The sequence below is a fragment of the Sinorhizobium saheli genome (assembly GCF_001651875.1).
Lineage (GTDB): Bacteria > Pseudomonadota > Alphaproteobacteria > Rhizobiales > Rhizobiaceae > Sinorhizobium > Sinorhizobium saheli.
The window spans coordinates 1-50,359 of the sequence record NZ_LNQB01000074.1; the positions used below are offsets into that span (position 1 = coordinate 1).

62 protein-coding genes, 1 tRNA gene and 1 pseudogene are annotated in these 50,359 nt (G+C 62.7%); 22 read left to right on the top strand and 42 right to left on the bottom strand.

The features are described from left to right. The first annotated feature begins 857 nt into the window (after positions 1-857). The 4 genes from ATB98_RS16575 to ATB98_RS16590 all read left to right on the top strand — a co-directional run bounded on the left by ATB98_RS16575 (position 858) and on the right by ATB98_RS16590 (position 4,532). Positions 858-1,463 (top strand): transglutaminase-like cysteine peptidase, encoded by a 606-nt coding sequence (locus tag ATB98_RS16575; protein WP_066875607.1) that lies wholly within the window; start codon positions 858-860, stop codon positions 1,461-1,463. A 271-nt stretch (positions 1,464-1,734) separates the two neighbouring features. Next, positions 1,735-2,463, top strand: coding sequence for a hypothetical protein (locus ATB98_RS16580; protein WP_066875608.1), 729 nt, complete (start codon positions 1,735-1,737; stop codon positions 2,461-2,463). 188 nt (positions 2,464-2,651) lie between these two features. Further along, positions 2,652-4,184 (top strand): D-alanyl-D-alanine carboxypeptidase, encoded by a 1,533-nt coding sequence (locus ATB98_RS16585; RefSeq protein WP_066875609.1) that lies wholly within the window; start codon positions 2,652-2,654, stop codon positions 4,182-4,184. A gap of 81 nt (positions 4,185-4,265) precedes the next feature. Next, positions 4,266-4,532 carry a hypothetical protein gene (locus ATB98_RS16590; RefSeq protein WP_066875610.1) on the top strand — a complete coding sequence of 89 codons (267 nt, stop codon included), beginning with the start codon at positions 4,266-4,268 and terminating at the stop codon, positions 4,530-4,532. Between the two features lie 124 nt (positions 4,533-4,656). On the opposite strand, the gene ATB98_RS16595 is transcribed toward ATB98_RS16590, so the two are convergent. After that, complete coding sequence (locus ATB98_RS16595; protein WP_066875611.1) at positions 4,657-5,094, bottom strand: DUF1489 family protein; 438 nt, start codon at positions 5,092-5,094, stop codon at positions 4,657-4,659. 113 nt (positions 5,095-5,207) lie between these two features. Next, positions 5,208-6,608, bottom strand: coding sequence for an L-serine ammonia-lyase (locus tag ATB98_RS16600; protein ID WP_066875612.1), 1,401 nt, complete (start codon positions 6,606-6,608; stop codon positions 5,208-5,210). A gap of 633 nt (positions 6,609-7,241) precedes the next feature. Between ATB98_RS16600 and ATB98_RS16605 the strand changes: the two genes are divergently transcribed. The 3 genes from ATB98_RS16605 to ATB98_RS16615 all read left to right on the top strand — a co-directional run bounded on the left by ATB98_RS16605 (position 7,242) and on the right by ATB98_RS16615 (position 9,583). After that, the gene (locus ATB98_RS16605) at positions 7,242-7,931 is read left to right on the top strand and encodes a DUF599 domain-containing protein (RefSeq protein WP_066875613.1); all 690 of its coding nucleotides are present in this window, start codon (positions 7,242-7,244) and stop codon (positions 7,929-7,931) included. Between the two features lie 161 nt (positions 7,932-8,092). After that, positions 8,093-9,106: a DUF1624 domain-containing protein gene (locus ATB98_RS16610; RefSeq protein ID WP_066875614.1), complete on the top strand. Its 1,014-nt coding sequence runs from the start codon at positions 8,093-8,095 to the stop codon at positions 9,104-9,106. 3 nt (positions 9,107-9,109) lie between these two features. Then, a complete protein-coding gene (locus ATB98_RS16615) occupies positions 9,110-9,583 on the top strand; it encodes a methyltransferase family protein (RefSeq protein WP_066875615.1) in 474 nt (157 codons plus the stop codon). A gap of 60 nt (positions 9,584-9,643) precedes the next feature. Here ATB98_RS16615 and ATB98_RS16620 read toward each other — a convergent pair whose 3' ends face one another. Both ATB98_RS16620 and mgtE read right to left on the bottom strand, forming a co-directional pair. Continuing rightward, a complete protein-coding gene (locus ATB98_RS16620; protein WP_066875616.1) occupies positions 9,644-10,030 on the bottom strand; it encodes a MerR family transcriptional regulator in 387 nt (128 codons plus the stop codon). Between the two features lie 64 nt (positions 10,031-10,094). Further along, entirely contained in the window at positions 10,095-11,516 is a 1,422-nt protein-coding gene (gene mgtE / locus ATB98_RS16625) for a magnesium transporter (RefSeq protein WP_066875617.1), read from the bottom strand. Between the two features lie 272 nt (positions 11,517-11,788). Here mgtE and ATB98_RS16630 point away from each other — a divergent pair, with 272 nt between their 5' ends. The 3 genes from ATB98_RS16630 to ATB98_RS16640 all read left to right on the top strand — a co-directional run bounded on the left by ATB98_RS16630 (position 11,789) and on the right by ATB98_RS16640 (position 13,263). Next, positions 11,789-12,295 carry a peptide deformylase gene (locus ATB98_RS16630; RefSeq protein WP_066875660.1) on the top strand — a complete coding sequence of 169 codons (507 nt, stop codon included), beginning with the start codon at positions 11,789-11,791 and terminating at the stop codon, positions 12,293-12,295. Between the two features lie 164 nt (positions 12,296-12,459). Further along, positions 12,460-12,714, top strand: coding sequence for a hypothetical protein (locus tag ATB98_RS16635; protein ID WP_066875618.1), 255 nt, complete (start codon positions 12,460-12,462; stop codon positions 12,712-12,714). A gap of 192 nt (positions 12,715-12,906) precedes the next feature. Then, complete coding sequence (locus tag ATB98_RS16640) at positions 12,907-13,263, top strand: hypothetical protein (protein ID WP_066875619.1); 357 nt, start codon at positions 12,907-12,909, stop codon at positions 13,261-13,263. 100 nt (positions 13,264-13,363) lie between these two features. Here ATB98_RS16640 and ATB98_RS16645 read toward each other — a convergent pair whose 3' ends face one another. From ATB98_RS16645 to ATB98_RS16660, 4 genes are all read right to left on the bottom strand, one after another. Further along, a complete protein-coding gene (locus ATB98_RS16645) occupies positions 13,364-14,911 on the bottom strand; it encodes a SpoVR family protein (protein WP_066875620.1) in 1,548 nt (515 codons plus the stop codon). Positions 14,912-14,923: 12 nt separating this feature from the next. After that, positions 14,924-16,240 (bottom strand): YeaH/YhbH family protein, encoded by a 1,317-nt coding sequence (locus ATB98_RS16650; protein WP_066875621.1) that lies wholly within the window; start codon positions 16,238-16,240, stop codon positions 14,924-14,926. 25 nt (positions 16,241-16,265) lie between these two features. After that, a complete protein-coding gene (locus tag ATB98_RS16655) occupies positions 16,266-18,215 on the bottom strand; it encodes a PrkA family serine protein kinase (RefSeq protein WP_066875622.1) in 1,950 nt (649 codons plus the stop codon). A gap of 707 nt (positions 18,216-18,922) precedes the next feature. After that, positions 18,923-19,588 (bottom strand): DUF1326 domain-containing protein, encoded by a 666-nt coding sequence (locus ATB98_RS16660; protein ID WP_066875623.1) that lies wholly within the window; start codon positions 19,586-19,588, stop codon positions 18,923-18,925. Positions 19,589-19,758: 170 nt separating this feature from the next. Here ATB98_RS16660 and ATB98_RS16665 point away from each other — a divergent pair, with 170 nt between their 5' ends. Next, entirely contained in the window at positions 19,759-20,460 is a 702-nt protein-coding gene (locus ATB98_RS16665) for a winged helix-turn-helix transcriptional regulator (protein WP_066875624.1), read from the top strand. Positions 20,461-20,685: 225 nt separating this feature from the next. On the opposite strand, the gene ATB98_RS16670 is transcribed toward ATB98_RS16665, so the two are convergent. Beyond that, a tRNA-Leu gene (locus ATB98_RS16670) sits at positions 20,686-20,770 on the bottom strand. Between the two features lie 158 nt (positions 20,771-20,928). On the opposite strand from ATB98_RS16670, the gene lipB reads away from it, so the two are divergent. From lipB to fghA, 6 genes are all read left to right on the top strand, one after another. Continuing rightward, positions 20,929-21,684, top strand: coding sequence for a lipoyl(octanoyl) transferase LipB (gene lipB, locus ATB98_RS16675; protein WP_066875625.1), 756 nt, complete (start codon positions 20,929-20,931; stop codon positions 21,682-21,684). Between the two features lie 240 nt (positions 21,685-21,924). Next, entirely contained in the window at positions 21,925-22,329 is a 405-nt protein-coding gene (locus ATB98_RS16680; protein WP_066875626.1) for a helix-turn-helix domain-containing protein, read from the top strand. 126 nt (positions 22,330-22,455) lie between these two features. Beyond that, on the top strand, positions 22,456-24,201 hold the full coding sequence (locus ATB98_RS16685) for a copper resistance CopC/CopD family protein (RefSeq protein ID WP_234781924.1): 1,746 nt from the start codon (positions 22,456-22,458) through the stop codon (positions 24,199-24,201). 222 nt (positions 24,202-24,423) lie between these two features. Then, positions 24,424-24,864, top strand: coding sequence for a YaiI/YqxD family protein (locus ATB98_RS16690; RefSeq protein ID WP_066875627.1), 441 nt, complete (start codon positions 24,424-24,426; stop codon positions 24,862-24,864). Between the two features lie 28 nt (positions 24,865-24,892). After that, the gene (locus ATB98_RS16695) at positions 24,893-25,552 is read left to right on the top strand and encodes a DUF1345 domain-containing protein (protein WP_066875628.1); all 660 of its coding nucleotides are present in this window, start codon (positions 24,893-24,895) and stop codon (positions 25,550-25,552) included. Positions 25,553-25,567: 15 nt separating this feature from the next. After that, complete coding sequence (fghA, locus tag ATB98_RS16700) at positions 25,568-26,401, top strand: S-formylglutathione hydrolase (RefSeq protein ID WP_066875629.1); 834 nt, start codon at positions 25,568-25,570, stop codon at positions 26,399-26,401. A 28-nt stretch (positions 26,402-26,429) separates the two neighbouring features. Here the strand turns inward: fghA and ATB98_RS16705 are convergent, their stop codons facing one another. Next, on the bottom strand, positions 26,430-26,741 hold the full coding sequence (locus tag ATB98_RS16705; RefSeq protein ID WP_066875630.1) for a DUF1883 domain-containing protein: 312 nt from the start codon (positions 26,739-26,741) through the stop codon (positions 26,430-26,432). Positions 26,742-26,941: 200 nt separating this feature from the next. Here ATB98_RS16705 and ATB98_RS16710 point away from each other — a divergent pair, with 200 nt between their 5' ends. The 3 genes from ATB98_RS16710 to ATB98_RS16720 are packed head-to-tail and all read left to right on the top strand — an operon-like array spanning position 26,942 to position 29,377. Further along, complete coding sequence (locus ATB98_RS16710; RefSeq protein ID WP_066875631.1) at positions 26,942-27,934, top strand: RluA family pseudouridine synthase; 993 nt, start codon at positions 26,942-26,944, stop codon at positions 27,932-27,934. Beyond that, positions 27,934-28,599, top strand: a complete 666-nt coding sequence (locus ATB98_RS16715) for an HAD-IA family hydrolase (protein WP_066875632.1) — start codon at positions 27,934-27,936, stop codon at positions 28,597-28,599. Before ATB98_RS16710 ends, ATB98_RS16715 begins: the two co-directional genes overlap by 1 nt. Next, on the top strand, positions 28,592-29,377 hold the full coding sequence (locus tag ATB98_RS16720; protein WP_066875633.1) for an ATP12 family chaperone protein: 786 nt from the start codon (positions 28,592-28,594) through the stop codon (positions 29,375-29,377). The genes ATB98_RS16715 and ATB98_RS16720 overlap by 8 nt, the downstream gene beginning before the upstream one ends. 99 nt (positions 29,378-29,476) lie before the next feature. On the opposite strand, the gene sugE is transcribed toward ATB98_RS16720, so the two are convergent. The 3 genes from sugE to ATB98_RS16735 all read right to left on the bottom strand — a co-directional run bounded on the left by sugE (position 29,477) and on the right by ATB98_RS16735 (position 32,657). Continuing rightward, positions 29,477-29,791, bottom strand: coding sequence for a quaternary ammonium compound efflux SMR transporter SugE (gene sugE / locus ATB98_RS16725; RefSeq protein ID WP_066875634.1), 315 nt, complete (start codon positions 29,789-29,791; stop codon positions 29,477-29,479). A gap of 161 nt (positions 29,792-29,952) precedes the next feature. Beyond that, a complete protein-coding gene (locus ATB98_RS16730) occupies positions 29,953-31,263 on the bottom strand; it encodes a replication-associated recombination protein A (RefSeq protein ID WP_066875635.1) in 1,311 nt (436 codons plus the stop codon). Beyond that, the gene (locus ATB98_RS16735; RefSeq protein ID WP_066875636.1) at positions 31,260-32,657 is read right to left on the bottom strand and encodes a DegQ family serine endoprotease; all 1,398 of its coding nucleotides are present in this window, start codon (positions 32,655-32,657) and stop codon (positions 31,260-31,262) included. Before ATB98_RS16735 ends, ATB98_RS16730 begins: the two co-directional genes overlap by 4 nt. A 412-nt stretch (positions 32,658-33,069) precedes the next feature. Between ATB98_RS16735 and msrP the strand changes: the two genes are divergently transcribed. After that, positions 33,070-34,011 carry a protein-methionine-sulfoxide reductase catalytic subunit MsrP gene (gene msrP / locus ATB98_RS16740; protein ID WP_066875637.1) on the top strand — a complete coding sequence of 314 codons (942 nt, stop codon included), beginning with the start codon at positions 33,070-33,072 and terminating at the stop codon, positions 34,009-34,011. A gap of 2 nt (positions 34,012-34,013) precedes the next feature. Then, on the top strand, positions 34,014-34,676 hold the full coding sequence (gene msrQ / locus ATB98_RS16745) for a protein-methionine-sulfoxide reductase heme-binding subunit MsrQ (protein ID WP_066875638.1): 663 nt from the start codon (positions 34,014-34,016) through the stop codon (positions 34,674-34,676). A gap of 43 nt (positions 34,677-34,719) precedes the next feature. On the opposite strand, the gene rplQ is transcribed toward msrQ, so the two are convergent. From rplQ to ATB98_RS29780, 29 genes and pseudogenes are all read right to left on the bottom strand, one after another. Continuing rightward, the gene (gene rplQ, locus ATB98_RS16750) at positions 34,720-35,145 is read right to left on the bottom strand and encodes a 50S ribosomal protein L17 (RefSeq protein ID WP_066875639.1); all 426 of its coding nucleotides are present in this window, start codon (positions 35,143-35,145) and stop codon (positions 34,720-34,722) included. Between the two features lie 44 nt (positions 35,146-35,189). Beyond that, on the bottom strand, positions 35,190-36,200 hold the full coding sequence (locus ATB98_RS16755) for a DNA-directed RNA polymerase subunit alpha (protein ID WP_066875640.1): 1,011 nt from the start codon (positions 36,198-36,200) through the stop codon (positions 35,190-35,192). 102 nt (positions 36,201-36,302) lie between these two features. Continuing rightward, positions 36,303-36,692: a 30S ribosomal protein S11 gene (rpsK, locus tag ATB98_RS16760; RefSeq protein WP_026617374.1), complete on the bottom strand. Its 390-nt coding sequence runs from the start codon at positions 36,690-36,692 to the stop codon at positions 36,303-36,305. 233 nt (positions 36,693-36,925) lie between these two features. Beyond that, positions 36,926-37,294: a 30S ribosomal protein S13 gene (gene rpsM / locus ATB98_RS16765; RefSeq protein ID WP_066875641.1), complete on the bottom strand. Its 369-nt coding sequence runs from the start codon at positions 37,292-37,294 to the stop codon at positions 36,926-36,928. Positions 37,295-37,527: 233 nt separating this feature from the next. Next, a complete protein-coding gene (locus ATB98_RS16770) occupies positions 37,528-38,106 on the bottom strand; it encodes an adenylate kinase (protein ID WP_066875642.1) in 579 nt (192 codons plus the stop codon). Next, a complete protein-coding gene (gene secY / locus ATB98_RS16775; protein ID WP_066875643.1) occupies positions 38,103-39,443 on the bottom strand; it encodes a preprotein translocase subunit SecY in 1,341 nt (446 codons plus the stop codon). The genes ATB98_RS16770 and secY overlap by 4 nt, the downstream gene beginning before the upstream one ends. Before the next feature lie 237 nt (positions 39,444-39,680). After that, on the bottom strand, positions 39,681-40,157 hold the full coding sequence (gene rplO, locus ATB98_RS16780) for a 50S ribosomal protein L15 (protein WP_066875644.1): 477 nt from the start codon (positions 40,155-40,157) through the stop codon (positions 39,681-39,683). 13 nt (positions 40,158-40,170) lie between these two features. Further along, positions 40,171-40,374: a 50S ribosomal protein L30 gene (gene rpmD, locus ATB98_RS16785; RefSeq protein WP_026617379.1), complete on the bottom strand. Its 204-nt coding sequence runs from the start codon at positions 40,372-40,374 to the stop codon at positions 40,171-40,173. Between the two features lie 12 nt (positions 40,375-40,386). Beyond that, a complete protein-coding gene (gene rpsE, locus ATB98_RS16790) occupies positions 40,387-40,956 on the bottom strand; it encodes a 30S ribosomal protein S5 (protein ID WP_066875645.1) in 570 nt (189 codons plus the stop codon). A gap of 125 nt (positions 40,957-41,081) precedes the next feature. After that, entirely contained in the window at positions 41,082-41,444 is a 363-nt protein-coding gene (gene rplR / locus ATB98_RS16795) for a 50S ribosomal protein L18 (protein WP_066875646.1), read from the bottom strand. A 12-nt stretch (positions 41,445-41,456) separates the two neighbouring features. Next, positions 41,457-41,990: a 50S ribosomal protein L6 gene (gene rplF, locus ATB98_RS16800; protein WP_066875647.1), complete on the bottom strand. Its 534-nt coding sequence runs from the start codon at positions 41,988-41,990 to the stop codon at positions 41,457-41,459. Between the two features lie 40 nt (positions 41,991-42,030). Next, positions 42,031-42,429 (bottom strand): 30S ribosomal protein S8, encoded by a 399-nt coding sequence (rpsH, locus tag ATB98_RS16805; protein WP_066875648.1) that lies wholly within the window; start codon positions 42,427-42,429, stop codon positions 42,031-42,033. A gap of 12 nt (positions 42,430-42,441) precedes the next feature. After that, the gene (gene rpsN, locus ATB98_RS16810; protein ID WP_066875649.1) at positions 42,442-42,747 is read right to left on the bottom strand and encodes a 30S ribosomal protein S14; all 306 of its coding nucleotides are present in this window, start codon (positions 42,745-42,747) and stop codon (positions 42,442-42,444) included. 34 nt (positions 42,748-42,781) lie between these two features. Further along, positions 42,782-43,339 carry a 50S ribosomal protein L5 gene (gene rplE, locus ATB98_RS16815; protein ID WP_066875650.1) on the bottom strand — a complete coding sequence of 186 codons (558 nt, stop codon included), beginning with the start codon at positions 43,337-43,339 and terminating at the stop codon, positions 42,782-42,784. Further along, positions 43,332-43,643: a 50S ribosomal protein L24 gene (gene rplX / locus ATB98_RS16820; RefSeq protein ID WP_066875651.1), complete on the bottom strand. Its 312-nt coding sequence runs from the start codon at positions 43,641-43,643 to the stop codon at positions 43,332-43,334. The genes rplE and rplX overlap by 8 nt, the downstream gene beginning before the upstream one ends. A gap of 13 nt (positions 43,644-43,656) precedes the next feature. Further along, positions 43,657-44,025, bottom strand: a complete 369-nt coding sequence (gene rplN, locus ATB98_RS16825) for a 50S ribosomal protein L14 (RefSeq protein ID WP_012707761.1) — start codon at positions 44,023-44,025, stop codon at positions 43,657-43,659. A 178-nt stretch (positions 44,026-44,203) separates the two neighbouring features. Then, positions 44,204-44,440, bottom strand: a complete 237-nt coding sequence (gene rpsQ, locus ATB98_RS16830; protein ID WP_066875652.1) for a 30S ribosomal protein S17 — start codon at positions 44,438-44,440, stop codon at positions 44,204-44,206. Between the two features lie 13 nt (positions 44,441-44,453). After that, the gene (rpmC, locus tag ATB98_RS16835) at positions 44,454-44,654 is read right to left on the bottom strand and encodes a 50S ribosomal protein L29 (protein ID WP_003536529.1); all 201 of its coding nucleotides are present in this window, start codon (positions 44,652-44,654) and stop codon (positions 44,454-44,456) included. Between the two features lie 12 nt (positions 44,655-44,666). After that, positions 44,667-45,080, bottom strand: a complete 414-nt coding sequence (rplP, locus tag ATB98_RS16840; RefSeq protein WP_011975175.1) for a 50S ribosomal protein L16 — start codon at positions 45,078-45,080, stop codon at positions 44,667-44,669. A 38-nt stretch (positions 45,081-45,118) separates the two neighbouring features. After that, a complete protein-coding gene (gene rpsC / locus ATB98_RS16845) occupies positions 45,119-45,832 on the bottom strand; it encodes a 30S ribosomal protein S3 (protein ID WP_066875653.1) in 714 nt (237 codons plus the stop codon). After that, positions 45,832-46,221, bottom strand: a complete 390-nt coding sequence (gene rplV, locus ATB98_RS16850) for a 50S ribosomal protein L22 (protein WP_066875654.1) — start codon at positions 46,219-46,221, stop codon at positions 45,832-45,834. The genes rpsC and rplV overlap by 1 nt, the downstream gene beginning before the upstream one ends. Before the next feature lie 2 nt (positions 46,222-46,223). Next, positions 46,224-46,502 (bottom strand): 30S ribosomal protein S19, encoded by a 279-nt coding sequence (rpsS, locus tag ATB98_RS16855; protein WP_066875655.1) that lies wholly within the window; start codon positions 46,500-46,502, stop codon positions 46,224-46,226. 15 nt (positions 46,503-46,517) lie between these two features. Further along, positions 46,518-47,354 (bottom strand): 50S ribosomal protein L2, encoded by an 837-nt coding sequence (gene rplB / locus ATB98_RS16860; RefSeq protein WP_066875656.1) that lies wholly within the window; start codon positions 47,352-47,354, stop codon positions 46,518-46,520. Positions 47,355-47,397: 43 nt separating this feature from the next. Continuing rightward, entirely contained in the window at positions 47,398-47,691 is a 294-nt protein-coding gene (locus tag ATB98_RS16865; protein WP_066875657.1) for a 50S ribosomal protein L23, read from the bottom strand. Continuing rightward, a complete protein-coding gene (gene rplD, locus ATB98_RS16870; protein ID WP_066875658.1) occupies positions 47,688-48,308 on the bottom strand; it encodes a 50S ribosomal protein L4 in 621 nt (206 codons plus the stop codon). The genes ATB98_RS16865 and rplD overlap by 4 nt, the downstream gene beginning before the upstream one ends. Before the next feature lie 12 nt (positions 48,309-48,320). Then, entirely contained in the window at positions 48,321-49,007 is a 687-nt protein-coding gene (rplC, locus tag ATB98_RS16875; RefSeq protein WP_066875659.1) for a 50S ribosomal protein L3, read from the bottom strand. Positions 49,008-49,129: 122 nt separating this feature from the next. Then, positions 49,130-49,438, bottom strand: a complete 309-nt coding sequence (rpsJ, locus tag ATB98_RS16880) for a 30S ribosomal protein S10 (protein WP_003507767.1) — start codon at positions 49,436-49,438, stop codon at positions 49,130-49,132. Positions 49,439-49,584: 146 nt separating this feature from the next. After that, positions 49,585-50,087 (bottom strand): EF-Tu C-terminal domain-related protein (locus ATB98_RS29775; protein WP_210178134.1); only part of this gene is annotated, 503 nt, incomplete at its 5' end. A 1-nt stretch (position 50,088) separates the two neighbouring features. Continuing rightward, positions 50,089-50,359: pseudogene (locus tag ATB98_RS29780) on the bottom strand (EF-Tu/IF-2/RF-3 family GTPase); the annotation flags it as partial.

A 50,359-nucleotide genomic window follows, 5' to 3' on the forward strand; every position in this document is an offset into this window, starting at 1 on the left:
TAAACAGCGCCCCTGTCCGCTCATCCCCACCGCGCATGCAAATCAGTCCCTCTGTTGCAGCCGTAGGGAATCACGGCAAAACCCAAAAGCCAGAGGGCTTTTTCAGCAGCCTGCTAGAGCATTTTGCAGTCAGGTCGAATCACCTGACGTCGCACGAATGCGGCAAAACAATAAGATAGAGCGATGGCGCGAACGCATGTGAGCGCATCCCGCTCTAACGCGAGATTCGATCCGATTGATTGGATCACGTGGAGAAGCCTCCAATCCGCTAAAGCGCAAGGGGCTCCGCGAGTTCTCGATTTAAGAGCTACTGAGTCTGTCCGAGCACGAAGCGCGGCGCTGCAGGCGCCTTGCGGGTGGCCGAGGGCGCGCCATGCTGTCCCGTGAGGCGACACAGCCGCCCAGGGTCACTCGGGCTCCCTCCCCGACAACGCTTTCCCGTTACCCGTCGCCGAAGGACCTCGCCCTAGGCGACAGCAGTATCGGCTCAAGCAGAAATACTTTCTGGTAAACCGCGCGTTACACTACAGAACGCAGAACTTTAACTATACCTTCTCACTTCCGCGTGCCACGCGCGTCATCGCCGTCGCCAACCCGATAGGGCCGCGCACCGACACGCGCAGCACGATCCTGACAATTAGCGCGCGTATTCAATGACTTACAAGAAGTGAAGTCATCCATCCAATGCACTCGCCTGGCGACTGCCGCCAATTTCGCTAAAATTTGAATCAAATTCAAATCAAATACAAATCGAGTTTTATTATTATACTATCTGCATTTGTACTTGTTTTTACCTCGCGTCTTCGTCGCGGATAAAAGCCTCTGTGCCATTGTCGAACCATAACGGGGAGACAAACATGCGCGGAATTATCAGCAAGACGGTCGCCGTCGCGGCCCTCATCACCGGCTTTCTGACCGGGTCGGCATTCGCCCTGCCGGCGAACATGACGGTCGGCGGCGCGACCAATCCGCCAATCGGTCACTATGAGTTCTGCAAGGGACATGCATCCGAATGCCAGGCGAATGGCGCCGATCACGGCCCGGCCGTTCTGACCCGCGAAGGCTGGCAGGCGATTCTCGAGGTCAATTACGAAGTGAACCAGGCAATCACACCGATGACCGACGTGGAAATCAACGGCGTCGAAGAGAAGTGGTCCTATCCCGACGCGGTCGGCGACTGCGAGGACTACGTACTCCTGAAGCGCCGCAAGCTCATCGAGCGCGGCTTTTCGCCGTCCGATCTTCTGATCACCGTCGTCCTTCAACCGAACGGCGACGGGCATGCGGTGCTGACGGTCCGAACCGATCGCGGCGATTTCATCCTCGACAACATGCGCAGCAAGGTGCTGCTGTGGTCGGACACCGAATATACCTATCTGAAGCGGCAGTCTTCGGAGAATGCCGGACGCTGGGTAAAGCTGCAGGACGGCCGCGCCGTCGCTGTCGGCAGCGTCAGCCAGTAACGCCTCAGCGCTGCGACGGCGGCGCTCGCACCCCATCGGGCTTCGGTCGATCCCTTCCCCGTGTTCAGACCAAAGCCCCGGCCGGTTCCCCTTGTCCCAGGAACCGGCCTTCTTTTTTGAAGCACGCCTTATAGCGTCGCTTCATCGAACGTTAACCATCTTCAACGAGCATGGAAAGGAGCGATTGCCACCCGACCCGAGTGATCGAGCCGGACTTCGAAGCGAATAGCAGCGCCAATCTTGGACGAGCAGCGCAGCGGACGGCGCACGGATGATCACGCCCCCCACTCCCGAACCGGAACTCCTGCCGCTCCTTTCGCCTCGTTTCGTCTACAAGACAACGGCGATCGTGGTGCTGCTCGTTGCGCTGACGGTCACGCTCTCCCTTTGCGGGCGCCGGCTCGGCGAACATCTCGCCCGCGCCGGACATACGTCGAGCCGCGAAAGCTACGATATCTTCATCGGCCAGGACCACCTGCGCCTGCCCGCCAACGTCATCCGCTTCGAGAACCAGCGCGCCACAAGCGTCGCCGAGCGCGTGGATCTCTATCTCACCTGGCCCGGCCTCGAGGGCTACAGCGACGAGACGCGGTCTCTGTTCAACGACGTCAACCGACCGGAAAGCCTGATCTTCCTGCAGATCGCCCAGAGCACGATGTCACGCGACATGTCGGGGCGTTTCGCCCCCATCTACCGGCACCTGCTGCAGGAGCCGTCGCAAGGTGGCCCGGCGGGCCTGACGAGATACGACGCCAAGGCCGATTCCAGCTATGCCGGCGAGGTTTTCTTCACGGCCGAGCGGGAGGGGCGCCCGCCCTATGTGCTGCGCTGCCTGCTGCCGGAACACGCCGCGGCCTCGACCAGCGCCGACTGCCAGCGCGACTTTCACATCGGCAAGGACCTCAGCGTTCTCTACCGATTCTCCAGCAAGTTGCTGCCGCACTGGCGCGCGATCGACGATTTGATGGAATCATTCGTCCGCGACCGGCTGGTGCCGTGATTTTGACCAAGTGTCGTGATGCAGGCAGTACGCCGGCCGATGTGGCCTGCCGGTGCCGTTCCTGAACAAAACGCCCACCCCGGGGAAACCAATCATTCATCATAAACCGATTGGTAACGCTATGCCGGTAGTGTCTTCGGAACGGTCGTTCCCGGAGAAGGCGTCCGGACGACACCCCCGACATGTGAATGAAGAGCAGCGTAGTGTCTCAATCCGCTTTTTTTGATCTCGCGCAGCGCCCGCTTGGCGTCCTTTCAAGAGTTGTAGGACGGATTGTCCTTGCGAGCGCCGTCGTCGCGCTCGCCCTCTCGGCGCCCGCCTTTGCCAACCCGAAATATGCCGGCATCGTCGTCGACGCGAAGACCGGCAAGGTGCTCTACGGCGAGGACGCGGACGAGTTGCGCTATCCGGCGTCGCTGACCAAGATGATGACGCTTTACCTGACCTTCGAGGCGCTCGAGGCAGGACGGATCAGCAAAAACACGCCCGTCCCTTTCTCCAAAAACGCGTCGGCAGAGCCGCCGTCGAAACTCGGCGTGCGCGCCGGCCGGTCGATCACCGTCGAGCAGGCGATCCTCTCGTTGGTCACACGCTCCGCCAATGATGCTGCGACGGCGCTCGGCGAACTCCTCGGCGGTTCCGAACAGCGGTTCGCGCGAATGATGACGAACAAGGCCCGCGCGCTCGGCATGACGCGCACGACCTATCGCAACGCCAACGGCCTTCCCAACGCCGAACAGCGGACGACAGCCCGCGACCAGGCCCGTCTCGGCATCGCGCTGCGCCAGCATTTCCCGCAGTATTACGATTATTTCTCCACGCGCAGCTTCCGCTTCGGCAAGCAGACGATCGGCAACCACAACCGTCTGCTCGGCAATGTCCGCGGCGTCGACGGCATCAAGACCGGCTATACCCGCGCGTCCGGCTTCAATCTCGTCACGTCGGCGCAGCTCGACGGCCGCAGCATCGTCGCCGTCGTCATGGGCGGCACGTCGGGCGGCGCCCGCGACGCGCAGATGCGCAAGCTTGTCGCCAAATATATGCCGGCCGCATCGCGCCGCGGCGGCGGCAACCTGATCGCCGAGGCCCCTGCGGAGCCTGTAGCCCAAGTCGCCGAGGCCCCTGCGGAGCCTGTAGCCCAAGTCGCCGAGGCCACGCCGCAGCCGGCTGCGACGCCGGTCGCGGTCGCATCGGCGGCGATGGACCTGCCGAATACCGGCCCGGTTCCGGGCATGCGCTACGCCGACGAGGCCGCCGACAGCGTGGAAATGGCTTATGCCTCGACGAAGCGCGCCTCCGACAATCCGGTGCTTTCCGGCAAGCTCGCGCCGAACACGCTCGATGCGCAAAGCGCCGCGCTTGCCCGGCAGGAGCCGGCCTCCGCCGCCGTCGACACGCAGATCACGAATTCGGTCGCAAAGGCGGAAACCTCACCGGCCAAGGCCGAGGCCCGCTCCGAAGCGAAGGTCCAGCCGCAGGGGTGGGTCATCCAGATCGGCGCCACGCCCGACAAGGCGCAGGCCATGACCCTGCTCGGCAAGGCCAAGGAAAAAGGCGGCAAGGCGCTGCGCAATGCGACGCCGTTTACCGTCGCCTTCAGCAGCGGCGGGGCCCAGGTCTATCGCGCGCGCTTCGGCGGCTTCGACGATCAGGGCATGGCGGTCAACGCCTGCAAGGCTCTGAAGAAGAAGGGGTTCGCCTGCTGGGCGAGCCAGCAGTAAATCGGCACGACGTTTCGACGGCCGGGCAGGTTTTCCCGGCCGCCGTCCTCCTCGGGTTTGTATGGCGTAACGAGGTCAGTCATGGCAGTGAACGAGAACGTTCCCGACATCACCGCGGCGGCGGGAAAGAAAACGAAGCCGTCGCGCATCCGGCTGCATCCGCTGCACGAAGCGGCGATGCGCATTGCCGACATCGGCCTCAACCGGTCGAAGGCAAAGACGCGCGATCTCGTCGCGATGCTTCTCACGCACGGCGCCCGCGCCTGGCGCTCGACCCAGCCCCGGGTCGGGATCCACCTGCACGTCACCGCGCCCGGGCGTCGCCCGCTCAGGATGCGGCTGCCCTGAACGCAAAGAGCAGGATCTATCCGTTTGTTTCTGCCGCATTCGCGCGGCGCCAGGTGATTCCACCCGACTGCAGACATTTCTTGTGGAAGCCGCTTGCCGGCGGGAAAAATCTGCGCGCCGCAGTCTACAACAGGCCGAGCTCGGCGAGTTCGCGCCTGAGCTCGAGCGGCATCTCCTCGCCGCCGGAAGAAAGGGACGCGAGATCGCGCGGGGCCTCCTTCTCCTCCAGGTAACGCCAGCCCTGGAACGCCCGGCGTGGCTGCAGTTCCGTCTCCACCACCTCCGGGCCGAGGATGAGATTGCAGCGGCCGATGCCTTCCCCGTCTGTGAAGGTCTCGACGCCGATCAGCGGCTGGCGCGCCTGCACGTACCCCTTGATCACCCAATAAAGCGAGCCGTCCGCCAGCAGCTCTTCCGTGCGCTTCGGAACCATCCGTGTCGTATGGAACGAGTGCGGCTGCTGGCCTGCAGCGATCGCGGCCAGAGCCTTGCGCGAGACCCATTCGCGCAAGTCCTCGACGGATTCGGCGCCGACGCAGAGCTTAATGAGATGCAAAGCCATGGCGAACCTTGAACACCCGCCTGCGGGGTGCGGTCAAGTAAATTGCGCCGCTTCGTCCACAGGAGCCATGCCGGGCCTTTCGGCGTTGGAGCCGGATGCCGGCGGCAGATCGCTCAGCACTCGACGACGTTGACCGCGAGCCCGCCGGTGGATGTCTCCTTGTACTTCTCGCTCATGTCGACGCCCGTCTGCCGCATCGTCTCGATGCAGGCATCGAGCGGCACGAAATGCTTGCCGTCGCCCTTGAGCGCGAGCGACGCCGCCGTGACCGCCTTGACGGCGCCAAGCGCATTGCGCTCGATGCAAGGCACCTGCACGAGACCCGCGACCGGATCGCAGGTCATGCCGAGGTGATGCTCGAGGGCGATCTCGGCGGCATTCTCGATCTGCTCGGGCGTGCCGCCCATCACGGCGGCAAGGCCCGCCGCCGCCATAGCGGAAGCCGAACCGACCTCGCCCTGGCAGCCGACCTCCGCGCCGGAGATCGAGGCGTTGTGCTTGATGATGCCGCCGATCGCCGCAGCGGTCAGCAGGTAATCGCGGATACCCTCCTGGTCGGCATCGTCGTGGAAATGCAGATAATAGCGGATCGTGGCCGGCACGACGCCGGCGGCGCCGTTGGTCGGCGACGTCACCACCCGGCCGCCGGCGGCGTTTTCCTCGTTGACCGCCATGGCATAGACGCTCAACCAATCATTGGCGAGCAACGGGTTGGTCTTGTTGGAGCGCCATTCCTCCTGCAGCTTGTCATGGATCGCCCGGGCGCGCCGGCGCACCTTCAGTCCACCCGGCATGATTCCGTCCTGGCTGAGACCGCGATCGATGCAGCTCTTCATCGCCGCCCAAATCCGGTCGAGGCCGGCATCGAGCTCTTCCCTCGACCTCGTGCATTCCTCGTTCGCCCGTTTCATCTGGGCGATCGTCAATCCGGAACGCGCGGCCATGTCGAGCATCTGCCGTGCGGTTGCGAAGGGATAGGGCACCTTGACGCCGGCAGGCCTGTTCTTCTGGGCGCGCATGGCCTCGAGTTCCGTGTCGGTCACCACGAAACCGCCGCCGATCGAATAGTAGATCCGCTTCAGAAGCAGCCGGTCGTCGCGATCGAAAGCGGAAATGGTCATGCCGTTCGCATGGCCCGGCAGCGGCACCTTCTTGTCGAAAACCAGGTCGGTCTTCGGTTGGAACGCGTAAGCGGGATGGCCCGGGGGCGTGACGCGACCGGTGCGCTCCACCTCCTCGATGATCGCGTCCATCCGGTCCGGATCGACGAGGTCCGGGCGCTCGCCCATCAGCCCGAGGATCACCGCCCGGCCCGTACCGTGGCCGATGCCGGTGTGCGCCAGCGAGCCATGCAGGCTGACCTTGACGGCAGCGACCGTGGCATTGGACGGCCGCGGCCAGTCGTCCGAGAGGATGAGCTCGAGGAACCGGTTGGCGGCCGACATCGGTCCCATGGTGTGCGAACTCGAAGGACCGATACCGATCTTGAAAACGTCGAAGACGGAAAGAAACATGAACTGCCTGCCCAGACCCCTGACAAGACGCGCCGCCGCACGTGCGGCCGGAAACACGGGTGTCGTTGATGGGACCGAAGCCGCACCGGTTGCGCGCAAGAGCGGCGTCGATCATCCCCCTACATATAGGATGAAACCCTAAGCAATCCTATGGCGGTCGACCGACATTGGATTTCGTCCGCGCGACATCGGCAGGAAGCCGAACCGATCGGCGCTTATGCCGGCAGAAAAGCGACAGGGTCGGAAAAGCCATATCGCCCTGACCGGTCGTTCAATTTTCTCAGAAGCCGCCGAAGAGATAAGCGAGTGCAAGAATGCCGGCGAAACCCGCCACGGCGCGGACGGTCACGCCCCAGCACGACTTCTCTACTGTATTTTCCATGGTGTCTCCGAAAGGCCGAGGCCCGGCAAACAGGAAGGCGTGCTGCATAGCGAAGAAAAGATTAACGCGCAACGGCGAAATGTGGCGAAGCGGTGTCCTGCAGGGGCGCAGGTGGCGGATTCCGCCGTTGCGGAGCGTCGGTTGCCGCAATTTTGCTTTCTTCCTGAATGCGGCGCCTGAATGCGGCGAGTGCCTGCGCAACGCGCGCCGCGTGATCTTGCATTTTAAAGCAGCCGTGCCAAAACACCGCCATGACCTTCGAAGACTACCTTGCATTCGCCATCTTCATCCTTCTGTGGGCCGGCTTCAGCTGGGCGTCCGACGGCCGACGCGGCTTCAAACGCGTCAGCCTGACCCGGTTGATGAACGAGAACAGGGCGCGATGGATTCGCAACTCGCTCAATCGCGACCTGAAGATGATCGATACGCAGATCATCGCGGGGCTTCAGAACGGCACCGCGTTTTTCGCCTCGACGACGATCTTCGCGCTCGGCGGCTGTTTCGCGCTGCTCGGCGCGACCGACCAGGTGCAGATGATCTTCAACGATCTGCCGCAGATCTTCCGGAGCGGGCGGACGGGCTTCGAGTTGAAGGTCGGCGGGCTCACCTGCCTCTTCGGCTATTCCTTCTTCAAGTTCGGCTGGTCCTACCGGCTCTTCAATTACTGCTCCATCCTGATGGGCGGGATCCCGATGACGGCGGACATGACGCGCGACCCGCAGGCAGCCGAACGGGCTGCAGAACGGGCCATCCGCATGAATGTTCTGGCGGCCAAGCATTTCAATGCCGGTTTGCGGGCGATCTTCCTGTCGATCGGCTATCTCGGCTGGTTCATCAGCCCCTATGTCTTCATCGTTCTAACCGTCTTCGTCATATTCGTGCTGGTGCGGCGGCAGTTCTTCTCCGAAGCGCGAACGGCGCTGATCGAAGAGGTTCAATAAAGCCTGCGGCGCCCTCATTTCAGCATAATCTCGACGCAACTGGCCTGTGTTGCAGCACTTTGAATTGCTGCATGTCTTGGTCCTCAAATCGAGGTCGATCCAGGGAGACATGCAGTAGACCAGTCGAGTAGATTCGTCCCAACAGAAGAACGGCGATGCCCATGTCCGACCACAGCGCGACGACGATCCCTGAGACAGACCTCCAAGAGGCGGGCGTCGCCGCCCATCGCCGGATCGCGCTTCTGGATGCCTTGCGCGGCCTGGCGCTCGTCGCGATGGCAATCTATCACTTCACCTGGGACCTGGAATTCTTCGGCTATGTCGCGTCCGGTACCGCGGGAACGGGTGCCTGGCGGCTCTTTGCGCGGCTGATCGCGAGCAGCTTCCTTTTTCTCGCCGGCTACAGTCTCGTGCTCGGCCAGTTCCCGAAATTCCGGCCCCGCGCCTTCTCGCTTCGTTTCGTCAAGATCGCCGGCGCTGCAGCCCTGATCAGCATCGCGACCTGGTTCGTCTTCCCCGGCTCGTTCATCTTCTTCGGCATTCTCCACGCCATCGCGGCGGCAAGCCTGGTCGGTCTCCTGTTCCTTCGGCTGCCTGCGGTCGTCTCCTTCGTCGCCGCTGCGGCGGCCTTCGCCGCGCCGCTCTACCTGCGCTCGCCGATCTTCGACGTGCCGGCGCTCTGGTGGCTCGGGCTTTCCGAGACGGTCCCGCGCTCAAACGACTATGTGCCGCTGCTGCCGTGGCTGGCGCCGTTTCTTGCCGGCCTGGGCACGGCCAAGCTGATGCGCCCGCTGCTCGCCAGACGGCAGGCCTCGCCCCCGCCGCAGAGCGGGAGGATGCCGTGGATCGCGCCGCTCGCATTCGGGGGGCGCCACAGCCTCCTCATATACCTCGTGCACCAGCCGCTCCTCATCGGGCTCGTCTATCTCTTCTCGCTCGTCGTCCCCGCCCCCACACCGGATCCGGCCCTGGCCTACCGGATGAACTGCGAGCGAGCCTGCAGCAGCAGCAATCCCACCGTCGCCTGCGACCGGTTTTGCGGCTGTACGCTCGATCGGCTGAAAGAGCAGAACCTGTTCGACGATTTAAACCTGGGCAAGATCGATGCGAACGCCGATGAACGCATTGCGCGAATCGCCAGTCAGTGCACAATGGACGCACAATCAGGGGACTAGGACATGAATGCCTATCGTGCCAAGCCGCTGAGCTTTCCGTGGCCCGCCCTGCTCTATGGCGTGGCGGTGCTGATCGCGCTCGTTGCGAACTGCCTGTTTCCGCTCGCCGTCGCTCACGGCCATGGCTGGTTCCCGCTGCTGGTCGGGAGTGCGCTGATCCTTGTGGCAATCGTGCTCGAGCTTTGGGCCATCAAGACCCTCGTCGAACGGCATACCGCCGTCCTGCCGACACGCTGCGCCACCTGCCTTGTCACGTGCGGGCCATTCCGCTTCACCCGCAATCCGATTTATCTCGGCTATACGCTGATGATGGTCGGGTTCGGGCTGGTGATGCTCAATCCGTGGTTCTTCATCACGGCGATTGCGGCGGTCGTGCTCACCACCCTCTTTGCCATCCGCAAGGAGGAACTGCACCTCCTGTCGCGCTTCGGCTTCGAATTCGAACGCTATTGCCGTCACACGGCACGCTGGATTTGATGCGCCGATAGCAAAAAGGCGGCTCGCGGCCGCCATTCGGGAAGGCTTGGGAGGCTTGGCTCAAGTACCGACGCCGATCTCGGCAAGCCGGGTCAGGCACGCTTCCTCGACATTGTCGAGCTCGGCAAGCGTATCCTCGATGTCCTTGCGCTTCTGGCGCAGTTCCTCGCGCTTCTCCTCGACGCGCTTCATCAAGAGCTGCAACTGACCCATCTCGCCCGGCGGGTCCTTGTAGACCTGGATGATCTCGCGGATTTCGGCGATGGTGAACCCGATGCGCCGGCCACGCAGGATCTCCTTGATCAGGTGCCGGTCGGCCGGCCGAAACAGGCGCGTGCGGCCGCGCCGCTCCGGATGGATGAGCCCCTCATCCTCGTAGAAGCGCAATGTCCGGGTCGAGATGCCGAATTCCCGGGTCAGTTCGGTAATGCTATAGTACTTGTTCACACCGCCATTCCATCAACTCACGCGGCCCACTATTATTGACTTTGACGTAAAAGTCAAACACGTCTCACCCAACATGGAACCACCAGGTCGCAATGCCCAGGAAGCTGAAAAATCCGGTTACATCCGTCACGGCGGTAACGAAAACGGCTGAGGAGACGGCCGGATCGGCACCGGACTTTTCCAGAAGCAGCGGGATCAGGATCCCGGCAAGCGCCGCCGCCATCATGTTGATCAGCATGGCGGCGGCGATAATGCCGCCGATATTGGGATCCTGGAACCAAAGGCCGGCAACGAGGCCGATCAGGGTTCCGAAAATCATGCCGTTCAGGAGACCGACGCCGGCTTCGCGGCGGATAATCCGCGGCGCATTGTGAATATCGAGGCCGCGGGTCGCCAGCGCACGCACCGTCACGGTCATGGTCTGCGAGCCTGCATTGCCGCCCATGCCGGCAACGATCGGCATCAGGATGGCAAGCGCCACGATCTGCTGGATCGTTGCATCGAACAGGCCGATGACCGAGGCGGAGATGCAGGCAGTCATCGAGTTGACGAAAAGCCAGGGCACCCGCGAGCGCGAAGCCTCGGCGACGGAGTCCGACAATTCCTCGTCACCGACGCCGCTCAAACGCAAGAGGTCCTCCTCCGCCTCTTCCTGGATCACGTCGACGACATCGTCGATCGTCAGCACGCCGACCAGCCGGCCGTTCTCGTCGACGACGGCGGCCGAAAGCAGGTCGTATTGCTCGAAGAGCTGCGCCGCTTCCTCCTGGTCCATCTCGGCCGGAATGGCGTGGCTGGTGTCGCGCATGATCGCGTCGATCTTCACCGAGCGCTTGGTGCGCAGCACGCGATCGAGATCGACGGCGCCGAGCAGCTTGAAGGTCGGATCGATGACGAAAATCTGTGTGAAACTGTCGGGAAGATCCTCGTCCTCGCGCATGTAGTCGATCGTCTGGCCGACGGTCCAGAAGGGCGGCACGGCCACGAACTCGGTCTGCATGCGCCGGCCGGCGGTGCTCTCCGGATATTCGAGCGAACGGCGCAGGCGAACGCGCTCGGTAAAGGGGAGCTTGGCGAGGATCTCCTCCTGATCCTCCTGGTCGAGGTCCTCGAGAATGTAGACGGCGTCGTCGGAATCCATCTCGCCGATCGCCTCGGCGATCTGCTCGTTCGGCATATGCTCGACGATGTCGAGACGGATCGCCTCGTCGACCTCGGTCAGGGCTGAGAGATCGAATTCCTTGCCGAGAAGCGAAACGAGCGCCAGGCGCTGCTCCGGCTGAATCGCTTCCAGCAGGTCGCCGAGTTCGGAGGCGTGAAGATGGGCGACATGCTGGCGAAGATAGATGATATCGCGGTCGACGATCGCCGCGCCGACATGCATCAGGAAATCGGAACGGACCGACCCGTCCTCGGCATAGATGTCCGATCCGTCGTGGACGGCGATTTCATCGGAACCGCGGTCGTCGTCGCCGGTGTTGCTCATGGACCCGCCCTCGAAGGATACCGCCGCCCGAGCCCGCGTGAAGGGCGGAAGACGAGTTTAACCTGCCGTTCGACCGCTCGGGCCGGGGCCGGAAACGGTCTCCCGCCCTGCTAACGCAAAGCTCCGCCAAGGTCCACAGCCGAGGCGACGTCGACGAAGGACCGCGGAACGATTTATACAACCTGTTGCAAATGCATATGAAAAAAGTGAAACGAATAAGGCTCGCCGTCTGCCTGCCGCCCGGCGGACACCGGCGCAAGGAGGTTTTCGAAATGGCTGTCCGACCGATCGTCCGCTTTCCCAGTCCGCTGCTCGGCACGGCGGCCGCAACGGTTGATCGATTCGACGATGATCTGATCCGGCTGGTCGACGATCTCGTCGACACGATGCGGGCCGCCCCGGGGATCGGCATCACCGCGCCGCACATCGGCGTGCCGCAGCGGGTAACCGTGATCGAGCTCGATCCGCAGGCCGGACCGCACGCCTTCATAAATCCGGAAATCACGTGGCGATCGAGCGAGATCGCGCGCCACAGCGAAGGCAGCATATCGATGCCCGGCATTTCCGAAGAGGTGGAACGGCCGGCAACCGTGCGCGTGCTCTACCAAACGCTTTCGGGTGAGACGCGCGAGGAAGAGGCGGCCGGACTGATGGCCGTCTGCCTTCAGCACGAGATCGACCAGCTCGACGGCATTTTCTGGATCAGGCGGCTGTCGAGGCTGAAGCGCGAGCGCGTCCTGAAACGCTTCCAGAAATCGATGGCGCCGCAGGCCAACTGAGACGCGCCAAGGTTGCGCCGGCGCCCACTGTCGAATAGTTTCGCCGCGCCTGGAAGCCGCGGCGCACAAAATGCTCGGCGCCTTGCCAAACCACGCTGCATCCCTTAAGCGCCGCGCGTCTTACCACCGAGACAAGCAGCAGCCACTCGAACGAAGGTCCTGCGATGAAATATCTGCGCCTCACTCTTCTCTGTGCCGCTCTGGCGGGATGCACCTCCACGGCAGAACTCGAGCCGCTGCCCGGCAGCCTGACCTATGGCGAGACCGCCTCCACGCGCAAGACGCAGGCGGCACCGGGCACCAAGATACCAAACCGGTTCATCCACGAAGGCAGGATCGTCTACGAAACCTATGAGGTTCAGCCCGATCACACCTACAAGCTCATTCGGCGCACCTTCGTCGACAGCCTGGGCGACTGATCGCGGCGCATCGAGCGCTCGAACCCCGCCCCTCTCCTGCATGTCACCTGGATCGACCGCGATTAAGGGCAACAGGGAGCAATTCAAAATGCTGCAGCGACCTTTGCGCGCGCAAGAACGCGCGGCGCTACAGTTCCGGAACATTGCGACCCCCTTGCCGTTTTCAGGGAGACAACCACGGGAGACGACGCAATGGCAAAATACCTTGACGAACGTGGCGATCCGGCCTCGTCGACGCACGAGCCGGAACGGAAGACCTATTCGGCCGAAGAAGCGAAGCAAGGACGCTGGGGCATACCCATACTGGGTGTCCTCCTCGGAGGGCTGCTCCTCGCCTTCCTGGCTTGGGGGGCCGTGGAGATCTGGGGCGAAAGTACCGATACGGATCGCGTAACGGAGACGCAGCAGGGCGAGCCGGCGCCGGCGCAGGACCAGACCGGAAGCATCGGCACCTCCGGACAGCCCGCCCCCGTCGACCGGGACCCGACAGCCCAATCCGGGACGGGTGGCGAGACGCAGCAGGTTTCGCCTGACGGCACGGAGAAATGATCCCCAACGATCCGATCGGCGTGGTGCGGCATCTTCCGGCGCACCGCGCCGGTTGCGGACATGTGCAACGTCAGGTGATTCCACCTGACTGCAAAATGCTCTAGTCGGCAAGTTCTTCGGTCGAGCATTCGTAAAGCGTCTCGCCGGTCTCCGCCTCGATGCCGACGAGACTTACCTCGTAGCCCCAGAGATGACGGACGTGGCGGAGCGTGGCGTCGCGATTGCTTTCCTCAAGAAGCACGCCGTTCTTCACATTGTGCTGCAGCCGCAGGTGACGGTCTCCCAGGAGATCGACGTCCATGACCTGGATGTCAGGCTGGTTGGCGCCGATATCGTAGCTGCGGGCAAGGGCTGCGCGTATGGCCTCGTAGCCGCGTTCATTATGGATTGAGGCGACCTCGCAGAAGTTCTCGTCCGCCTCGTCGGTCAGCAGGAACAGCCTGAACTTGCGGATCAGCGACGGGCTCAGATATTGCAGGATGAAGGATTCGTCGCGATGGTTCGCCCAGGCGTCGAGCAGCGTCTCGCGCCAGTTGCCGCTGCCGGCGATGTCGGGAAACCAGTCGCGGTCTTCCGCCGTGGGGTCGACGCAGATGCGCTCGATGTCCTGCATCATCGCAAATCCCAGCGCATAGGGATTGATGCCCGGGTAACGCGGATCGTCGAAGGCCGGCTGAAAGACGACATTGGTATGGCTCTGGAGAACCTCCAGCATCGCCCCCTCGGTGATCCTGCCCTCGTCGAAAAGCCTGTTCATGATCGTGTAGTGGACGAAGGTGGCACATCCCTCGTTCATCACCTTCGTCTGGCGCTGCGGATAGAAATATTGCGCGATGACACGGACGATGCGGAGAATCTCCCGCTGCCAGGGCTCGAGGATCAGGCTGGTTTTCTCGAGGAAATAGAGCAGGTTCTCCTCAGGAAGGTTCAGCTGCTTCTTGCGTTCCAACGCATCGCGCTCGGCCGCGGTCGGATCGAGGCCCGCGCTCGTCGGCGGCAGCGTCCGCCACAGGTCGCTGTAGGTCTGCTCCTCGTATTCCAGCCTCTCGCGCATCCGCTCCCGCTCCTTTTCGGAGGACAGCCTCGGCGGTCGCCTGTAGCGGAAGACGCCCTGGTCCATGAGCGCGTGAGCGGAATCGAGGATCTCCTCGACGGCCGTGGTGCCGTAGCGCTCCTCGCATTTGCTGATGTATTTCTTCGCGAACTCCATGTAGCTGAGGATCGCGCTCGCGTCCGTCCACTGGCGGAAGAGGTAATTGTTCTTGAAGAAATGGTTATGGCCGAAGGCGGCATGCGCGGTCACCAGCGCCTGCATCGCCATGGTGTTTTCCTCCATCAGATAGGTGATGCAAGGGTTGGAGTTGATCACCAGCTCATAGGCGAGGCCGCGCCGGCCCCTGCGATAGAGGTGGTCCTCGAAGACGAAGCGCTTGCCGAAGGACCAGTGCTGGTACATCAGCGGCATGCCGACGGAGGAATAGGCGTCGAGCATCTGCTCGGAGGAGATGATCTCGAGCTGGTTCGGGTAGACATCGAGCCCGAGTTCATCGAGCGCGATCGCCTCGATGGCGTCGTAGGTCCGCGCCAGCGTCTCGAAGTTCCAGTCGGAACTTTGAAACAGGAGGTTTGCGCCCGCACCCTTTGACATGCCCGTCGCCTTTCACTTGCCCATCTGGATGCTTGGCTGCTTGCCGAAGAGTTTTCGAAAGACCGGATAGATATCCGCCGGCTTGGCGATCCGGGTCATCTGGAAATTCGGCCATTCGCCGTCGACGGTGCGATAGGCCCGCCAGAGCGACGTCCCGTTGTCGGTCGTGCCGAAGATCTCCGTTTCGCGCTCGTCGATGATCTCGACATAGGCGTAATACTGGCAGAGCCGCATCAGGTCGTCATTCAGCAGCGAGGCGCAGCGTTCGGAATCGCCGGAGATGTTCTCCCCGTCCGAGGCCTGCGCGGCGTAGATGTTCCATTCGTGGGCCGGGTAGCGCTCCTGGATGACGCGGAGCATCTCCTCGAGCGCGGTGGAGACGACCGTGCCGCCGCTCTGCTTGCTGTAGAAGAACGTATTCTCGTCGACCTCACCCGCCTCGTCCGTGTGCCGGATGAAGACGATGTCGATCCGCTCGTAACGCCGCTTGAGGAAGAGGTGCAGCAGTACGAAGAAGCGCTTGGCGAGATCCTTCTCCCGCTCGCCCATCGAGGCGGAGACGTCCATCAGGCAGAACATCACCGCGCTGGCATTGGGCAGCGGCTGCGGTTCGAAGCGGTTGAAGCGAATGTCGACCGGATCGACGTATGGGATACGTCGACGCCGGCGTTCGAGCTTCTCCAGTCTCTCGCGCAGTTCCGCGATTTGCTTCCGGTGCTTCGCCCCTGCTTCGGGCTGCGCTTCCAGCCTGGCGATCTCGTCGGCGAGCGCCTCGACTTCCCGGCGCGAGGGTCGATGCAGGGCGATGCGGCGACCGTAGCTGTTGCGCATGGTGCGCCCGACATTGATGTTCGTGGGAGAACCGCTCGCGGTGAAGCCGGCACGGCGGCGCTTGAAGGCGACGGATTCCTTGAGGTTGAGCTTCACCATGTCCGGCAGTTCGAGGTCCTCGAAGAAAAGGTCGAGCACCTCTTCGCGCGAAAGGACGAACTGGAAATCGTCCTCGCTCCGCCCGGTTCCGGCACTTGCACCCGAGGCGCCGCCGCCGGCGGCCTTTTTCGGAATTCGGTCTCCCTGCGCGAACTCCCGATTGCCGGGCAGGACGTGCCGCCTTTCGCCGGTGCCGCTGTCGGGCTGGAATGTCGGTTCGCTGACGCCGCGGGCGGGCATGGATACGTTCTGCTCGACATCAACGTCCGTGATCTTGCCTGTTTTGACCCGCTCCTTGATGACTCGTTTCAACTCCTCCCGCGCACGCTTCAGGAAGCGCTGCCTGTTGCCGAGACTCTTGTCCTTCGGGTTGAGGCGGCGGTCGATGAAATTCGGCATTGGCTGACCCCTGCATCCGGCATTCTTAACCTGCCTTGTTCACGCGCATGTACCAGTCGACCAGTCGCCGTACCTGCCGTTCCGTGTAGCCACGCTCCTTCATGCGTTGCACGAATTCGGCATGCTGCTTCTCGGTGGCGCTGTCCTTCTTGGAGCCGAAGCTGATGACAGGCAGAAGGTCCTCCACCTGGCCGAACATGCGTTTCTCGATCACTTCCCGAAGCTTTTCGTAGCTCGTCCAGGACGGATTGCGGCCGTGGTTCTTGGCGCGGGCGCGGAGCGTGAACTTGACGACCTCGTTGCGGAAGTCCTTCGGGTTGGCGATGCCGGCCGGCTTCTCGATCTGCGAGAGCTCGCTGTCGAGTATCTTCCGGTTGAGGATCTGCCCGGTATCCGGATCCTTGAAGTCCTGGTCCTCGAGCCAGGCATCGGCATAAGCGATGTAGCGATCGAACAGGTTCTGGCCGTATTCGCTGTAGGATTCCAGATAGGCCTTCTGGATCTCGTGGCCGATGAACTCCGCGTAACGGGTGGCGAGTTCCGACTTGATGAAGTCGAGATAGGCCGCCTCCGTCTCCTTCGGGAACTGCTCGCGCTTGATCGCCTGCTCGAGGATATACATGAGGTGCACCGGATCGGCCGCCACCTCCTTGGTGTCGTAGTTGAACGTCTCGGACAGGACCTTGAAGGCGAAGCGGGTGCTGACCCCGGTCATGCCCTCGTCGACGCCGGCGGCGTCACGATATTCCTGCACCGAGCGCGCCTTCGGATCGACGTCCTTGAGGTTCTCGCCGTCATAGACCCTCATCTTCGTGTAGAGCGACGAGTTCTCGTGCGGCACGAGCCGGGTCGAGACGGTGAAGCGGCTGAGGATCTCCAGCACCTCCGGCGCGCAGGGATTGTTGAGCAGCTCGCTTTCGTGCAGAAGCTTCTCGTAGATCTGCTTCTCCTCGGTGACCCGCAGGCAGTAGGGAACCTTGACCACCAGGATGCGGTCGAGGAACGCCTCGTTGTTGCGGTTGTTCTTGAACTGCAGCCATTCCGACTCGTTGGAGTGGGCAAGGATGGTGCCCTGATAGGGGAATGCGCCGAAGTTTTCCGTGCCGTTGTAGCTGCCTTCCTGGGTTGCGGTCAGCAGCGGATGCAGGACCTTGATCGGCGCCTTGAACATCTCGACGAATTCGAGCAGCCCCTGCGTGGTGCGGTTAAGCCCGCCGCTGTAGGAATAGGCGTCCGGATCGGCCTGGCTGTAATTCTCGAGCTGGCGGATGTCGACCTTGCCGACGAGCGAGGAAACGTCCTGGTTATTCTCGTCGCCGGGCTCCGTCTTGGCGATGCCGATCTGGCGCAGCCGCGACGGCACCAGCTTGACGACGCTGAATTTCGAAATGTCGCCGCCGACCTCGTCGAGCCGCTTGGCCGCCCAGGGCGAAATCAGGCCGGTGAGCCTGCGCCGGGCGATGCCGTATTTATCCTCGAGAAGATCGGCCATGCGCTCGGGATGAAACAGGCCGAGCGGAGACTCGAAGATCGGGCTGATCTTGCCGTCGACCATCAACGTGTAGATCGGCCTATGCTCCATCAGCCTCTTCAGTCGCTCGGCGAGCGACGACTTGCCGCCACCGACCGGGCCCAGCAGATAAAGGATCTGCTTGCGCTCCTCGAGACCCTGGGCAGCGTAGCGGAAGTAGCCGACGATCCGCTCGATCGTGTCTTCCATACCGAAGAAATCGGAGAAGGCCGGATAAATCTTGATGGTCCGGTTTGCGAAGATCCGGCCGAGACGCTCGTCAGCGCTGGTATCGACGAGAACCGGTTCTCCAATGGCGTCCACCATTCGTTCCTGAGCGGTGGCGTACATGCTTTTGTCATCGCGACATGCAAGGAGATATTCCTGTAGACTTATCTCTTCTTGCGCTGCACTCGTATAGATCTCCGAGAATAGGTCGAAGACGTCAGATTCACTCCTTTGCATCGTGCTCTCCCGCGGCAGGGCCGCTTGGTTGAAACGGGATCGCTGCCTAACGGCCTCTGCTTCAAGTGAACGGTTTTCGCGAGTTCAAAGTTCCTTCAATTATCACCGGCACAGGAAGCGGATGCCGAAGCAGCAGCCAACGACGAATTCCACGTATCAGTCCGGGACCGACCGATCGGCGCCTCAATAAAAATGCGAGGCGCGCTGCGCAGGACTCGTCGCTCTGTCACCCCATCATGCCGGTCGCTCTCGCGAATCCTTCATGACAAGGGAATCATAACTAATCCCCGGTCTTTCTCCGACTTCTTTTTTACGATTCCGCGAATTTAGCCATCAACAATATCGTGTAGGACGGCTCTTGCGTGAGTACAGCCCTCGCGCGCATCAGAAAGGAACGCCAAAGCAGGGCCATGCGGAAAGCGCGGCACCGCGGCCGCGAACCGGGCATCAGGTCGGTGCCCTTTCCTCGACAGGACAGGGCAACCCGTCCATTTCAGCCCAGACATGGCGCGATGGCAAGAAAAAAATGAAAAACTCCGTAGAACCATTCGGTTACGGGGGCTTTTTCATTCGGATGCGGTAGCCGCCATCGGGGCATCAAGTTCAGTGCCGTTTGACACGCACCGCCTGAAGCGGCTCGGCCGCGCTCTCGCGCTCCGGCAGCAGCGCCATCTCGTCCCGGAGCCTGAGGCTAAAGCTCTAACGATTTAGCCGAGCCATGCCGTGAGCCTCGATCTTTGTCTGACCAAGCCATCCTGATTGAAGTGGTGGACACAGAAATGCGCCCATGAGTCTTGGAACGCCATTTCCATGTCCCCGGTCACCGATGTCGTACCGAGCCCGAGTTCCGCGTAGGTAAACTCAAAGCTGCCGCTCGGTCGCGCGAGCGCGACGTGGAACGGCTCGCCCGTGAATTCGTTAACCTTCGGGCTCGCCCTGCTCGTCAAGACGCCGGGAATCGTAACCTTCGCGGTTCGCGCGTCCAGGTCCGCCCTGAGATCGATCGGCAGGAACAACGTCTCGCAGAATTCCGAACAGGTGGTCGCGAAGACCGCGAACAAATTGCTGAAAGGCTCGCACGCATCGCCTGAGATGATCGTCTCAAGTGCAATCCGTTGAGGCTCGTCCGCTCGCTCGTCGATGATGATCTGACGCCTGCCGTTTCCGTCCTTTATTTCTCCGGGCCACTTGTACAACGCCGCCCAGTTCAGGCCGACGAGCGGCGTGCCGTTGAAGTGGCCCTCGACGAGGTTGCCGATGAAGGCGGACTGGCAATATCCGTGCGTGCTCGGCAAATTGAATTGGCAGCCGCAATTCATGGCACAACTGCAGTTGTCGTAAGTTTCGCTCTTGAATACCCATTGGTCTCCCATACGCGTGATCCTCCCAGCTCTCACCCGATGTTCGGGCAATCATCAGGGAGAGTGCACCTCGCAGGGGGCCAGCACCAGTTCAGGAATTGAAGCGCCCCGCTTTAGAAACTGAACTAGCCAGGAAAAGCCATCTGCCGTAGCCTCTAGGGAGCCTCGGAGGAGGTTTCATCATGGCACAGGCAAGCTATGGACAGTTCTGTCCGGTGGCATTGGCGGCGGAGGTGCTGTGCACGCGCTGGACCGTCGTGCTCCTGCGCGAGTTGTTGGCCGGCTCGACGCGCTTCAACGATTTGCGGCGAGGCGTGCCGCGCATGTCGCCGGCGCTCCTGGTCAAGCGGCTGCGCGATCTCGAGCAGGCCGGCATCGTCCGTCGTGTTGCTTCGCGGACCGAGCCGGGAATTCTCGAGTATCAGCTGACGCCGGCCGGAAGGGGCTTGAAGCCGGTGATCGAGGCGATCGGCATATGGGGCCAGCGCTGGTTCGAGGCCGATGTCTCGTTGCAGCATCTCGATCCATCGCTCTTGATGTGGGACATACACCGCAATCTCGATGTCACGACGTTGCCGCCGCGGCGCCTCGTGGTTCATTTCCTGTACCCGGAGCTACCTGCCGCTCGACGGCAATGGTGGCTTCTCATCGAACCCGGTGCCGAGGTGGATCTCTGCCCGGTCGACCCCGGCTTCGATATCGACCTGTACGTCAGTACCGACCTGCGCACCATGACGGCGATCTGGATGGGACTGACAACTGTACGCCGGGCGATGAGCGATGGAAAACTCGTGCTCACCGGCGATCGTCAGCTCGCCAGCCAGATGCAGACCTGGCTTGGCCTGAGCCCCTTCGCGGCAGAAAAGAAGCTGGTTTCCGCCTAGAGCGGGGCGCGCTCACATGCGCTGGCGCCCCGCTCCATCTTGGCATCGCGATGCCGCCGCAGCCGCCTTCTTGTCGAGGCGAACATCCGACACGGCGGGCGGCGCTATTGAGAAGGCGCCGCCGAAGTTGGGTTCCGGCTACACCACGACATGGACCGAAACCGGGCCACGCTAAGTTGTCAACAACAGGAAAAAACAAAGAAGATCAATGCCGAGAGTTCGGCTTGGTGCGGTCGAGAAGACTCGAACTTCCACGGGTTGCCCCACAGCGACCTCAACGCTGCGCGTCTACCAATTCCGCCACGACCGCATCGTGGTAGGTGCCGATTGCGTCGGCGGGGGTGCATGTAGCAAAAGCATTTGGGGTGCACAAGGGTGTCACGACAGAAATTTGACGTGAAATGAAACTATTTCAACGCCCCCTTCGCGAAGCGCCTGAAACGCTGGACTCTTGCCGCGCGCGGCCCCATGTACAGGCTGGAAAAATCAGCAATGCAGGGCCCAATGCAGCGTGAAGATCTGAGCCAGACCATGTTCGCACCGCCGGATTCGCCGCCGGTGCGCTGGCGCATCGCCCCTTCCCTCATCGATTATCCACAAGCTGTCGAAACGATGGAACGGGAAGCCGCCGCCATCGGCGCGGGTTTGGCCGACGAACTGGTCTGGCTGGTCGAGCACCCGCCGCTCTACACCGCCGGCACCAGCGCCGACGCCGCCGACCTGGTCATGCCCGATCGATTCCCGGTCTTTTCGACTGGCCGCGGCGGCGAATACACCTACCACGGCCCGGGGCAGCGCGTCGTCTACGTGATGCTCGATCTCAGGCGCCGGCGTCAGGACGTTCGCGCCTTCGTTGCTGCGCTCGAAAACGTCATCATCACCACGCTCGATGCGATGAACGTCAAGGGCGAGCGCCGCGAGGACCGCGTCGGCGTCTGGGTGCGCCGTCCGGAAAAGCCGCCTCTCGCCGATGGCTCGACGGCCGAGGACAAGATCGCGGCGATCGGCATCCGCCTGCGCAAGTGGGTGAGCTTCCACGGCTTTGCCCTCAACGTCGACCCGGATCTCGATCATTTCGGCGGCATCGTGCCCTGCGGCATACGCGGCTACGGCGTGACGAGCCTCGTCGACCTCGGCTTGCCGGTCATGATGCCCGACGTCGATATCCGTCTGAGGCAGGCGTTCGAAACGGTCTTCGGCCCGACCCGACCGGACGAGGGATGAAGGCGCCCCCGCGGCCCTTGCGACGAGGCATGCCCCAAATACCGGACGCCGGCGCACATTTGCGAAGAACCGCGAGGGCCGCATTTGGTAGCGTTTTTGACGCTGCGGGATGGTCTTCGTAGCGGGAATACCCATAGGCTCGCCTAATCTTCGCCCCGCAGCGGGAAACCGAGGCGCCACCGGCCCGCTCGGAAACTTTGCCCGGGACCTTTGAACGTCGCCGTGCCAAAGGAGAAAGTCATGCGTTTGTCCACCGAAGCCATGCTCGGACGTCTGCGCGATACCGGGGACGGCGACACGTTGGGAGGCCGCCTCTCGAGGGCGCGCGACGCGGCGAGGCTTTCTGCCAAGGACCTGGCCGACCGGCTCGGCGTGCGCGTCGAGACCATATCCTCCTGGGAACGCGACAGGGCCGAGCCGCGGACGAATCGGCTTTTCGCGCTCGCCAGCGTCCTCGGCGTCACGCCGGCCTGGCTGATGACCGGCATCGGCCGCGGTCCCGACGACAACATCAGCGACGGGGCGAGGAACGCGCTTCGCGAACAGTTCGATCTCGTCAGAAAACTGCATGAGCAGACCGGCGAAGCCCTGGCAGCCCTCGAAGTCCAGATCGAGCGCGTCGAGCGCTCCGGATTCCGTCCCTGACATTTAGAGCGTAATGCGCTCATATGCGTTCGCGCCCCCTTCCGGCGCCGGCGATCAGGCTGCTTGAAATGACGGCCGGCCACTGATCATCTTCAAACGACGCTTCAACAGGCAGGGTAATCGCCAATGACCGAACGCTCGATGATCGACAGGTCTCCGAGGCTACATCGCCTCGCGAGGCTCGCAATGCTGGCGCTGTTCGGTCTTCTCGCACAGATCGCCGTCGCCTGCGCCCATGCGTCGTTCAGCTCGAGCGATCCCGAGGACGGGGCCGTCGTCGAGAGGGCGCCGTCGACCTACACCCTCAGCTTCAGCGAACCGGTGTCTCCCCTGACGCTGAAGCTGGTCACGCCGGACGGCGCCTCGATTCCGCTCGAGCGTTTCAAAGTCAAGGATCGAACGGTCGAGATCGTCGCGCCGGCCGACCTCGGCCGCGGAACGCACGTGCTGACCTGGCGCGTGACCTCGGCGGACGGCCACCCGATCGGCGGCTCGATCGTGTTCTCGATCGGCACGGCAACCGCCGAACCGCCGCCGATCGGGGACGAAGTCGACGCGGTGGTGCGTGCCGGCGTCCTTGGATCGAAGGTGGCGCTCTATATCGGCCTCTTCATCGGCGTCGGCGGCGCTTTTGCATCACGCTGGCTGATCGACGGCGCTCGCCGTGGCCGGAATGTCGTGATGGCCGCTCTCGGCATCGGCATCATCGGCACCCTCGCTTCCCTCGCCTTCCAGGGTCTCGATGCGCTCGGCGCACCGATAGCGCTGATCGCCGAACCCCGTGTCTGGTCCACCGCCATGGCGACCAGCGTCGGCGCCACGGTCTCCGTCGCGGCTGTCGCCATCGCCACGGCCGTCGCGGCCCTTCTGAGCCACGGGCATGTTTCGCGCCTGTTGTCGCTCGTCGCCGTGATCCTGACCGGCGCCGCCTTGTCGCTGAGCGGCCATGCGGCAGCGGCCGAGCCGCAATGGCTCATGCGGACAGCGGTCTTTCTGCATGCCGTCGCGATCACCTTCTGGGTGGGAGCGCTCGCTCCATTGGGCCTGGCGCTCAGAGCATCTTGCAGTCAGGTGGAATCACCTGACGTCGCACAAATGCAGCAAAAACAAACGGTGACGCGAACGCATGTGAGCGCATCCCGCTTGAGGCGAGGCGACCCGGCGGCGGCCGCGGCCCTGCGCCGTTTCTCGACGATCGTCCCCTATGCCGTCGCGGCGCTTGTCGCGGCCGGCCTCGTGCTGGCCGTCGTGCAGGTGCGGGAACCCCGCGCTCTCATCGACACGGCCTATGGGCAGTTGCTCCTCGCAAAGGCAGGGCTGCTCGTCGGACTATTCCTGCTCGCCGCCGTCAATCGCTGGCGCCTGACCGGCCCGGCCGTGGCCGGCAACGGTCCTGCCACATCGCGGCTGGTTCGCCTGGTCGCTGCCGAAACGGCAATCGTGCTGTTGATATTCGCCATCGCGGCCTCCTGGCGTTTCACGCCGCCGCCGAGGGCATTGGCGGCCGTAGCGGAGCAAGCCGCGACCGCCCACATTCACACCGACAAGGCGATCGCCTTCGTCAAGGCCATGCCGGGACGCGCCGGCCAGGTCGACCTTTCGGTCAGGCTGCTCGATGGCAAGTCGCAGGCGCTCGACGCCAAAAAGGTGACCTTCGTCCTGTCCAAACCGGATTCAGGCATAGAGCCCTTCAAGCGGCCGGCGGAGCAGGACGCAAAAGGGGACTGGCGTAACGAGCATATGACCATACCGCTCCCCGGCACCTGGCATATCCGCATCGACGTCCTGAGCGGCGATTTCGAGATGGTCCGGCTCGAAGGACAGATCAGCATCCGGCCCTCGGCATCCGCGACCATAACGGCCACTCCGTGACGATTTCGGGTTACGCGTGGCGCTCGGCGTTGTATCACCGCTGCATCGTCACCGCCTGCCGCGACGCTCGTGGTATGCTGAGTTCGCAACTTGAGTCAGAGAAGCGCCGGAGCGTTTTGAATTTTTGGCGCTTTCCGCCGCTCGAGCAGGTTTGAATTGCTGCATGTTTGCTTTAGTCGGAGCCGGTTCAAGGAAGCGTGCAGCAGGAAAGTTGATTGCGTCATGATCTATGTCGACGCCGACGCATGTCCGGTAAAGGCGGAAATTCTCAAGGTGGCTGAGCGCCACGGCCTCGAAGTGACCCTCGTCGCCAATTCAGGCCTGCGGCCTTCGCGTGACCCGATGGTTCGCCATGTCATCGTATCGGCGGGATTCGACGCGGCGGACGACTGGATCGCCGAGCGCGCCGGTGAAGGCGACATCGTCGTCACCGCCGACGTGCCGCTCGCCGGGCGCTGCGTTGCCGCGGGCGCGCTCGTCACCGGCCCCACCGGCCGCGTCTTCGACAGGAGCAATATCGGCATGGCATCCGCGATGCGCGACCTCGCAGCCCATCTGCGCGAAACCGGCGAGAGCAAGGGGTACAATGCCGCCCTCACCGCGAGAGATCGCTCCGCCTTTCTCGAGACGCTTGACCGGCTCTGCCGACGCGTCAAAAGGTGAAGGAAGAGCCGGCACACGGGAGGCGGCGATGACACCGAAGCAAGGGCTCAGGCATTGGCCGTTCTATCTCGCCCTCATGGGCTCGCTCATCAGTTTGCCGATCAGCATTCCGCTCTCCGCCAGCGAGGCGATCGAGGTCGCGGCGATCCTGTTCTTCTGCATCTATCTGTCGATCACGGCTTTCCGGGTTCCGAAGCTTACCGGAAGCTATCTCAAGGCCAATGCGCGTGACACGAGCGAGCCGGAGCCGGTCATCTTCCTGGTGACGCTCGCGGCGGCGGCCGTTTCCCTTGCGGCCCTCTTCCTGGCGTTGAACCGCGCCGGAGGCGGCCGCGCCACCGAGCTGATCCTCGCCTTTGCCTCGGTCGCCCTTGGCTGGGCAACGGTCCACACCATGGCGGCGTTCTACTACGCGCATGTCTATTGGCTCGCCGGCCGACGCGAGGGCGGCAACGATCCGGCGGCGCGGGGGCTCTCCTTTCCGGAAACGGACGATCCCGGTGGATACGATTTTCTCTATTTCGCCTTCGTCGTCGGCATGACCGCGCAGACCTCGGACGTCGCCATCACCACCACCGCGATGCGGCGCGTCAACCTGATGCACGCGATCGTCTCGTTCTTCTTCAACACGGTGCTTGTCGCCGCCGCTGTCAACGCCGCGGTGCAGCTCGCCGGCGGCACGCCATAAGTCCAGGAGGCTTTGATGAAAGTGATCTCGCAGAATACCGCGTTCGGCGGCATGCAGGGCGTCTTCGCCCATGATTCCGCCGCCTGCAAGGGCGAAATGACCTTTGCCGTTTATGTTCCGCCGCAGGCGACAACCGAGCCTCGCCCCGTCCTCTGGTATCTCTCAGGCCTCACCTGCACTCATGCGAACGTCATGGAGAAGGGCGAGTATCGCCGCATGGCCTCAGAGCTCGGCCTCATCATCGTCTGTCCCGACACGAGCCCGCGTGGCCCGGACGTGCCGGACGAGTTGACCAACTGGCAGATGGGCAAGGGTGCAGGCTTCTACCTCGATGCCACGGAGAAGCCCTGGGCCGAACACTATCAGATGTACACCTATATCACCGAGGAATTGCCGGCCCTCGTCAACCAGCATTTCCGCATCGACATGAGCCGCCAGGCGATCTTCGGTCATTCGATGGGAGGGCATGGCGCCATGACGATCGCGCTCAGGAACCCCGAGCGCTTCCGGAGCTGCTCCGCCTTCGCGCCGATCGTCGCCCCGTCGAGTGCCGACTGGTCCGTGGGCGCCTTCGAGAAATACCTCGGCGCCGACAGGGCCGCCTGGCGCAAATACGATGCCTGCGCCCTCGTCGAGGACGGCGCCCGCTTCCCGGAATTCCTGATCGATCAGGGCAAGGCGGACGGCTTCCTTGAAAACGGGCTTCGTCCATGGCTCTTCGAGGAAGCGGTCAAGGGGACGAGTATCGGGCTCACGCTGCGGATGCACGAGCGTTACGACCATTCCTATTATTTCATCTCGACCTTCATGGACGACCATCTGAAGTGGCACGCCGACAGGCTCGGCTGAGACGGGGCGCGCGTGGCGGGCGGCCTGCTCAGCAGACGGGTTGAATACGTGGCTGGCCGGCCGTCTCGACCACCCGCACGCTCGATTCGGCAAGGCCGTGATGGCCTTCCGCATCGATCACCAGATGCCAGTGCGCCGTTTCCGGAAGGGTCATGCGCAGCGGCGACTTGCGCGCGACGCCGCCGAAGAACTGGTGCTTCAGCGTTTCCTTGTAGCGCGTGAAGTTCGCATCCGTCATCAAGCGGACATTGGCGACCGCCGACAGCGTGATCTCGATCCGGGTACCCGCCTTCTGCGCCTTGAGGTCGTAATGCGTGTAGTTCAATGCTTGCTTTGCCATCGCCGTCGATCGGGACAATATGAGCTATCGCTAACGACAGTAGCGACGCCCTCTTAACGAATGGTTTTGTCGCCCGGAAACGGGAAACGGCTCCTTTCGAGGAGCGCCTTTCTTTTCGGCAGCTACGGTCGCCGGACTGGTCCTCATGCCCGCAATGGGCTAAAGCCAGCCCTTGAAGAACAGGAAGCGGATTTCTGCAGATGGCAGGCATAGAACACAGGCAGGTGGACAGCGACGAGGCGGGCATGCGGCTCGACCGCTGGTTCAAGGTGCATTTTCCCGGGCTGGGCTTCGGTCCGCTGCAGAAGCTGCTGCGCTCCGGCCAGATCCGCATCGACGGCGCACGCGCCAAATCCGACACGCGGGTGCAGCCCGGGCAGACGATCCGCATTCCTCCGCTCGGCATCGATGCCAAGGATACGAAATCCGGCCCGATCGGCGGGCGGGACCTCCGCCATTCGGCCGACGGCGAGCTCCTGTCGCGGATGGTCCTGCACGAGGACGCCAAGGTCATCGTGCTCAACAAGCCGGCCGGCCTCGCGGTCCAGGGCGGCTCGGGGGTCAGCCGGCATATCGACAAGATGCTCGAGGCCTGGGCCAACCAGAAAGGTGAAAAGCCGCGGCTGGTCCATCGGCTCGACCGGGACACTTCGGGCGTCCTCGTCGTCGCCCGCACACGCGGCGCGGCGCAGCAACTGACGGCGGCGTTTCGCGAACGCGACACCAAGAAGACCTATTGGGCGCTGGTCAAGGGCGTGCCGCGCAAGCGCGAGGACCGCATCTCCACCTGGCTGGTCAAGGAGCAGACGCCGGACGGCGACCGCATGCGGATCGCCAGGCACGGCGAGGACGGCGCCGACCATGCGATCTCCTATTACCGCATCGTCGAGCAGGCCGGCCAGAACCTCGCCTGGCTGGAGATGGAGCCCTATACCGGCCGCACGCACCAGCTTCGCGTGCATGCCGCCCATATCGGCCATCCGATCATCGGCGATCCGAAATATTTCGAAGCGGATATCAACTGGACCTTCCCGGGCGGCATCCAGAACCGCCTGCACCTGCATGCGCGCCATATCGACATTCCCCATCCGAACGGCGGACGGCTGAAGATCACGGCGCCCCTGCCCCCGCATATGGTGCAAAGCTGGAACCTGCTCGGCTTCGACGAAAATGCCGCCAGCGAGGACGATTGATGAAGCTCGTTCTTTTCGATTGCGACGGGACGCTGGTCGACAGCGCCGGGCTGATCCACGAGGTCATGGCGCGAACCTTCGAGGCGTTTGAACTGCAGCGACCGACGAGCGAGGCGACCAAGGCGATCATCGGGCTTACGCTCGACATCGCGATCGCGCGCCTTATGGGGCAACCCCATGTCGATGACCGCGCGACCGCAATGGCGGCACATTACAAGGCTATATTCAGAGCGGTGCGGGATGAGCGGGAATTCCAGGAGGCGCTGTTTCCGGGCATCGCTGCGATGATCGAGGAACTCGCCGCCCGCGACGAACTGCTGATCGGCGCCGTCACCGGCAAGTCGCGGCGGGGGCTGACGCACATCGCCGAGACCCACGGCCTCGACAAGATCTTCTTCGTCTCGCGCACCGCGGACGACTGCCCCTCCAAGCCGCACCCGGCCATGGTCATGGAGTGCTGCAGCGAAGCGGGCGTCGAGGCGCGGGACACGATCGTCATCGGCGACGCGATCTATGACATGCAGATGGCAAAGGCCGCGGGCGCCGGTGCCCTCGGCGTCGCCTGGGGCTACGCCAGCGTACCCGAGCTGGTCGAGGCCGGCGCCGACCATATCGCCCAGGTGCCAGCGGACATAATCGAATGGATGGAACGCAGCCATGCCTGATATTCGCGACGAACTGACGAGCGCGCTGAGCGACGAGGATCCCGTGCGCCGCGCCCAGATCCAGATGCAGAAGCCGCTGGCGAAGCGCTTCTACAAGGCCGTGAGCGTCGGCCCTGCGGAGGAGGGCGGCTATGCCGTGCTTCTCGATGGGCGCTCGGTGCGCACGCCCGCAAGACACCCGCTTGCGGTCCCGACGGAGAAGCTGGCCGAACTGCTGGCGGCCGAGTGGGACGCGCAGGCCGAGGTCATCGACCCGTCGGCGATGCCGCTCACGCGGATCGTCAACACGGCGATCGACGGTGTGGCTCCCGATCACCGCGCCGTCTTCGACGACATTGTGCGTTTCGCCGGCAGCGATCTCCTGTGCTACCGCGCCGACAGCCCCGCAGGGCTCGTCGCACGCCAGAACGACATGTGGAACCCGGTCCTCGACTGGGCCGCCCGGGCGCTCGGCGCGCGTTTCATTCTCGCCGAGGGGGTTATTCACCAGGAACAGCCGCGCGAGGCAATTTCAGCCTATGCGGAAGGACTGCGTGCCTTTGCGACGCCGCTTGGGCTGGCCTGCCTGCACACGGTCACGAGCCTGACGGGATCGGCGCTGCTGGCGCTCGCCGTCGCCATGCGCCGCTTGTCCGCCGAAGACGCATGGGCCGCCGCCCATGTCGACGAGGATTGGCAGATCGAGCATTGGGGGACCGACGAGGAAGCGTTTCGCCGTCGCGAGAACCGCTGGCGGGAGATGCAGGCGGCGGCAGCCGTTCTCGACGCGCTGAAGTAGCCGCCTGATAATAGTGGCCGACGGGCGCCACGAGTCCCTTCTCCCCGTCAAAACGGGGAGAAGCTGGCCGGCAGGCCGGATAGGGGGCAAATCTGCCCGTCAGGCGACGAGCTTCAGGCCGGCAATGCCTGCGACGATCAGGCCGATGCAGCCGAGGCGCATGGCCGTCGCGGGCTCTCCGAAAAGGACGATGCCGAGGATCACGGTGCCGATCGTGCCGATGCCGGTCCACACCGCATAGGCGGTGCCGAGCGGCAGCGAACGCACGGCGATGCCGAGCAGCACGACGCTCAGGATCATCGACCCGACCGTCAGCAGGCTCGGCAGCAGGCGCGTAAATCCATCCGTATATTTGAGGCCGATTGCCCAGCCGATTTCCAGAATTCCGGCGAGCAGCAGGGTGATCCAGGCCATTTCAAACTCCTTCGTGTGGAGCGAGGCCGTCCCCGCGGAAGTGCGAACCGGATGACCGATCCGTGCAGCCGTCTGCGATGTGGCGCCTGTATCGCACGAGGCCCCGTGGCGAGCAAGCCCCTCTCCGGCAAGGCTACCTTGCAGGCGCGACAGGTCTCACCTCAAGAATTCCGCTCGCGCCGGAGCTTTGCCCACCATTCGAGCCGCTTGCGAAGCTCACGTTCGAATCCACGCTCCGGCGGGTCGTAGAACGTCTTCCTGCCCATTTTCTCCGGGAAGTAATCCTGCCCGGAAAACGCATCCGGCTCGTCGTGATCGTAGCGATAGCCCTCGCCGTATCCCTCCCCCTTCATGAGCTTGGTCGGGGCGTTCAGGATATGTTTCGGCGGCAGCAACGAACCATTCTCCTTCGCCGCCCGCATCGCCGTCTTGTAGGCGGTGTAGACCGCGTTCGACTTCGGCGCGGTCGCGAGGTAGACGCAGGCCTCTGCGAGAGCGAGTTCGCCTTCGGGCGAGCCGAGATAGTCGTAGGCGTCCTTGGCGGCGTTGCAGATCACCAGGGCCTGCGGATCGGCAAGGCCGATATCCTCGACGGCCATGCGCACGAGACGCCTGCCGAGATAGAGCGGGTCCTCGCCGGCATCGAGCATGCGGCAAAGATAATAGAGCGCGGCATCCGGATCGGATCCCCGAACCGACTTGTGCAGCGCCGAGATCAGATTGTAGTGACCGTCCTGGCTCTTGTCGTAAACCGGCGCGCGGCGTTGGACGATATCCCTCAGCGCCGCGGCGTCGAAGATTTCGTCCCGGCGGGCGGCACGCCAGACCTCTTCGGCAAGCGTCAGGACGGCGCGGCCATCGCCGTCCGCCATGAGGATGAGGCTTGCACGCGCCTCCGCGTCGAGCGGCAGCGACTTGCCCTCGGTCTTCTCGGCGCGCTGCAGGAGTTCCTCGAGGCTCGCCTCGTCATGCGGCTTGAACGTCAGCACCCGCGCCCGCGACAGGAGCGCGGCATTGAGTTCGAAGGACGGGTTCTCGGTGGTCGCACCGACCAGAATGACGGTACCGTCCTCCATGACCGGAAGGAAGCTGTCCTGCTGGGCGCGATTGAAACGATGGATCTCATCGACGAACAGCAGCGTCTGGCGTGCCGACATGCGCCGGGCGCGGGCGGAATCGAACACCTTCTTCAAATCCGCCACACCGGAGAAGATTGCCGAGATCTGCTCGAAGGCGAGGCCTGCCTCGCCCGAAAGCAGCCGGGCAACCGTCGTCTTGCCGGTCCCCGGCGGACCCCAGAAGATCATCGATCCGAGCGAACCGGATGCGATCATGCGCGTCAATGCGCCGTCCGGACCGGTCAGATGCTCCTGCCCCGTTACCTCGGCGAGCGTGCGCGGCCGCAGCCGATCGGCAAGCGGTCTTGCCGAGGCCATCTCAGGCGGTTCGATGGGGGAAAAAAGATCGCTCATCGGAAGAACTGCCGAATGATCTGGCCGTTGCGCTCGATCTCCACGCGCCAGAACGAGGCATCTTCGGCCACGACGCTTTCGAGCGTCCTGGTGCTGTCGATCGACGCTCCGTTGACCGAGCGGACGATATCCTTCGGCTCGAGGCCGATGCGGGCGGCCGGCGAACCGCGATTGACCTCGGTGACGACGACACCCTGCAACGAGGTCGGCATGCGCAGTTCGTCGGCCAGACGGGGCGAAAGATTTGCCACGACGGCGCCGGCGAAGGGGTTGCGCCCCTCGATCAGTCGCTCGTCGCGCGGCGCGGTCTCCGGCGCCTGCTCGAGCTTCAAGGTGACCTCGTGCGGCCTGCCGTCTTCGAGGACCGTCACGCGTGCCTCATGGCCGATGCCGACCGTCGTCAGCCGGTAGCCGAGCGCATCGGGATGCTCGACCGGTATGCCGTTGACGGCTGTCACCACCTGCCCCGCCTTCATGCCGGCGCTTGCCGCCGGGCCGTCGGCCTGAACCGCCGTTATCAGCGCCCCGCGCGGCCGGTCGAGGCCGAGCGCGTCCGCCACGTCGGAGGTGACCGGCTCGAAGGTGGCGCCGATGAAGGGACGGATGAAGGAGCCGTTGCCCCCTTGAGCGGAGGCCACGAAGACCTTGACGAGATTGGCGGGGATCGCGAAGCCGACGCCGTTGGAGCCGCCGCCGCGCGAAAAGATCGCGGTGTTGATGCCGATCAGTTCGCCTTTCATGTTGATCAGGCCGCCGCCGGAATTGCCGGGATTGATGGCGGCATCCGTCTGGATGAAGAAGCCGAAATCACCGTTGGAAATCTGGTTGCGCGCAAGCGCCGAGACGATTCCGCTCGTCACCGTCTGCCCGACGCCGAAGGGGTTGCCCATCGCCAGGACCAGGTCACCGACCTCCACGGCATCCGAATCACCGATCGGAATGATATCGAACGGGCCCTTCGACTCGATCTTCATGACCGCCAGGTCCAGCCGGTCGTCCTTGAGCATGATCTTGCAGGGATATTCACGCCCGTCGGCGAGCGCGACCTTGATGTCGTCGGCGCCCTCGATCACGTGATTGTTGGTCACCACCAGGCCGTCGCGGCCGACGATCACACCCGATCCGAGCGACGACTGCTTTTCCGTGCGATTCGGCATGCGCTGGCCGAAGAACTCTTCGAAGAAGGGATCGCCAGCGAAAATCGACCGCCGTTCGACCACACGCTCGGCATAGACGTTCACCACCGCGTTCGCCGTCTGCTTCACCAGCGGCGCGAAGGAGAGCTGTATTTCGGTACGGGATTGCGGGACGGTCTTGGTATCCTGGGCCACCGCGGGCGTCGACAGGGCAACAGCGAGGACGAGAGCCGCGAGCGTTCGATGGCCAAAGATCATGAAGCATTCTCCCTTTCATTGCTGCTACGTTCAGATAGGATTTCGCAGGAAAAAAGGCAAACGCGCCGCTACCGGAATACAGTGTCAGCGGCGTCGGCGGCGAAGGAAATCAATTGGCAAATCAGGCCATTGGCGCGACGACGGAGTCCATGCGCGGTTCCTCATATGCATCCACCAAGAGGCGCGGCGTTGCAGCGGGAGACCGCTTCGGATTTCGACCGGCTACGGTCACGAGCCACACACGAAAACGTGGTTCCGGCCACCTTTCCCGGTGATCGAAACTCTGGTCATTTTGTCTACTGAAGCGCGTCGCGCTTCGGGACATTGTTTTTTAAGCATGTCGTTGCCCAAAACCGCTGCACAGTTTTTGGTCGACATGCACTAAACCGCCAATCGATGTTGAGGAAACACCATGCCCAGCTACCGCGCGCCGCGGATCGACGCCTCTGAAATCACGCCGGAACGCTGCTTTCTCGATCGCCGCGGCTTCATGGCGGCCGCCGCCGGCGGCCTCATTCTGGGCAGCGCGACCGCCGGGCACGCGGCCGCGCTCAAGGCTTCCACAGGCGCCTACAAGGTCGATGAACCGCTGACGCCGGAAAAGGACGTCACGAGCTACAATAATTTCTACGAGTTCGGCACGGGCAAGGGCGATCCGGCCGCGAACTCCGCATCGTTCAAGCCCGAACCCTGGAAGGTCAAGGTCAATGGCCTCGTCAGCAAGCCGCGGGAATTCGGTCTCGAGGAACTCCTCGCCTTTCCTCTCGAAGAGCGAGTCTATCGCATGCGCTGCGTGGAGGCCTGGTCGATGGTGATCCCGTGGATCGGCTTTCCGCTGGCCGCCCTCCTCGATGAGGTCGAGCCGCTCGGGAGCGCCAAATATGTCGCCTTCGAGACCGTCATCCGGCCCGACGAGATGCCAGGCCAATCCGGCTATTTCCAGCCGCTGGAGTGGCCCTACCGCGAAGGGCTGCGGCTCGACGAGGCGCGCCATCCGCTGACAATCCTCTCCGTCGGCGTTTACGGCAAAACCTTGCCGAACCAGAACGGCGCTCCCGTGCGCCTGGTGGTGCCGTGGAAATACGGCTTCAAGGGGATCAAATCGATCGTGCGGATTTCGCTGACCGAGACGCCGCCGCCCTGCACCTGGAACCTCACGGCCCCCGACGAATACGGCTTCTACGCCAATGTGAACCCGGCGGTCGACCATCCGCGCTGGAGCCAGGCGACCGAGATCCGCGTCGGCGAAGGCGGTTTTTTCGGCTCCAACCGTCGCGACACGCTTCCCTTCAACGGCTATGCCGAAGAGGTCGCAAGCCTTTACGCCGGGATGGACCTCAGAGCGAACTTCTGATCATGGCCCTCGTTCCGACCTTGCCCAAGCATCTCCATGGTCCCTCGATCTGGGCCCTCTATGCGCTCGGCTTCGTGCCCGCCGCCTCGGCCTTCTATCTCGGCGCGACCGGCCAGCTCCCCGGCAATGCGATCAAGGAATTCGAGCACCTGCTCGGCCTCTGGGCCTTGCGTTTCCTTATCGCGACGCTGACGATCACCCCCGTCCGCGACCTCTTCGGCGTGAACTGGATCAGGTACCGCCGCGCCCTCGGGCTGCTCGCCTTCTATTACGTGCTGATGCACTTCCTGGCGTATATGCTGCTCGACCAGATGCTGCGATTCCCGGCGATCCTTGCCGATATCGCCCGCCGCCCCTTCATCACCATCGGCATGGCGGCCCTCGTGCTGCTTATCCCTCTGGCGCTGACCTCGAACAATTGGTCGATCCGCCGGCTCGGTCCGCGGTGGAACAAGCTGCACAAGCTCGTCTATGTCATCGCGGCGGCCGGCGCGCTGCATTTCGCCATGTCCGTCAAGGTCGTCGGACCCGAGCCGATGCTCTACATCGCCCTCGTCACCCTGCTCCTTAGCTGGCGCACCGTCAGAACGCGCTTCCTGCGCTGGAAACGCCAACGTTCCGCGATCGCGCGGCCGATCCCCGCAACGGAAAAAGCGGCCGGGTGAAAATCACCCGACCGCTCCGAGTCTTTCGGTCTATTCGCCGAAATCAGGCCGCTTCAACGGCCTCGGCTTCGGCGGCCACGCGGGCGCGGTCTTTCGCGCCCTTGGCGTCCACGTCGCGATCAACGAATTCGATGACCGCGAGCGGGGCATTGTCGCCCTGGCGGAAGCCGGCCTTCATGATGCGCAGATAGCCGCCGTTGCGGGTGGCGTAGCGCGACGCGATCGCGTCGAACAGCTTGGAAACGACGGCGACGTTGCGGATCTGCGAGATCGCCTGACGGCGAGCGTGCAGGTCGCCGCGCTTGCCGAGCGTGACGAGCTTCTCGACGATCGGACGGATTTCCTTGGCCTTCGGCAGGGTCGTGACGATCTGCTCGTGCTCGATCAGCGAAGCTGCCATGTTGGCAAACATCGCCTTGCGATGGCTGGCGGTTCTATTCAGCTTGCGGCCGGCTTTACCGTGGCGCATGGCTAGTCTCCTTTACTTGCAGGCATCCGCCCGCAGTCTAATGGTTAGTATTGGTCTTCGTAACGCTTGGCGAGATCTTCGATGTTCTCCGGCGGCCAGGACGGCACTTCCATGCCGAGGTGCAGGCCCATGGAAGCGAGAACTTCCTTGATCTCGTTGAGCGACTTGCGACCAAAGTTCGGCGTCCGGAGCATTTCTGCTTCGGTCTTCTGAATGAGGTCGCCGATATAGACGATGTTGTCGTTCTTCAGGCAGTTGGCCGAACGAACGGAGAGCTCCAGCTCGTCGACCTTCTTGAGAAGCGCCGGATTGAAGGCGAGTTCGGTGACTGCCTCTTCCTCTGCTTCCTTGTGCGGCTCCTCGAAGTTGACGAAGACCGCCAGTTGGTCCTGAAGGATGCGGGCCGCAAACGCGATCGCATCTTCGCCGGTGACGGAGCCATCGGTTTCGATGGACATCGTCAGCTTGTCATAGTCGAGAACCTGGCCTTCACGGGTGTTTTCCACCTTGTAGGAGACCTTCTTGACCGGGGAGTAGAGGCTGTCGACCGGGATGAGACCGATCGGCGCATCCTCCGAGCGGTTGCGCTCGGCCGGTACGTAGCCCTTGCCGTTGTTGACGGTGAACTCCATGCGGATTTCCGCGCCCTCGTCGAGGGTGCAGATCACATGGTTCGGGTTGAGGATTTCGATATCGCCAACCGTCTGGATGTCACCCGCGGTCACGACGCCCGGGCCCTGCTTGCGCACGACCATGCGCTTTGCGTCGTCGCCATCCATCTTGATGGCGATTTCCTTGATGTTGAGCACGATGTCGGTCACATCTTCCCGAACACCCGGGATAGAGGAGAACTCGTGCAGCACGCCGTCGATCTGCACCGCCGTGACGGCAGCACCGCGCAGCGACGACAGAAGCACGCGGCGAAGCGCGTTGCCGAGCGTCAGACCGAAGCCGCGTTCAAGCGGTTCCGCCACCAGCGTTGCCTTGGTGCGGCCGGAGGAGGTGAACTCCACCTTGTTCGGCTTGATCAGTTCCTGCCAATTTTTCTGGATCATGTTTTCTGCCTTCCGTTCGTTGCCACCATCCAATCGTGGCAACCGAGCCCCGAAGTCCGGGAGAACGCCATCGCGCCCTCACCGGATGTGGAATACATATGATCAGACGCGGCGCTTCTTGCGCGGACGGCAGCCGTTGTGCGGGATCGGCGTCACGTCGCGGATCGACGTGATCATGAAGCCAGCAGCCTGCAGCGCCCGAAGAGCGGATTCACGACCGGAACCCGGACCGCAAACCTCGACTTCCAGCGACTTCATGCCGTGTTCCTGAGCCTTGCGGGCGCAGTCTTCGGCCGCGATCTGAGCTGCGAACGGGGTCGACTTGCGCGAACCCTTGAAGCCCTTCGCACCGGCGGACGACCAGGCAATCGCATTGCCCTGCGCGTCGGTGATGGTGATCATGGTGTTGTTGAACGACGAATTGACGTGCGCGACGCCAGACGTGATGTTCTTGCGCTCGCGACGGCGAACGCGGGTGGCTTCCTTGGCCATAGGATCCCTTTCTTAGATCTCTGCACCGCCGTAATTCCAGCGGCTCCACCGGGAAAAGGATTTGTCGTCCCCTGCCCTGCATCTTCGATTTTGCATGACCGGTCGACCGGCCCCGCAACACGTTTCCGCGAGGCCGACCCGGCCCCACGCGGCGGCAGGACGCACGCGCCCTGCCAAACTGCAAAAGGAGGCCGGCGCAAGACGCCAGCCTCCCGATCTCCCTGTTCGGGAAATTACTTCTTCTTGCCGGCGATCGCCTTTGCCGGACCCTTGCGGGTGCGGGCATTGGTGTGCGTACGCTGGCCGCGCACCGGCAGGCCGCGACGATGGCGCAGGCCGCGATAGCAGCCGAGGTCCATCAGGCGCTTGATGTTCATCGCCGTCTCGCGGCGCAGATCGCCCTCGACCTGGTAGTCGCGGTCGATCGTCTCGCGAATCTGAAGGACTTCCGCGTCCGTCAGCTGGTGCACGCGACGGTCGGCCGGGATGCCGACCTTCTCGATGATTTCCTGCGCGAATTTCGGGCCGATCCCGTGGATGTAGGTCAGCGCGATGACGACGCGCTTAGCCGTCGGGATGTTGACGCCAGCGATACGTGCCACGTCTATTCTCCTTGCGTTCCAGTTGCCATCCGGCAATAGGTGCTTCGTTACGCGACCTCGAAAAGCCGCACGTTGATTGAAGTTCGAGACACGTCAAAAACGACCGTACCCGGACTTCGTTGTTTAGAAGACCGCGCCGATCGCTTCTCATGTCGCGAGTTGACGCTGTCTTTGGAGGAATCGGCCGGAAAAGTCAACTCCCCGCCGGCTTCCATTTTGGCAAAGGCAATCGCCTATGCCAGAATCTTCTGGATATCGGCCGTGACGGTGTCGACGTCCGCCATGCCGTCCACGGTCTTCAGCCGACCGCTGCGCGCATAATGCTCCGAAAGCGGAGCGGTCTTCACCCGATATTCCTCCAGGCGACGCCGGAAGGCTTCGGGATTGTCGTCGGAGCGAGCGGTGCCGCCCGCGGCGACGGTTTCCGCTACGCGATTCTCCATCCGCCGGACAAGGGCCGCCTCGTCGACCTTCAGCTCGATGACCGCATCGAGTTTCAGGCCCTTCTCGGCGAGCATCCCGTCCAGCGCCACGGCCTGCGGGACCGTGCGCGGATAGCCGTCCAGAATGAAGCCCTTGGCGCAGTCCGGCTGGTCGATTCGGTCGGAAACGATTTCATTGACGATTTCGTCGGAGACGAGCTGACCGGCATCCATGACCGCCTTCGCGCGCTTGCCGACCTCGGTCGCCTGAGCCACGGCTGCCCGGAGCATGTCCCCCGTGGAAAGCTGCGGAATGCCGTATCTCTCCGTCAGGAGCTTGGCCTGCGTGCCCTTGCCAGCACCCGGCGGTCCCAAAAAAATAAGTCTCATCGTCCCCTCTTTCCTCCGCGCAGCTTCGACTTCTTGATCAGCCCCTCATACTGCTGGGCAATGAGGTGACCCTGGATCTGTGCTACCGTATCGAGGGTGACGCTGACAACAATCAAAAGCGACGTACCACCGAGGTAGAACGGCACGCCTGTCTGAGAGATGAGAATTTCAGGCAGGATGCAGACGAAGATCAGGTAGATCGCGCCGATGACGGTGATGCGGGTCAAGACATAGTCGATGAATTCCGCCGTGCGCTCGCCCGGCCGAATGCCCGGGATGAAGCCGCCATGCTTCTTCAGATTGTCGGCCGTATCCTTCGGATTGAAGACGATGGCGGTATAGAAGAAGGCGAAGAAGGCGATCATTGCGCCGTAGAGGACCATGTAGAGCGGTTGGCCATGCGCTAGCGCACCGACGATCGTCGTCGCCCAGCCGGGCATCGTCTGGGCATTGGCAAAGCCGGCGAGCGTCGCGGGCAGCAGCAGCAGCGACGATGCGAAGATGGCCGGGATGACGCCGGAGGTGTTGAGCTTCAGCGGCAGGTGCGACGTATCGCCCTGGAACATGCGGTTGCCGACCTGGCGCTTCGGATACTGGATCAGCAGGCGGCGCTGCGCGCGCTCGACGAAGACGATCAGCGCGATCACGGCAACGACCATGACGATGATCGCAAGGATAAGCGGCGTCGACAGAGCGCCGGTGCGGCCGAGTTCGAGCGTGCCGGCGAGCGCCGAAGGCAGCGCGGCGACGATGCCGGCGAAGATGATGAGCGAAATGCCGTTGCCGATGCCGCGCGAGGTGATCTGCTCGCCGAGCCACATCAGGAACATCGTGCCGCCGAGAAGCGAGATCACGGTGGAGATGCGGAAGAACCAGCCCGGATCGTTGACGAGGCCGCTGCCGCTTTCAAGGCCGACGGCGATGCCATAGGCCTGCATGGCTCCGAGCAGCACCGTGCCGTAGCGGGTATACTGGTTGATGACCTTGCGGCCCTGCTCGCCTTCCTTCTTCAGCTGCTCGAGCGCCGGGACGACCGACGTCATCAGCTGCACGATGATCGAGGCGGAGATGTAGGGCATGATGCCGAGCGCAAAGATCGCCATGCGCTCGACGGCGCCGCCCGAAAACATGTTGAACAGGCCGAGAATGCCGCCCGATTGACCCTGGAAGGCCTGAGCGAAGGCGTCGGGATTGAGGCCCGGCAGCGGGATATAGGTGCCAAGACGGTAAACCAGGAGCGCGCCAAGCGTGAACCAGAGGCGCTTCTTCAGATCTTCCGCCTTGGCGAAAGTTGAAAAATTCAGGTTCGAGGCGAGCTGTTCCGCTGCAGAAGCCATGCCATTCTCCGCGTACCGATCTCGGAAACGGTGGGAGAAACCCCGATCGTTTCCGGACAGAATGAGTATTCGTCATTGAAAACCGGGCGCGAGGCGATTGTCGCTGCAATCGGATGCCTCACCGCAGTTTCCGTTGTGTCCCGCAGCGGCAAGTGATTCGCCGCCCTCGGACGTGAGGCTCACATATGGGAGCAAAACCGCCCGGCGTGAAGCACCCCGGGCGGCTCATCAGTCATATTATTCCTGAGCGGCGGCGGCTGCCAGCAGCTTCACGGAGCCGCCGGCCTTCTCGATCTTCTCGACGGCCGGCTTGGAAGCACCGGCGACTTCGAGCGAGACCTTCGCCTTCAACTCGCCGTCGGCGAGAACGCGAACACCATCCTTCTCGCGGCGGATGACGCCGGCAGCCTTGAGGGCAGCCGCATCGATGGTCTTCGAAGCGTCGAGCTTCTTGGCATCGATTGCCGTCTGGATACGGCCGAGCGACACGACAACGAACTCCGAAGCGAAGATGTTGTTGAAGCCGCGCTTCGGCAGGCGGCGGTAGATGGGCATCTGGCCGCCTTCAAAGCCGTTGATCGACACGCCCGAACGGGCCTTCTGACCCTTCACACCGCGACCGGCGGTCTTGCCGGAGCCGGAGCCGATACCGCGACCAAGACGCTTGCGGCTCTTGGTGGCGCCTTCGTTGTCCTTGATTTCATTCAGTTTCATATCTCGATCCCCCTCACTTCTCGTCGACGACGCGAACGAGGTGCTGGACGGCCCGGATCATGCCGCGAACGGCCGGAGTGTCTTCCAGCGTGCGAACCCGGTGCATCTTGTTGAGGCCCAGGCCGATGAGCGTCTGACGCTGAACGGCCGGACGGCGAATGGGGCTACCGATCTGCTCGACGGTAACCGTCTTCTTGGCAACTTCTTTCTTAGCCATCTGTCAGCTCCCTTATTCTTCGGAACCAACGCCGGCGGAAGCGCGACGAGCCTGGAGCGTGGCGTACTTGATGCCGCGCTGTGCCGCGATGTCCTTCGGGTGCATCTGGTTCTTGAGCGCATCGAAGGTCGCGCGAACCATGTTGTAGGGGTTCGACGAACCGGTCGACTTGGCGACGACGTCGTGAACGCCGAGCGTTTCAAAGACGGCGCGCATCGGGCCGCCGGCGATGATACCCGTACCGGGCTTGGCTGCGCGCAGCAGCACCTTGCCGGCGCCGTGGCGGCCGTTGACATCGTGATGCAGCGTGCGGCCACCGCGCAGCGGTACGAAGATCAGGTCGCGCTTGGCGGCTTCCGTGGCCTTGCGGATGGCTTCCGGCACTTCGCGTGCCTTGCCATGGCCGAAGCCGACGCGGCCCTTCTGGTCGCCGACGACGACGAGAGCGGCGAAACCGAAACGACGACCGCCCTTCACCACCTTGGCGACGCGGTTGATAGCGACGAGCTTATCGACAAACTCGCTGTCGCGCTCTTCACGGCCCTGGCGCTCTTCGCGCGGAGCACGTTCTTTCTGTGCCATTGTCCTCTTCCTTTTTCTTTTCCGGGTGCAATCGGCAGATTGACGAAAGTCGCCTCGCTCGAGACGAGACGACCAGGGGTAATCGCGAAGCGGAATTCCGCCCGGGCGGACCCGGGCGGTGAACCTTAGAAGTTCAGGCCGCCTTCGCGGGCTGCCTCGGCCAGCGCCTTGACGCGGCCGTGGTAGATGAAGGCGCCGCGATCAAAGACGACGTCCTTGATGCCTGCCTTGGAAGCGCGCTCGGCGATGAGCTTGCCGACGGCTGCCGCAGCGGCCGTGTCAGCGCCGGTCTTCAGCGAAGACTTGAGATCGGTTTCGAGGGTCGATGCAGCGGCAATCGTCTTGCCGGCGACATCGTCGATGATCTGCGCATAGATGTTCTTCGACGAGCGATGAACCGACAGGCGCGGACGGCCATTGGCGACCGCCTTGATTTGACGGCGCACGCGGCTGGCGCGACGCACAAGAGTATCTTTCCTGCTAGCCATTTCGCGTGATCCTTACTTCTTCTTGCCTTCTTTGCGGACGATCCGCTCTTCGGCATACTTGACGCCCTTGCCCTTGTAGGGCTCGGGGCCGCGGTATTCGCGGATTTCCGCGGCAACCTGGCCGACCTGCTGCTTGTTGATGCCGGAAACGACGATTTCCGTCGGCTTCGGCACAGCGATCGTGATGCCTTCCGGCGTCTGGTAGATGACGTCGTGGCTGAAGCCGAGCGCCAGCTGCAGGTTCTTGCCCTGCATGGACGCGCGGTAACCGACGCCGTTGATCTCGAGCTTGCGCTCGTAGCCGTCCTTGACGCCCTTGAAGATGTTCTCGATCATCGTGCGGGACATGCCCCACTTTGCACGAGCATCCTTGGTTTCATTGAGCGGCTGAACGACAACCGTATTATCTTCGAGCTTCACCGAAACTTCGTCGTTAGCGACGAAGAACAGTTCGCCCTTCGGGCCCTTTGCCGTTACCTTCTGGCCATCGACGCTTGCCGTGACGCCTGCCGGAACCTGAACGGGCTTCTTACCGATACGAGACATTTTTATACCTGTCTGTTCGCTATGGAGATCCTGCCCGGCCTTAGAAGACCGAGCAAAGAACCTCGCCACCAACATTCTGTTCGCGTGCCTGGTGATCGGCCATCACGCCCTTCGGGGTCGAAAGGATGGTGATGCCGAGGCCGTTCGCGACCTGCGGAATGGACTTGACCGAGACATAGACCCGGCGGCCCGGCTTGGAGACGCGCGCGATCTCACGGATCACGGAGGCGCCTTCGTAGTATTTCAGTTCGATGTTCAGCTCGGACTTGCCGTTGCCGAATTCGACTTCGGAGTATCCGCGGATGTAGCCTTCGGACTGAAGGACATCCAGAACGCGTGCGCGGAGCTTGGAAGCCGGCGTCGAGACGCTCGACTTGCGGCGCGCAGCACCGTTGCGGATACGGGTGAGCATATCGCCCAAAGGATCAGTCATTGCCATGTACCCGTCTCCTTACCAGCTCGACTTGACGACGCCCGGCACCTTGCCGAGATTGCCCAGTTCGCGAAGCGCGATACGCGACATGCGAAGCTTGCGATAGTAGGCACGCGGACGGCCGGTAACTTCGCAACGGTTGCGGATACGAGTCTTGGACCCATCCCGCGGCAGCTCGGCCAGCTTGAGCGTGGCCTTGAACCGCTCCTCGATCGGCAAAGACTGGTTCATGATGATTGCCTTCAGGGCCGCGCGCTTGGAGGCGTGGCCGGCAACCAGTTTGCGGCGGCGCTTGTTCTTTTCAACTGCGCTCGTTTTCGCCATAACAGTTATCCTTCTTTACGCTTGTCGTTACGGATTACTGACGGAACGGGAAGTTGAACTCTTTGAGCAGAGCGCGAGCTTCGTCGTCGTTAGTTGCCGTCGTGCAAACGATGATGTCCATGCCCCACATCTGATCAACCTTGTCGTAGTTGATCTCAGGGAACACAATGTGCTCCTTGATGCCCATGGCGAAGTTGCCACGACCATCGAAGGACTTCGGATTGAGGCCACGGAAGTCGCGAACCCGCGGAAGAGCGATGTTCACGAGACGATCCAGGAACTCGTACATCCGGACGCCGCGCAGGGTAACCTTGGCGCCGATAGGCATGCCTTCGCGGACCTTGAAGCCAGCGATGGAGTTGCGAGCGCGGGTGATCACCGGCTTCTGGCCGGCAATCGCTGCGAGGTCGGCAGCTGCGACGGTCGGCTTCTTGGAATCGCCGGTCGCTTCGCCAACACCCATATTGATGACGATCTTGTCGAGGCGCGGGATCTGCATTTCGTTGGCGTAGGAGAACTGCTCCTGCATCGCCTTGCGGATGCGCTCTACATATTCCTTCTTGAGCCGCGGCTCATAAGCGGTCTTAGCCATCGATCACTTCTCCCGAACGCTTGGCCACGCGGACCTTCTTGTCACCATCGATCTTGAAACCGACGCGGGTCGGCTTGCCGTCCTTCGGATCGGCGATCGCGATGTTCGAGAGGTGGATCGGGGCTTCCTTGGTGATAATGCCGGCTTCCTGGTTCTGGGTCTGGCGCTGGTGACGCTTCACCATGTTGACGCCGCGCACGACAGCCCGGTCTTCCTTCGGCATGACCTGAACGACTTCGCCGGTGCGACCCTTGTCCTTACCGGTGAGAACGACGACCTTGTCGCCTTTGCGAATCTTCTGCATCTCTTTCGCTCCCTTAGAGTACTTCCGGAGCCAGCGAGATGATCTTCATGTGGTTCTTGGCGCGGAGTTCGCGCGGAACCGGTCCGAAGATACGGGTGCCGATCGGCTCTTTCTTGTTATCGATGAGAACGGCTGCGTTGGTGTCGAAACGGATGACGCTGCCATCCGGACGGCGGATGTCCTTCGCGGTGCGAACGACAACGGCCTTCATGACATCACCCTTCTTCACGCGGCCGCGCGGAATGGCTTCCTTGATCGACACGACGATGATGTCGCCGATCGACGCGTATTTGCGCTTGGAGCCGCCCAGCACCTTGATGCACATGACACGACGTGCGCCGGAATTATCCGCCACGTCGAGGTTTGTTTGCATCTGAATCATGTCAGGTCGCCTTCTTGTTGTTACCAGGCCGGTTGGGCCGAAACCCCCTCGCCCGGCTTATTGTGCTCATCTCAAAGCAAAAGAACGCCCGGACTCGAGCGTTCCCCAGCTTCAATTGCGTGCTTCATACAGATATTTGCCCGGGACGCAAGGGTCCCAAGGGCAAAACCTGCAGAAATCAAGCCTGGGCGGAGATCACCGTCCAGCGCTTGTCCTTGGAAATCGGCGCGCATTCCTGAATGGAAACGACGTCGCCGACCTTGTACTGGTTGTTCTCGTCGTGAGCCTTGTACTTCTTGGAGCGACGGACGGTCTTCTGAAGGATCGGGTGCGCGAAGCGGCGCTCGACCTTCACGACGACGGTCTTGTCGTTCTTGTCGCTGACGACGGTGCCCTGCAGAATGCGTTTCGGCATATTCTTCTGGTCCTTAGGCCTTGGCTTCTGCCGCCTTCTGGCGGGCAATGGTTTTGATGCGTGCGATGTCCTTGCGGACTTCGTTGATACGCGAAGACTTCTCGAGCTGGCCGGTCGCCTTCTGGAAGCGCAGGTTGAACTGCTCCTTCTTCAGCTTGGCCAGCTCTTCCTTGAGTTGATCGGCGCTCAGAGCGCGAACATCTGCGGCTTTCATGAGCTTCACTCCTTACTCTGCGATACGCTGCACGAAGCGCGTCTTGACAGAGAGCTTGGCAGCGCCAAGACGAAGTGCCTCACGGGCGAGTTCTTCGCTGACACCATCGATCTCGAACATCATACGGCCGGGCTTGACCTTGCATGCCCAGTATTCCACCGAACCCTTACCCTTACCCATGCGGACTTCGGTCGGCTTGGCGGTGACCGGGACGTCCGGAAACACGCGGATCCAGACGCGGCCGGCGCGCTTCATGTGGCGGGTGATCGCGCGGCGGGCCGCTTCGATCTCGCGGGCGTTGACGCGGTTCGGCTCCTGGGCCTTCAGGCCGAATTCGCCGAAGGCGAGATCAGAACCGCCCTTGGCGACGCCCTTGATGCGGCCCTTGAACTGCTTGCGATACTTCGTACGCTTTGGCTGCAACATTTTTTTACTTCTCCGATATTGGCTGCCACGCGCGAATGTTACGCGTTTTCACGACGGCGGTCTCTGCTGCCAGAGCCCTGGGAGTCACTCTCGGTCGCGCGACGCTCGGAAGCCATCGGATCGTGCTCGAGGATTTCACCCTTGAAGATCCAGACCTTGACGCCGCAGATACCGAACGCGGTTTCGGCTTCCGCCGTGCCGTAGTCGATGTCGGCGCGCAGCGTGTGCAGCGGAACGCGGCCTTCACGATACCATTCCGTACGGGCGATTTCCGCACCGCCGAGACGACCGGCGCAGGTGATCTTGATGCCCTCGGCGCCGAGACGCATCGCCGACTGGACGGCACGCTTCATCGCACGGCGGAACGCCACGCGGCGCTCGAGCTGCTGGGCGATCGACTGGGCAACGAGCGTCGCGTCGGTTTCGGGCTTGCGCACTTCGACGATGTTGAGGTGCGTTTCCGAATTGGTCATCTCGGAAAGCTTCTTGCGCAGCTTTTCGATGTCCGCGCCCTTCTTGCCGATGATCAGGCCCGGACGGGCCGAATGGATCGTCACGCGGCACTTCTTGTGCGGACGTTCGATGACGACCTTGGCGATACCGGCGGCCTTCAGCTCTTCCATCAGGTATGCGCGGATCTTCAGGTCTTCATGAAGAAGCTGACCGTATTCCGCATTGTCCGCGAACCAACGGCTGTCCCAGGTGCGGTTGATGCCGAGACGGAAACCGATCGGATTAATCTTCTGGCCCATTATGCGGCCTCCCCTTTGGCTTCCACTTCACGAACGACGATCGTCAAGTGCGAGAACGGCTTTTCGACGCGCGATGCACGGCCGCGACCACGAGCGTGGAAGCGCTTCATCACGATCGACTTGCCAACAAAAGCTTCCGCGACGATGAGCGAATCAACGTCGAGGTCGTGGTTGTTCTCAGCGTTCGCGATCGCAGATTCAAGCGTCTTCTTGACCGTACCTGCAATGCGCTTGCGCGAGAACTCGAGTTCGGCCAGAGCGCGGTCGACCTTCTTGCCACGGATCATCGCGGCAACGAGGTTGAGCTTCTGAGGGCTGACGCGGATCGTGCGCGCAACGGCCTGCGCCTCGTTATCCTTCAGCCGGCGTTCGGCTTTTGCCTTGCCCATTGTTACTTCCTCTTCGCTTTCTTGTCCGCGCCATGACCGTAATAGGTCCGGGTCGGAGCGAATTCGCCGAACTTGTGACCGACCATTTCCTCGGTCACAGAAACGGGAATGTGCTTGTTGCCGTTGTAGACGCCGAAGGTCAGACCGACGAACTGCGGAAGGATCGTGGAGCGACGGCTCCACATCTTGATCACTTCGTTGCGACCGCCTTCGCGAACCTTCTCAGCCTTCTTGAGAAGATAGCCGTCAACAAACGGACCTTTCCAAACTGAACGAGCCACTTGAGACTTCCTCTCTTACTTCTTGCGCTGATGACGCGAGCGCATGATGAACTTGTCGGTCGACTTGTTGGAGCGCGTGCGCTTGCCCTTCGTCGGCTTGCCCCACGGGGTGACCGGATGACGGCCACCGGACGTGCGGCCTTCACCACCGCCGTGCGGATGGTCGACCGGGTTCATGACGACGCCGCGTACATGCGGGCGCTTGCCGCGCCAACGCGAACGGCCGGCCTTACCGTCATTGATGTTGCCGTGATCGGGGTTCGATACAGCACCGATCGATGCGAGGCAAGAGCCGTGCACCAGGCGCTGTTCGCCCGAGTTCAGGCGCAGGATCGCCATGCCCTGGTCGCGGCCGACGAGCTGCGCGTAGGTTCCGGCGGAGCGGGCGATCTGGCCGCCCTTGCCCGGCTTCATCTCCACATTGTGGATGATGGAGCCGACCGGGATGTACTGCAGCGGCATCGCGTTGCCGGGCTTGACGTCGACGGCCTTTTCCGAGGCGATGACCTTGTCGCCGGCAGCCAGGCGCTGCGGCGCCAGGATATAGGCCTGCTCACCGTCGGCATAGTTGACGAGCGCGATGAAGGCGGTGCGGTTCGGGTCGTATTCCAGACGCTCGACCGTGCCTTCGACGTCGAACTTGCGACGCTTGAAGTCGACCAGACGGTAGGACCGCTTGTGACCGCCGCCCTGAAAGCGGACGGTGATGCGGCCCAGGTTGTTGCGACCGCCCTTGGAGGACAGGCCCTCGGTCAGCGCCTTGACCGGCTTGCCCTTGTAGAGGCCGGACCGGTCCACGATGACCAGTTGGCGCTGGCTCGGCGTCGTCGGACTGAAACTTTTCAATGCCATTTTCTTGTTCCCTTTTGGGTTTTTACCCTAATGGGCCTATCCGTTAGAGACCGGTGGAGACGTCGATGGACTGACCTTCGGCGAGCGTGACGATCGCCTTCTTCACGTCCTTCTGCTTCCCGGCGAAGCCGCGGAAACGCTTCAGCTTACCCTTGCGGAGGAGCGTGTTCACGGCTGTGACCTTGACGCCGAACAGGGCTTCGACAGCGGCCTTGATCTCAGGCTTCGAAGCACCCTTGGCGACGTTGAAGACGACCTGGTTCTGTTCCGAGACCAGCGTCGACTTTTCGGTGATCGAGGGAGAGACGATCACGTCGTAGTGGCGAAGATCCGTCATTTGAACCGCTCCTCCAGAGCTTCCACGGCAGCCTTGGAAAGCACGAGCTTGCCACGGCGCAGAATGTCGTAAACGTTGATGCCCTGGACCGGCAGAACGTCCACGTTCGGGATGTTCTGGGCTGCGAGCTTGAAGTTGTTCTCGATCTCGGCGCCGCCGATAATCAGAGCGTTGGTGAGGCCGAGCGAGGCGAAAGCACCGGCCAGCGCCTTCGTCTTTGCTTCCTTGGCGACGAGATCGTCGAGGACGATGATCTCTTCAGCCTTCAGCTTGGCCGACAGTGCGTGGCGAAGACCGAGCGCGCGGATCTTCTTCGGCAGGTCGTGCGCATGGCTGCGGACGACCGGGCCGTGCGCCTTGCCACCGCCACGGAACTGCGGCGCACGAGCGGAATGGTGACGGGCGCGGCCGGTACCCTTCTGCTTGTACATCTTGGCGCCGGTGCGGGAGACTTCCGCGCGGCCCTTGGCCTTGTGGGTGCCCTGCTGACGCTTGGCGAGCTGCCAGCGAACGACGCGGGCGATGATGTCTTCACGGGGTTCGAGGCCGAAAATGGCGTCAGAAAGGGAAACCTTTCCCGCGTCCTTGCCCTCGAGGGTTTTGACGGTGAGATCCATTATGCGGCTCCCTTACTTCGATGCTGCGGCGCGCACTGCGGCCGGGCGCGGTGCGCCTTCCGGAGTGCCCGACTTGATTGCGTCGCGAACCACGATCCAGGAACCCTTGGAGCCGGGAACGGCGCCCTTGACCAGGATCAGACCGCGGTCTTCGTCGGTCGATACGACTTCGAGGTTCTGCGTGGTGACGCGCGTCTGGCCCATGTGACCAGCCATGCGCTTGCCCTTCCAGACCCGGCCCGGATCCTGGTTCGAACCGGTCGAACCATGCGAGCGGTGCGATACGGAAACGCCGTGCGTCGCACGCAGGCCGCCGAAGTTGTGACGCTTGATCGCGCCGGCAAAACCCTTACCGATCGTGGTGCCGGTTACGTCCACCAGCTGGCCGGCGACGAAATGGCTGGCCGTCAGTTCGGCGCCAATTTCGATCAGATTGTCGGCGCTCACGCGGAACTCGACGAGCTTCGCCTTCGGCTCGACGCTCGCGGCGGCAAAATGGCCGCGCAGAGCCTTCGTCGTGTTCTTCACCTTGGAGCGGCCGGCACCCAGCTGAACTGCGGTATAGCCGTTCTTGTCTTCCGTGCGGTGGGCCACTACCTGGCAGTTCTCCAGCCGCAAAACTGTTACCGGGATATGCTCGCCGGCGTCGTTGTAGACGCGGGTCATTCCCACTTTCTGTGCAATCACACCTGAACGCATCGGTTCACGCCTCTTGTTTAGGGTTCCCGTCCGGTGCTACCCGCACCTTCCGGTTTCCTGTTCCTGGAAGCCGTTGGAGAAACTCCACGTACCTTCCTTGTTATTTCGGCTTGCGCCGGGTCTTACAGCTTGATCTCGACGTCGACGCCGGCGGCCAGATCGAGCTTCATCAGCGCATCCACCGTCTGCGGGGTCGGATCAACGATATCGAGAAGGCGCTTGTGCGTGCGCATCTCGAACTGTTCGCGGCTCTTCTTGTCGACGTGCGGCGACCGGTTGACCGTGAATTTCTCAATCCGGGTCGGAAGCGGCACGGGCCCGCGCACACTCGCACCGGTGCGCTTGGCCGTCGACACGATTTCGCGCGTGGAGGCATCGAGGATCCGGTGATCAAACGCCTTGAGGCGGATGCGGATATTCTGGCCGTTCATTCGACTTGTCCTTGCTCGTGTTTCCGGTGTGCTTTCACGCACACACTTGAACTTCTGAATTCGTTTCGCCTAAGCCGCTTCTTTTCAAAAATCGCAGGGACATGGACGACCATGTCCCTGCAGAAACGGCGTAAGCCGTTTTCTCGTTACTTGATGATCGAGGCGACGATGCCGGCGCCGACGGTGCGGCCGCCTTCGCGGATCGCGAAGCGCAGCTTCTCTTCCATCGCGATCGGCACGATCAGTTCGACGTCGACCGTGACGTTGTCGCCCGGCATCACCATTTCCGTGCCTTCCGGCAGCGTCACGATGCCGGTCACGTCCGTCGTGCGGAAGTAGAACTGCGGACGGTAGTTGGTGAAGAACGGCGTATGACGACCACCCTCTTCCTTCGTCAGGATGTAGGCTTCCGCCTTGAACTTCGTGTGCGGCGTCACCGAACCCGGCTTGCAGAGGATCTGGCCGCGCTCGACGCCGTTGCGGTCGACGCCGCGCAGGAGCGCGCCGATGTTGTCGCCGGCCTGGCCCTGGTCGAGCAGCTTGCGGAACATTTCAACGCCCGTGCAAGTCGTCTTCGTCGTCGGACGGATGCCGACGATCTCGACTTCCTCACCGACCTTGATGATGCCGCGCTCGACGCGGCCGGTCANGCCACCCTCTTCCTTCGTCAGGATGTAGGCTTCCGCCTTGAACTTCGTGTGGGGCGTCACCGAACCCGGCTTGCAGAGAATCTGGCCGCGCTCGACGCCATTGCGGTCGACACCGCGCAGCAGCGCGCCGATGTTGTCGCCGGCCTGGCCCTGGTCGAGCAGCTTGCGGAACATTTCGACGCCCGTGCAGGTCGTCTTCGTCGTCGGACGGATGCCGACGATCTCGACTTCCTCACCGACCTTGATGATGCCGCGCTCGACGCGGCCGGTC

What these genes read in the sequence shown, in the direction of transcription:
- ATB98_RS16575 (WP_066875607.1), top strand. Translation starts at nt 858, where the DNA reads ATGCGCGGAATTATCAGCAAGACGGTCGCCGTCGCGGCCCTCATCACC.
- ATB98_RS16580 (WP_066875608.1), top strand. Translation starts at nt 1,735, where the DNA reads ATGATCACGCCCCCCACTCCCGAACCGGAACTCCTGCCGCTCCTTTCG.
- ATB98_RS16585 (WP_066875609.1), top strand. Translation starts at nt 2,652, where the DNA reads ATGAAGAGCAGCGTAGTGTCTCAATCCGCTTTTTTTGATCTCGCGCAG.
- ATB98_RS16590 (WP_066875610.1), top strand. Translation starts at nt 4,266, where the DNA reads ATGGCAGTGAACGAGAACGTTCCCGACATCACCGCGGCGGCGGGAAAG.
- ATB98_RS16595 (WP_066875611.1), bottom strand. Translation starts at nt 5,094, where the DNA reads ATGGCTTTGCATCTCATTAAGCTCTGCGTCGGCGCCGAATCCGTCGAG.
- ATB98_RS16600 (WP_066875612.1), bottom strand. Translation starts at nt 6,608, where the DNA reads ATGTTTCTTTCCGTCTTCGACGTTTTCAAGATCGGTATCGGTCCTTCG.
- ATB98_RS16605 (WP_066875613.1), top strand. Translation starts at nt 7,242, where the DNA reads ATGACCTTCGAAGACTACCTTGCATTCGCCATCTTCATCCTTCTGTGG.
- ATB98_RS16610 (WP_066875614.1), top strand. Translation starts at nt 8,093, where the DNA reads ATGTCCGACCACAGCGCGACGACGATCCCTGAGACAGACCTCCAAGAG.
- ATB98_RS16615 (WP_066875615.1), top strand. Translation starts at nt 9,110, where the DNA reads ATGAATGCCTATCGTGCCAAGCCGCTGAGCTTTCCGTGGCCCGCCCTG.
- mgtE (WP_066875617.1), bottom strand. Translation starts at nt 11,516, where the DNA reads ATGAGCAACACCGGCGACGACGACCGCGGTTCCGATGAAATCGCCGTC.
- ATB98_RS16630 (WP_066875660.1), top strand. Translation starts at nt 11,789, where the DNA reads ATGGCTGTCCGACCGATCGTCCGCTTTCCCAGTCCGCTGCTCGGCACG.
- ATB98_RS16635 (WP_066875618.1), top strand. Translation starts at nt 12,460, where the DNA reads ATGAAATATCTGCGCCTCACTCTTCTCTGTGCCGCTCTGGCGGGATGC.
- ATB98_RS16640 (WP_066875619.1), top strand. Translation starts at nt 12,907, where the DNA reads ATGGCAAAATACCTTGACGAACGTGGCGATCCGGCCTCGTCGACGCAC.
- ATB98_RS16645 (WP_066875620.1), bottom strand. Translation starts at nt 14,911, where the DNA reads ATGTCAAAGGGTGCGGGCGCAAACCTCCTGTTTCAAAGTTCCGACTGG.
- ATB98_RS16650 (WP_066875621.1), bottom strand. Translation starts at nt 16,240, where the DNA reads ATGCCGAATTTCATCGACCGCCGCCTCAACCCGAAGGACAAGAGTCTC.
- ATB98_RS16655 (WP_066875622.1), bottom strand. Translation starts at nt 18,215, where the DNA reads ATGCAAAGGAGTGAATCTGACGTCTTCGACCTATTCTCGGAGATCTAT.
- ATB98_RS16660 (WP_066875623.1), bottom strand. Translation starts at nt 19,588, where the DNA reads ATGGGAGACCAATGGGTATTCAAGAGCGAAACTTACGACAACTGCAGT.
- ATB98_RS16665 (WP_066875624.1), top strand. Translation starts at nt 19,759, where the DNA reads ATGGCACAGGCAAGCTATGGACAGTTCTGTCCGGTGGCATTGGCGGCG.
- lipB (WP_066875625.1), top strand. Translation starts at nt 20,929, where the DNA reads ATGTACAGGCTGGAAAAATCAGCAATGCAGGGCCCAATGCAGCGTGAA.
- ATB98_RS16680 (WP_066875626.1), top strand. Translation starts at nt 21,925, where the DNA reads ATGCGTTTGTCCACCGAAGCCATGCTCGGACGTCTGCGCGATACCGGG.
- ATB98_RS16685 (WP_234781924.1), top strand. Translation starts at nt 22,456, where the DNA reads ATGACCGAACGCTCGATGATCGACAGGTCTCCGAGGCTACATCGCCTC.
- ATB98_RS16690 (WP_066875627.1), top strand. Translation starts at nt 24,424, where the DNA reads ATGATCTATGTCGACGCCGACGCATGTCCGGTAAAGGCGGAAATTCTC.
- ATB98_RS16695 (WP_066875628.1), top strand. Translation starts at nt 24,893, where the DNA reads ATGACACCGAAGCAAGGGCTCAGGCATTGGCCGTTCTATCTCGCCCTC.
- fghA (WP_066875629.1), top strand. Translation starts at nt 25,568, where the DNA reads ATGAAAGTGATCTCGCAGAATACCGCGTTCGGCGGCATGCAGGGCGTC.
- ATB98_RS16705 (WP_066875630.1), bottom strand. Translation starts at nt 26,741, where the DNA reads ATGGCAAAGCAAGCATTGAACTACACGCATTACGACCTCAAGGCGCAG.
- ATB98_RS16710 (WP_066875631.1), top strand. Translation starts at nt 26,942, where the DNA reads ATGGCAGGCATAGAACACAGGCAGGTGGACAGCGACGAGGCGGGCATG.
- ATB98_RS16715 (WP_066875632.1), top strand. Translation starts at nt 27,934, where the DNA reads ATGAAGCTCGTTCTTTTCGATTGCGACGGGACGCTGGTCGACAGCGCC.
- ATB98_RS16720 (WP_066875633.1), top strand. Translation starts at nt 28,592, where the DNA reads ATGCCTGATATTCGCGACGAACTGACGAGCGCGCTGAGCGACGAGGAT.
- sugE (WP_066875634.1), bottom strand. Translation starts at nt 29,791, where the DNA reads ATGGCCTGGATCACCCTGCTGCTCGCCGGAATTCTGGAAATCGGCTGG.
- ATB98_RS16730 (WP_066875635.1), bottom strand. Translation starts at nt 31,263, where the DNA reads ATGAGCGATCTTTTTTCCCCCATCGAACCGCCTGAGATGGCCTCGGCA.
- ATB98_RS16735 (WP_066875636.1), bottom strand. Translation starts at nt 32,657, where the DNA reads ATGATCTTTGGCCATCGAACGCTCGCGGCTCTCGTCCTCGCTGTTGCC.
- msrP (WP_066875637.1), top strand. Translation starts at nt 33,070, where the DNA reads ATGCCCAGCTACCGCGCGCCGCGGATCGACGCCTCTGAAATCACGCCG.
- msrQ (WP_066875638.1), top strand. Translation starts at nt 34,014, where the DNA reads ATGGCCCTCGTTCCGACCTTGCCCAAGCATCTCCATGGTCCCTCGATC.
- rplQ (WP_066875639.1), bottom strand. Translation starts at nt 35,145, where the DNA reads ATGCGCCACGGTAAAGCCGGCCGCAAGCTGAATAGAACCGCCAGCCAT.
- ATB98_RS16755 (WP_066875640.1), bottom strand. Translation starts at nt 36,200, where the DNA reads ATGATCCAGAAAAATTGGCAGGAACTGATCAAGCCGAACAAGGTGGAG.
- rpsK (WP_026617374.1), bottom strand. Translation starts at nt 36,692, where the DNA reads ATGGCCAAGGAAGCCACCCGCGTTCGCCGTCGCGAGCGCAAGAACATC.
- ATB98_RS16770 (WP_066875642.1), bottom strand. Translation starts at nt 38,106, where the DNA reads ATGAGACTTATTTTTTTGGGACCGCCGGGTGCTGGCAAGGGCACGCAG.
- secY (WP_066875643.1), bottom strand. Translation starts at nt 39,443, where the DNA reads ATGGCTTCTGCAGCGGAACAGCTCGCCTCGAACCTGAATTTTTCAACT.
- rplO (WP_066875644.1), bottom strand. Translation starts at nt 40,157, where the DNA reads ATGAAACTGAATGAAATCAAGGACAACGAAGGCGCCACCAAGAGCCGC.
- rpmD (WP_026617379.1), bottom strand. Translation starts at nt 40,374, where the DNA reads ATGGCTAAGAAAGAAGTTGCCAAGAAGACGGTTACCGTCGAGCAGATC.
- rpsE (WP_066875645.1), bottom strand. Translation starts at nt 40,956, where the DNA reads ATGGCACAGAAAGAACGTGCTCCGCGCGAAGAGCGCCAGGGCCGTGAA.
- rplR (WP_066875646.1), bottom strand. Translation starts at nt 41,444, where the DNA reads ATGGCTAGCAGGAAAGATACTCTTGTGCGTCGCGCCAGCCGCGTGCGC.
- rplF (WP_066875647.1), bottom strand. Translation starts at nt 41,990, where the DNA reads ATGTCTCGTATCGGTAAGAAGCCCGTTCAGGTTCCGGCAGGCGTCACG.
- rpsH (WP_066875648.1), bottom strand. Translation starts at nt 42,429, where the DNA reads ATGGCAATGACTGATCCTTTGGGCGATATGCTCACCCGTATCCGCAAC.
- rpsN (WP_066875649.1), bottom strand. Translation starts at nt 42,747, where the DNA reads ATGGCGAAAACGAGCGCAGTTGAAAAGAACAAGCGCCGCCGCAAACTG.
- rplE (WP_066875650.1), bottom strand. Translation starts at nt 43,339, where the DNA reads ATGGCTAAGACCGCTTATGAGCCGCGGCTCAAGAAGGAATATGTAGAG.
- rplX (WP_066875651.1), bottom strand. Translation starts at nt 43,643, where the DNA reads ATGCAGAAGATTCGCAAAGGCGACAAGGTCGTCGTTCTCACCGGTAAG.
- rplN (WP_012707761.1), bottom strand. Translation starts at nt 44,025, where the DNA reads ATGATTCAGATGCAAACAAACCTCGACGTGGCGGATAATTCCGGCGCA.
- rpsQ (WP_066875652.1), bottom strand. Translation starts at nt 44,440, where the DNA reads ATGCCGAAACGCATTCTGCAGGGCACCGTCGTCAGCGACAAGAACGAC.
- rpmC (WP_003536529.1), bottom strand. Translation starts at nt 44,654, where the DNA reads ATGAAAGCCGCAGATGTTCGCGCTCTGAGCGCCGATCAACTCAAGGAA.
- rplP (WP_011975175.1), bottom strand. Translation starts at nt 45,080, where the DNA reads ATGTTGCAGCCAAAGCGTACGAAGTATCGCAAGCAGTTCAAGGGCCGC.
- rpsC (WP_066875653.1), bottom strand. Translation starts at nt 45,832, where the DNA reads ATGGGCCAGAAGATTAATCCGATCGGTTTCCGTCTCGGCATCAACCGC.
- rplV (WP_066875654.1), bottom strand. Translation starts at nt 46,221, where the DNA reads ATGGGCAAGGCAAAAGCCGAACGCCGGCTGAAGGATAACGAGGCGCAG.
- rplB (WP_066875656.1), bottom strand. Translation starts at nt 47,354, where the DNA reads ATGGCATTGAAAAGTTTCAGTCCGACGACGCCGAGCCAGCGCCAACTG.
- ATB98_RS16865 (WP_066875657.1), bottom strand. Translation starts at nt 47,691, where the DNA reads ATGACGGATCTTCGCCACTACGACGTGATCGTCTCTCCCTCGATCACC.
- rplD (WP_066875658.1), bottom strand. Translation starts at nt 48,308, where the DNA reads ATGGATCTCACCGTCAAAACCCTCGAGGGCAAGGACGCGGGAAAGGTT.
- rplC (WP_066875659.1), bottom strand. Translation starts at nt 49,007, where the DNA reads ATGCGTTCAGGTGTGATTGCACAGAAAGTGGGAATGACCCGCGTCTAC.
- rpsJ (WP_003507767.1), bottom strand. Translation starts at nt 49,438, where the DNA reads ATGAACGGCCAGAATATCCGCATCCGCCTCAAGGCGTTTGATCACCGG.